This is a genomic window from Streptomyces sp. HP-A2021 (assembly GCF_022807935.1).
Lineage (GTDB): Bacteria > Actinomycetota > Actinomycetes > Streptomycetales > Streptomycetaceae > Streptomyces > Streptomyces afghaniensis.
In genome coordinates, this window is sequence record NZ_CP094344.1 from 8,551,866 (window position 1) to 8,607,836 (window position 55,971).

Below are 55,971 nucleotides of genomic sequence, written 5' to 3' on the forward strand. Positions count from 1 at the left end.
CTTGGGGAAAGTAGTGGTCTGCGTGACTGTGACGCCCTTCTCGGCCCAGGTCAGTGTGGACGGGCTGTACAGGTTGACGTACAGGGCGCTGCCGTCGGCCTTCGCGAAGTACACCGAGTCCTGGTACTTCGTGGCGCTCTCCATGCCGGTGCCCTCGCAGCAGGTCGTGCCCTGCTTGGGCGTGTAGTCCCGGACATGACCGGGCGTCAGCCCGATGAAGTACGTGACGAGCGGCTTCTCCGCGTCCGGCCTGTCCTGCTTCGAACCGAGCACCTGGTTGTACAGCGCCCGCTCGTAGTAGTCCATGTACTTCGGGTCCTGCTCGTGGAAGAACAGGGTCCGGCTCAGCTTGAGCATGTTGTACGCGCAGCAGGTCTCGGCGGTGGCCCCGCCGATGGTGCCCGCGATCACGTCCCGGGCCTTCCAGAACTCCCCGGTGCTGGTGCCGCCGATGCCGTACATGCGGTGCGGTACCACCATGTCCCAGAAGTTCTTCGCCGACGTGAGGTAGCGCTCCTCGCCCGTCTCGTCGTACAGCCGCACATAGCCGGTGAAGATCGGGATGTGCTGGTTGGCGTGCAGCCCGTCGAGGATGTCCGTGTTCGCCGCGCACGCGTCGATCAGCCGGTCCAGGTCGAACAGCTTGGCCAGTGCGAGGTGTTCGGCCTTGCCGGTGATCGTGTGCAGGTCGCAGACCGCCTCGACGATGCCGCCGAACTCGCCGCTGGAGAAGATCCCCCACATGCGCTGCAGCGTGGACTCCGGCAGCTGGGACAGCCGCGAGTACATCCAGTCGCACATGCCGGACGCGAGGTCCAGGGCGCGGTCGTCGTCCGTGGCGGTGTACGCGTCGAGCAGTCCCCTGAGGATCTTGTGCGCGGTGTAGTACGGCGCCCACACCTTGGTGTAGTCGGGGGTGGTCCGCGACTCCAGCTCGATGAACTGCGTCTCCGGGTACGCCGCGAAGAACCCGGGGTGGCTGGGCCCGCCCCAGGTGCGGCGCAGGGTGGCGGTCAGGCCCCGGCCGGAGGCGTCCGCGAACGTCCCGCCCGCGCTCTCGTCGAAGGCGTACGACGCCAGGTCGCCGCGGCCCGTCGAGGCGTCGGCGGCCCGGCGGCTCTGCAACTCGGTGATCTCGGCTGCGGTCAGCGCCCGCGAGAAGACGTTGAACTCCTCGTAGGCGCCCGCGAAGACCGGGTCGGCGGGGTAGTTCGAGCGGCCCAGCCAGTTGTTCTTCAGCGTGCCGAGGGCCGCCGGGGTGAGGCTCATCGCGGTGTTCCGCGCCACGGCGGTGCCGTTGACGTAGAGCGTGCCGGTGCCGCCCGCGATCGTGACCGCCAGATGGCTCCACTGGTTCAGCGGCAGCGCGGCCGTGCCGTCGATGGCCTGCTCGCCGCCGGCGCCCGACGTGGTGATGGCGAAGCGCGGCACTCCGGCCTGGTTGCGGGCGGCCAGATACAGGTAACGGGTGGTGCCGTCGCCGAAGTCGAAGACCCGGGTCCAGTTGGCGTCGTGCGTGGGCCGCACCCAGACGGAGAGGGTGATCGCCGAGGCCCCGCCGAGCACGGCCGCCGGCAGATCCACGTACTGGTAGGAGCCACGCACCTGATCCGCGCCGGTCCCGAACTTCCCCGGGACGCTCAGCACAGCCGGATCCCGCCGCAGCGCCGCGCGCACCTCGGTCAGCGCCCCGACCATGGTGGCGATCCGGTCGGCGAACACCCGCTCCTTCGTGCCGCGGTACGCCTGCGCCAGCATGGTCAGGAAGTGGCCGGTGTAGTGACCCCGCAGGTTGCCGTTGGCCTCACCGTCCAGCCCCTCCCAGCCGCCGGGGGCGACCGCGCCTCCGGTGGAGAGGCCGGCGTTGGCGCGGAACACCTGGAGCAGCCGGTTCACGTCGTAGCCGCGGGCGTGGTCGAGCATCAACTGCCGTTTGTCGGCGAACAGTCCGGGTCTGAGGGCCACGTCTTCGAGGGCGAAGGGCTGGACGGTCCATGCGGACGGGGCCGCCGTCACGGCTGTTGCCTCCTGAACAGTGGCCGCGGCTCGGCCGGTCGTGGTGAGAGAGACCGCAGGGGTCGCCGCCGCCAGTGCCGCGGCCTGGAGAAGGGATCGTCTGGAGAGGGGCCGGGCCATGTGCTCCTCCACGAGGGGCCTTTGTTCGCGATTACGAACAGCGTGCGGGGGGTCGGCCAGACGTTATGCGCGGGGTGAGAGGGCGTCAACGCTGCGGACGGGATTGGTGCTCAGAACTGATCGGGACGGGGCACGCGGGCCAGGGCGGCTCTGATGGTCTCGGCGGGGTCGGGGACGGGGATGCCGAGGTCGTTGAGCAGGGAGACGATGTGCCTGATGCTGGTGCGTTTACGGAGGGCCGTCTTGACCAGGAACTCGAGCGGGAAGCCCTCGGCCTCGGGAACTTCCCCCACATCCAGCTGATCCGCGCGGACGAGCCGTAGAGCCTCGCTGAACGAGAGACCCTTCGGGAGGCTGTCGTGGGACATGCTGCCAGACGCAGGAGTCGCCGACCCGGCGCTCCCATGCGTCCACCGTGACGGAGTCGGGTGCGGATCCCGTGGGCGGGACGGCCGCGTGAAAGTGCAGTTCCCGGATCGACCCGGCCTGGACCACCGCGCCCGCCACCGTGTCGCCGCCCACGACGTTACGGGTGCCACCCTCCGTCAACCTGCCGCTCCCCTCTGGTGCTTCCGAAGAATCTATGAGGAGAGCCGCCCGGGTGTGGCCGGTTTCGGCCGAATGGGCAACCGCTGGTCAGTGACTCGACGAGGTCGGCGGTGAAGACGTCGAACGGCTGCCCGCACGGCTACACCGTCCGGCACAGCCAGTCATACGCCGCCTGCGCCGTGAACTCCTCCTGGCCGCCCCGCAGCAGCAGACCCGCGGTGGCGAATTCCGGTGCGTCGGCCTGGGCGGCGACGTAAGGCAGGGCGATGCAGCGCATCCCCGCCGCGTGCGCGGCGGCGGCGCCCGGGGCGGCGTCCTCCAGCACCACGCAGGCCGCCGGGTCCGCGCCGAGCCGGCGGGCCGCCTCCAGGAAGACGTCGGGGGCCGGCTTGCCGTGCGCGACCTCGTCCGCCGAGACGACGATCCGCAGGTGGGCGTCCAGGCCCGTGCCGGCCAGGACCGCCGCGATGGCCTCGGGCGAGGACCCCGAGGCCACGGCCATGGGAACGTCCTCGGCCGCCAACAGCTCGACGAACTTGCGCATCTCGGGGTACGCGCGCGTGGAGCTGCGCGCCAGTTCCATGTAGCGGCGGTTCTTGGCGGTGAACAGCTCCTCGACGGAGGCCCGCAGGCCGTACCGCTCGATCCAGTCCGCGACCGTCTCCTGCGTGCTGATGCCGACGTACCGCTCGTGGTCCGTCCAGCTGAAGTCGGTGACGCCGTGCTCGGCGAGCGTCTGCCGGCCCGCCTCGTAGTAGTTCGGCTCGCTGTCCACGAGCGTTCCGTCGAGATCGAAGATGACCGATATGCCGCCGAGATTGCTCATGGTTCCAGCATGTCAAAGACCATGATCCGCAGGCCGCCAGGGGGGTCAGGACCGGGCCGCGCGGCCGATCGACTCCACCAGCGGCAGCAGCCGGTGGGGGACGCGCTCGCGCAGGGCGATCTCGGTGCGGGTGCGGACGACCCCGGGCAGGCTGATCAGCTTCTGGACGACGTCCTCCAGATGCGCGTTGTCCCGCGCCACGACCCGGGTGAGCAGATCCCCGCCGCCCGTGATGGAGAACGCCTCGACGATCTCGGGCACCGCCGCCAGCGCGTCGCCCACCTCGTCGAGATGGCCCTGGGTGACCTCGATGTGCACGAACGCGAGCACCGGGTGCCCGAGCGCGGCGGGGGAGAGGGCCGGTGCCGTCCCGGTGATCACGCCGTCGCGCTCCAGACGGTCGAGCCGGGCCTGCAAGGTGCCCCGGGCGACGCCGAGGATCCGGGCGTACTCGCGCACGCTCGTGCGCGGCTGCTCCAGCAGCAGCCGCAGGATGCGGGTGTCGAGCTCGTCCACGGCCATGCCGCGCCCTCCTCGTCCGTTGGCCCTGCCACGGCCGCTCCCCGGCCGCCCAGGCTGTACCAATGGCCCAGTCTAGAAGGAGCCGGTTGAGCCACTGGCGTCCGGGATGCTGATATGGACGCGTCGATGGCGCTGCGGACCCCGCGGCGCCTTTTTCATGCTTGCTCATCCGGCGTCGTGATCCGGTGTTCCGAAGAGGGCGGTAAGTGGTGCTGAAGAGGGTGTTCGTGGCTCCGGATCCGGGGCGGACGCGGTTGCGGTTCGCCACGCGTGCCGTGCTCGGCATCGCGCTCGCGGTCGCCGTGTGCGGCCTCGCCGGGCACTCCCTCACGGGGGCCGTCACCGGCGGTCTCGCCGCCCTGCTCGCCCTGTTCACCGTCACCGACGCCACGGTCCGCGGGCAGGCGGTCACCACGGTGCTGCTGCCCGCCGTCGGACTGCCCGTGCTCACCGCCGCGGCGGGACTGCACGACCACCCGGTGGCCCGCGACCTCACCTTCCTCGCCGTGGTCGGCGCGGGTGTGTACGCGCGCCGCTGGGGGCCGCGCGGGCACAGCCTCGGCGTGTTCGCGTTCATGACCTTCTTCGTGGCGCAGTTCCTGCACGCCACCACGGACCAGCTGCCCGAGGTGTACGCCGCGGTCCTGCTCTCCGTCCTCGCCGCCGCCGTGGTGCGCTTCGGGCTGTGGTGCTACGAGCGCCGCCTGCCCCCGCCCGCCGTGCCCGCCCCGCCGGGCGGCACCGGCCTGGCCCGGGTGACCACCCGCCAGGCGGTCCAGGCGACCGCCGGCGCGGGTTTCGCCCTGCTCGTGGGCCAGCTGGTGTCCGGGCAGCGCTGGTACTGGGCCGTCGGCGCCACCTGGTGGATCTTCGTCAACACCACCTCGCGCGGCGAGACCCTGGTCCGGGGCTTCCGACGGCTCCTCGGCACGGTCATCGGCATCGCCCTCGGCCTGCTCGTCGCCCTGCCCGTGCACGGCGACCCGACCGTCACGGCCGTCCTCGCCGCCGTCTGCGTCTTCGGCATCTTCTACACGGCCGCCGTGTCCTACACCTGGATGATGCTCTGGGTGACCCTCCTCGCCGGACTGCTCTACGGCCTCCTCGGCGTGCTCGGCCCCGGCCTGCTCGCCCTGCGCCTCGCCGAGACCGGCGTCGGCGCGCTCGGCGCCGCGCTGGCCGTCATCCTCGTCCTGCCCGTCACCACCCACAGCGTTACCGACGCCTGGATCCAGCGGGCCCTGCGCTGTGTCCACGCCTGCACCGCCGAGACGGCCCGGCGCCTGGCGGGCGCCGCCGACGCCGACCCGGCCCCGCGGGTGGCCGAACTGGAGCAGCTGCTCGCCCGGGTACGGCTCTCGGTCGCCCCGCTGGTGCACCCGCTGAACCCGATGCTCGGCCGTAAGCGACGCGCCCGGCACGTGCTCGCCCTCCTCGACGACTGCGCCCGGGAGATCCGGGGCCTGGTCGCCGTCGCCGCCGACCCCGAGGCCTCCCACGACGCCCGTCTGGCCGCCGCCTGCCATCGCGTGCAGGCCGCGGTCGAGGCGCTCACCGACGGCGGAGACGTCTCGGTCCAGGCGGACCACCCCGCCACGACGGAACCCGCCCTGGCCCACCTCCACGGCCTGGAACGGGCACTTTCGGAACTCGCCCGACCGCTGCGCACCCCGTCGGGTTCGCCGTGGGTCGGGGCGTGAGCGCGGCATACCCCTGAGCGGGTCCGGCTCAGTCCTTGACCGTTTGGTCTAGACCGCGCATGATCGGCTGCGCGGTCAATCCGGACGGTTGCGGGACGAGTGCGGGGCGAGAGGGGACAGCGGTGGCTGACGACGGCAGGCGGCGGGCGTACATCGGGTCGTTCACGGCGGCCGGCGGCCCCGGGATCGTGACGGCGGCCGTCGATGCAGACAGCGGCGCGCTGACCGCTCTGAGCAGCGTCGACGCCGTCCCCGACCCCGCCTACCTGGCCCTGTCCCCCGACGCGGACTTCCTGTACGCGGTCAGTGAGACGGCCGAGGGCGTGGTGGCCGCGTACCGCGTCGACGGGGAGAAACCCGAGCCGGCCGGGCCGCCCGTGCCGGTCGACGGGAACGGACCGACCCACCTCAGCCTGTTCGCCGGACACGTCCTGACCGCCAACTACGGCTCCGGCAGCGTCACCGCGATCCCCGTCCGCCCCGACGGCACCCTCGCCCGGTCCGCCGTCCACGTACTCCAGCACACCGGCGCGGGCCCGCACACCCCGCGCCAGCACGGACCGCACGCCCACCAGGTGCAGCCCGACCCGAGCGGCCGCTGGGCCGTCAGCGTCGACCTCGGCACCGACTCGGTGCGGGTCTGCACGCTGACGGACGGCACTCTCGCCCTGCACCGGGAGACCGCCCTGCGGCCCGGCTCGGGACCGCGGCACCTCGCCTTCCACCCGGACGGATCGCACGCGTACGTCGTCAGCGAACTCTCCCCCTCCGTCACCGTCTGCCGCTGGGACGCGGCCGAGGGCGTGCTGACACCGCTGACCGAAAACCCGGTGCTGCCCGGTGCGCCGGCGCGCGACGCCTACCCCTCGGGCATCGTCACCTCGCCCGACGGCCGCTTCGTGTGGACCGCCACCCGTGGCGAGGACGTCCTGTCCGTGCTCGCCGTCGAGGGCGAGGAGCTGCGGCTGATCGCCACCGTGCCCTGCGGCGGTCGCTGGCCACGCGCCCTCACCGTCTGCGACGGCTTCCTCTACGTCGCCAACGAACGCTCCGGCGACGTGACCTGGTTCGCCACCGACCCGCGCACGGGCATCCCGCGACGCGCCGGCTCGATCAGAGTGACGGCGGCGTCGTGCGTGGTCCTCGGCTGACCGAGGCGTGGGGGCTCCCCGCCCCCACGACGAAGGCCCGCCCCGAACCGGGGCGGGCCTTCTCGGTCGTACCGGGGGACGTCAGCGAACCGGCGTGCCCTGAGCCTGCTGCGGCGTGATCCCCAACGCCGTCGTGTACTTGGCCAGCGCCAGCTTCCCGATCGCCGGGTACGGCCCGAGCGACTCCGCGGCGGAGCACTCCGCCTCCTTCGCGGCCTCCTCGACCAGCCCCGGCTCGATCTCCGGGCCGATCAGATACGGCGCGAGGGCCAGCTGCTGCGAACCCGAGGAGCGAAGCTGCTCGGCGACGGACGCGATGGAGCCCTCCTGGTCCAGGGCCGCGGCCATCACCGGCACCGCGAGGCGCGCGGCGAGCAGCATGCCGGTGATCCCGGCTGCCTGCACGGCCTCGTCACCGCCCACGGAGGCCAGGATGATGCCGTCGGCGGCGGTCGCCACGGTGAACAGCCGGGCACGGTCCGCGCGGGCCAGACCGGCCTCCGAGAGCCGCACGTGCAGCGCCTCGGCGAGCAGCGGGTGCGGGCCGAGGACATCGGTCAGCTCGGCGGCGATCCTGCTCTCCATGACGGCCTGGCGGACCCGGCGCAGCAGCGCGCTGTCCGGGCCGGCGAGCAGCGGCACGACGACCGCGACGGGCCCCTCGGGCTCCCTGACGTCCATGCCGGCGGCACGCGCCTGCTCGAAGCGGGCGGTGCGCTCCTCGGCGGTGTAGGTGAGCACGGCCTGAAGCGTGGGGTACTCCGCGTTGTCCCCGTCGAGGTACCCGATGCGGGCGTCGATGCCGGGCAGCTCGGAGCGGGCGATGCTCACGACCTCTTCGGCGAGGCTGCGGGTGGCGCTACTGGGCGTGCCCGGCACGGCGAGGACGAGCGCGGGCGCGCCCTCGGGAGCCACCAGCGGCTCCGGACGGCGGTGCCGTCCGGGCTGGCGGGGTCGCGGCATTCGTACTGGGAGGCCGGACTCGGGTCCAGTGGGGGAACTCATGGCGCCGCATGTTACTGGCTTCTTGGGCTCCCCTGTTCGGGGAGGGGGCAGGTGAGCGGTATCCGTCCGGTTTTGTCTGATGAGTTACGTACGGATGGAATGAGGTGCGGATGGAATGAGGTGCGGATGTCATGCCGTGCGGATGGGTGCGCGATCGGATCAATCACCCGAGAGGGTTGTCACACTCAGCAGGGCCTCGTCACCCGGAAGGGTGAGCGGACCGGCACTCAGCTCGGCCGCCATGCGCACCGAGCCGTGCAGCGGATCGCCCTCGGCCGGCAGCCGCCGCGCGTGCGGGAGCCGCTTCGCCAGCTCCTCGTCCAGGGGTACGAGGAGCGGGTCGCCCATCTTGAACAGGCCGCCGGTGACGGAGACACGCGACGCGTCGCCGGGCGGGCACACGGCAGCCGCCGAGTCGGCCATGTGCCGGGCGGCCGCGCGCAGGATGCCCGCCGCCACGGGGTCCCCGTCCGCGCAGGCGGCCACCTGAGGCGCGAAGGAGGCGAGGACGGCGGGCCGGTCCGGCCGCGGATACAGCGCGCCGGGCAGCCCTGCCACGGGCCCGAACACCTCCTCGGCGCAGGCCAGCAGCCGGGCCGAGCCGCCCTCCCGCCCGTCGTGGGCCCGCAGCGCGGCCTCCAGCCCGGCCCGCCCGATCCAGGCACCGCCGCCGCAGTCGCCGAGCAGGTGACCCCAGCCGTCCGCCCGACGCCAGCCCGCCAGGTCGGTGCCGATCGCGATCAGTCCCGTACCACCGGCGATCACGGCACCCGGCCGGGGCCCGAGGGCGCCCGCGTACGCGGTCACGGCGTCGGCGGCCAGCGCGACCCTCCGTACGCCGAACTCCCGGGCCAGGGCACTCGGCAGTTCGGCGCGCAGCCCGGCACCGAGGGAGGCGAGCCCGGCCGCGCCCACGACGGCGGCGGTCAGCCGCACAGGACCGGCCTCGGCGGTCAGGGCACGCACCAGGGGCACGAGCCGCGCCATGAAGTCGTCGGGGTCGATGCCCCGGTCACCCGTGCGCACGGGCTCGTCGGACGCCCGCCGGGCGAGCGGTCCGCGCTCGGCGGTTCCCACGACCACCCGGAGTCCGGACCCGCCGGAGTCCACGGCGAGAAAGCCGGAGCCCTCCGAAGCCGAGCCTTCCGGCGCCCCGGTCACGGCAGGCGCCAGTCCACCGGTTGGCCGCCCTGGCGGATCAGCAACTCGTTGGCCCGGCTGAACGGACGGGAGCCGAAGAAGCCCCGGTCCGCCGACATGGGGGAGGGATGGGCGGATTCCACGGAGGGCAGGTCGCCGAGCAACGGGCGCAGGTTGCGGGCGTCACGGCCCCACAGGATGGAGACCAGGGGCTTGCCGCGCGCCGCGAGGGCCCGGATCGCCTGCTCGGTGACCTCCTCCCAGCCCTTGCCCCGGTGGGCACCGGGCTTGCGCGGGGCGGTGGTGAGCGCCCTGTTGAGCAGCAGCACGCCCTGCTGCGTCCACGGCGTGAGGTCGCCGCTGGACGGCTGCGGCAGGCCCAGATCGGCGTTCAGCTCCCGGAAGATGTTGATGAGGCTGCCGGGCAGCGGCCGCACCTCGGGCGCGACCGAGAACGACAGTCCCACCGCGTGCCCCGGGGTCGGATACGGGTCCTGACCGACGATCAGGACCCGCACGTCGTCGAAGGGCTGCTGGAAGGCCCGCAACACGTTCGGCCCGGCCGGCAGGTAGGTGCGTCCCGCGGCGATCTCCGCGCGGAGGAAGTCCCCCATCGCGGCGACGCGTTCGGCCACCGGTTCCAGGGCCTTCGCCCAGCCAGCTTCGACGATTTCATGCAAGGGTCGTGGTGCCACGGGCGTCACCCTACTGCCGTACGGGCAGCGGCGATCAACCGGTGGCCAAGGCCCGCTCGTGAGCTCATCGGTCGCCTCGCCCCCCCCGCCTCGTCCCCCACCTCGTCCTCTTCTCAGCCGACGACCGCGGCCCGCACGCAGAGGACGTCCGGCAGATGCGAGGCGAGCTGCTGCCAGCTGTCGCCGTCGTCCGCCGAGGCGAACACCTCGCCGTTGCGGTTGCCGAAGTAGACGCCCGCCGGATCGGCGTCGTCCGTGCACATCGCGTCGCGCAGCACCGTGCCGTAGTGGTCCTCCTGGGGGAGCCCCGCCGAGAGCGGCTCCCAGCTCTTGCCGGCGTCCGCCGTCCGGTAGACCCGGCACCGGTGGTCGGCCGGGACCCGGTCGGCGTCGGCGTTGATCGGGAACACGTACGCGGTGTCGCCTCTGTGCGGATGCGCGGCCGCCGTGAAGCCGAACGTGGACGGCAGGCCCTCACCGATGTCCGTCCAGTGCGCGCCCGCGTCGTCGCTGCGGTAGACACCCCAGTGGTTCTGAAGGTAGAGCCGGTCCGGGTTCGCCGAGTCCCGGGCGACCTTGTGCACGCACTGGCCGAACTCCGGGTTCGGGTCGGGCAGGAACACCGCGGAGACGCCCGAGTTGGAGGGCGACCAGGTCGCGCCGCCGTCCAGCGTGCGGAACACACCGGCGGTCGAGACGGCGACCGTCACCGCCTTGGGATCGCGCGTGTCGGTGAGCACGGTGTGCAGGCCCTCACCGCCGCCGCCCGGCATCCACTTCGACCGCGTGGGGTGCTCCCACAGGGGCCGGACGAGCTCGAAGGTCTCCCCGCGGTCCTCCGAGCGGTAGAGCGCGGCCGGTTCCGTGCCCGCGTACACCACGTCCGGCTCGGCGGCGGCCGGGTGCAGCTGCCACACCCGCTCCAGGGACGCCCCCGTCTCCTTGGGGAACTTGACGGCCGGCCGGGCCGGTTCCGTCCAGCTCCGGCCCAGGTCGTCGGAGTGGAACACGGACGGGCCCCAGTGCGCGCTGTCGCCGCCGACCAGCAGCCGCGGGGTCGCGGTGCGGGTGTCGATGGCGACCGAGTACACGGCCTGCGCGTTGAAGTAGGGGCTCTCGTCGAACTGCCAGGCGCCGCCGTCCCGCCGGCGCCCGATGAACAGGCCCTTGCGCGTGCCCACGGCGAGCAGTACCTCGGTCATGCCGATCACCTCCGCGGCGTCGTCGTCGACGCCCTCGTCTCAGACACGGGCCAGTCTGCACCCCACCACTGACAGTCACCCCCGGAGCGGACTCCGGCGCAGGTCAGGGCCGTGTCGGCGCCGCGTACGGGCGTCCGTCGCCCTTGCCCGCGTGGGCGACGCCACGGGCCGGGGCGCCCTCCCGGGGTACGTGCAGTGAGCATCCAGCGGCCCGCTTCCGTATGGGGAGGGCGGCGGGATGGTCATGCGCTCGTGAGGAGGATGCCTTCGATGGCGTTACGTGGTCCGAAGGTGTGGCTGTGGCGCTGGCGGCGCAATCCGCTCAAGCGGCGCGCCGACAGGGTGGAGGCCTGGGTGGTGCTGGGCGTGTGGCTGCTCACCGTGTTCGTCGGGGTGCTCGCCGGCATGACGGTGAGCCGGTCCGTCGAGGACGGGCTGGCCCGTGAGCGCGTCGAGTGGCGCCCCCTCGTGGCCCGGCTCGCCGAGCGGGCTCCCGGGACGGCCTCCGAGAACGGCGACGTCTCGCGCGCCGAGCACGTGTGGGCGGAGGCACGGTGGACCGCCGCGGACGGTTCCTCGCACTCAGGGCAGGTGCGGGTCCTGGCGGGCAGTCAGGCCGGTTCGCCGATCACCGTGTGGACGGACCGCGAGGGCCGCCAGGTGACCCGCCCCGTCACCGAGTCCCAGGCCCGGGTACGGGCCTGGCTGATCGGCGGCGTGGCGGGCGTCTGCGCGGCGGTCGCGCCACTCGCCGGTGGCCGCGCGGTACGCCGCCGCCTGGAACGCCGACGCATGGACCAGTGGGACGCCGAGTGGTCCCGCTTCGGCCCGCTGTGGGGGCGCACGACGGGGTGACAGGGCGGGGGAGCATGGCGAGGTGACGGGGCGGGGTTCCACTCCGACGAGTGCGGTTCCACCCCGGCCCGGTCGCCCTACCCACCGCCCTCCAGGCCCAGCGCCCCCCGGCACACCCGCAGCAACGCCTCGTCCTCATGGATGCCGTGACTGTCGTAGCCGCCGGAGTCGGCCCGATGCCGGCGTGGGGACGTGAGCTCCGCTCGGAGCAGGTCGTGCAGGGGCGCTCCCCTGGGGCCCAGCGCTGCCACGCACCCGGCGATCGTCGTGCGGGTGCGCGGGTGCTCCACCCATGCGGCACGGAGGACGGGGAGGACCTGCTCCCGTTCCGGTTCCCCGGTGATCCGCCACACCGCGCACGCCGCCGCGGCCCGTTCCGACGCGTCGCCGGAGCCGGTCATCAGGCGTAGTCCGGGCAGGGCCGTACGGGCCGCCGGCCCCAGCCGTCCGAGCACGTCCGCGGCCGCCGCGGGGCGATACCGGCCGCTCCCGGGGTCCGTCAGCTTCCGGAGCAGTACGGGCACGGCGGCTTCCGCCTCACCCGTGACCGACCACAGCGCGTCCGCTGCCGCGACGGCGCAGTCGGTCTCCAGCAGCCCGCGCAGATCCGGTATCGCCTCGCGCGCGGCGCCGCCGAACGCCCCGAGGGCACGGACCGCCGCCCCCGTGACGGCGTCGCGCAGCCGCAGCCCGTCCGGGATGCCACGCAGCAGGCGCAGCACCGACGGCAGGGACTCGGCGTCGCCCAGTGCCGTGAGCGCCGTCAGCAGGGGAACGGCCCGCTCATACGTGTCGGGGGAGTCGAGCGGAACGCGGGCGAGGCGTCGCCGCAGGGCGGGCGTGAGCGGCGTGGCAGCGCGGCCCAGGTGGGGCGTCGCCAGCCCCAGGTCGTGCGGTACGACCGGCCCCGCCAGCACCTCGGCCAGCACCGGTGCGGCCCGCGGGTCCCCGGCTCTGGCCAGCGCCTTCAGCGGGCCTCCCAGCGTCGGCGCCCTCCGCTCCCCGTGTCGTATCCGAAGCTCGGGACGGCGGATCACCAGGGCGTGGAGGTGGTCCGCGGCGGGCAGGGCCAGTTCGAAGAGCTCCACCAGGACGGCGACGGCCGCGTCGTGCAACCGGCCCTCCGCGGCGCCCAGTTGGGCACCTATGAGGGCGACCGGTTCCGCCGCGCCGGTACGCCACTCGCGGAACAGCCCGGCCGACATCCACACGGCGTTGCACCGGTCCAGGGGATCCGGGCTGGTCAACTGCCCGCACAGCAGGGCGATCCGATCGGCCACGCGGCCGCCGAGCGCGGTGTGCAGGGTCCGCAGCAGCCGGGAGCCCTCCTCGTCCGAGGGGCGCAGCCGTCGCAGCCGCCCGGCGAGCGTGTCCGCACCGGAGCCCTCCTGTGCGAGTCTCCCGCGGACGCGCTGCCCGGACCGGTCCCGGAGCAACCGGACCACGGTCGGTACGAGATCCGCGGGAAGCAACTCCGGTGCGCACTGCGCCAGCTGCCCGAGCGCGGCCAGCCGCAGCCCGGGCTCGTAAGGCGGCCCACTCAGCGCCGCCAGCAGGTGTACGGCCTCGGCGGCGTGGACGTCGCCGGCCGGCAGGTGCCGCCGTGCGAACAGGCCGAGGCCCTCGGCCAGGGCGAGCAGGACCCGGTCGTCCCGCTCCACGGTGATCCGCTCCCGCAACAGGGCGAGCACACGCGCCGGCCGGTCGAGGAACCGCACGAGGGCAGCCGGAGCCGCCCGGCGCACTTCGGCGTCCGCGTCCCCCGCCAGCCGGACGAAGACATCGGCACCGGCGCGCAGGACGGCACGGGCCCTCGCCGCCAGATCGTCCGACCCACCCCCGCCCCCGTCGGGCCCGCCGATGCTGACGAGGAGCTCCACGATCCCCGCCCGGTCGCGCACCTCCTCCCGGACGGCGAGCGCGAGGAGCAACGGAACACAGGCGAGCGTCGCGTCGTACACGCCTCCCTGGTGGTGCACGGCGCCGTACATCCGGTCGAGCGCGGTCTCCCGCTCGGCCGGGTCGGCGGAGGCAAGTCCCCGGAGCAGCCGGGGCACGTCCTCCGCGCTGCCGTCGGCATGCCGCAGCGAGGCCCAGTCGACCTCGTCGATCCCCCTGAACACGTTGTCCTCCCCAGGCGAAGTGCCAACTGACGGGGAGTCTGCACCACGGCACTGACAACGAAGCGGAATCGGGCGATGACTGTGCGCGAACTGTGTGCTGGTTGGCCGACAGCGGCTCGGTCGCCCCGGACGAGGGTGCTTCAGTCCCCGCCGGGCAGCGCGCGCTCCACGATCGCGCCGAGCCCCGCACCCTCCGGCAGCGTCCCGAACGCGTGCCCCCAGTCGCCCCCGAGCCGGGTCGCGCAGAACGCGTCGGCGACCGCCGGCGGGGCGTACCGGACGAGGAGGGAGGCCTGGAGCGTCAGGGCCATCTCCTCCACGAGACGGCGGGCCGTCGTCTGCGACGCCTCGGACAGCCGGTTCTTCAGCCGTGTCACGGCCGCGTCCAGCCGGGCGTCCGCCCCTCGGGCGAGGGCGAACTCGCTGATCAGGGCCTCAGCCGTGCCGGGTTCGCGGCTCAGCGCCCGCAGCACGTCGAGGGCGTTGACGTTCCCCGAGCCCTCCCAGATCGACAGCAGCGGAGCCTCGCGGTAGTGCCGGGGCATGCCCGAGTCCTCGACGTAGCCGTTGCCGCCGAGGCACTCCAGCGCCTCCGCGGTGAAGGCCGGACCCCGCTTGGTCACCCAGTACTTGCCGACGGCCGTGGCGATCCGGCGGAACGCCGTCTCCTGGGCGTCCCCGCGGATCGCCCGGTCGGCCGCCCCGGCCAGCCGCAGGGTGAGCGTCGTGGCGGCCTCGGACTCCAGTGCGAGATCGGAGAGAACGTTGCGCATCAGCGGCTGGTCCACCAGCCGTGCGCCGAACGCGCTGCGGTGCCGCGCGTGGTGCCCGGCCTCGACGAGGGACTTGCGCATCAGCGCGGCCGACATCATGACGCAGTCCAGCCGCGTGCAGTTGACCATCTCGATGATGGTCTTGACGCCCTGCCCCTCGGGCCCCACCAGCCACGCGACGGTCCGGTCGAACTCGGGCTCGGAGGAGGCGTTGGACCGGTTGCCCAGCTTGTCCTTCAGCCGCTGGATGCGGAAGGTGTTGCGGGTGCCGTCGGGCAGCACCCGCGGCACCAGGAAGCAGGACAGGCCGCCCGGGGCCTGCGCCAGCACCAGGAACACGTCGCACATCGGCGCCGAGGTGAACCACTTGTGCCCCCGCAGGGTGTACACCCCGGGTTCGGACGTGGGCGTGGCCGTCGTGGTGTTCGTCCGGACGTCTGAGCCGCCCTGCTTCTCGGTCATCCCCATGCCCGCCAGCAGCCCGCGCTTCTCCGTGGGCACCCGGAGCCCGGGCTCGTACTCCCGGCTCGTCAGCAGCGGCTCGTAGACCTTCGCCAGCTCCGGCTGCCTGCGCAGCGCGGGGACGGCCGCGTAGGTCATCGACGTCGGGCAGCCGTGCCCCGCCTCCGTGTGCCCCCACACCAGTCCGCCCGCGGTCCGGGCGACATGGGCGCCGGCCCGGTCGTCCGCCCAGGGGGACGCGGCCAGGCCCCCGGCGATCGCGGTGCGCATCAGGTGGTGCCAGCTCGGGTGGAACTCGACCTCGTCGACGCGGTTGCCGTACCGGTCGTGCGTCCGCAGCTCCGGCTCGTGGCGGTTGGCCAGGTCGGCCCACTCCTGTGCCTGGACACTGCCGGCCTGCCTGCCGAGCCGCCGCAGGTCCTCCGCGGCCCACCCGGCGCCCTCCCGCCGCAGCCCCTCCAGCAGGGCCGTGTCCTCGGAGGCGTCGTACGGGGCGAGCGGCGGGGCCTGGTTCGTGACGTCGTGCGTGGCGGGTCCGCCGTACGCCCGCTGTTCGTCGAGTGTCGAGACCATACGTCGAGTGTTGCACTCCTTCTACGGTCGCAGCAATACCGCAATACCGAGGTCCGCCGCGTACAGTACGTGACCATGCCGATGAACGTCCCGGCGCGGCCCGGCGCGCTCGATCTGCGGCCGCTGTCCGCGCGGTCGGTCGTGCTGAGCCTGCTCCTCGGCACGCATCCCCCCGAACTGCCGGTCCGGGAGCTCGTGCGGCTCGTGGAGGGCTTCGACGTCGGCGGCTCCACCCTGCGGGCGGCACTCAGCCGGATGGTGTCCGCCGGCGATCTGCGGCGCACCGACACCGGCTACCGCCTCAGCGACCGGCTGCTGGAACGCCAGCGCCGCCAGGACGACGCCGTGCACCCGCGCACGCGCGCGTGGGACGGCGACTGGGAGATGGTCGTGATCACCGCGACGGGACGCGGCCCCGCCGAACGCGCCGACCTGCGTGCCCGGCTGACCGCCCTCCGGCTCGCCGAACTCCGCGAGGGCGTCTGGCTCCGCCCCGCCAACCTGGCCCGCGCCCTCCCCGGCGACCTGGACCGGGTGGCCCAGCGCTACACGGCCCGCCCCGACCGGCCGGCCCGCGACCTGGCCGGGAGCCTGTGGCCGCTGGACGCCTGGTCCGCCACGGCCCGGGCGCTGCTCGCGCACATCGCCGCGGCCCCTCGCCCGGCCGACCGCCTGACCGCCTTCGCCGCCGTCGTGCGGCACCTGCTGGCCGACCCCGTCCTGCCGCCCGGACTCCTGCCCGCCGACTGGCCGGGAGCCGGGCTGCGCGCTGCCTACACCGACTACCAGCGGGAGCTGATCGGGGAGGTACGCGCGCGTGTGCGTGGCGCATGACGCGGGCGGCCGTGCGCGGCGCCCGCCGGGACGCTGCGCACGGCCGCCTTCACCGTGGGGGGTTGTGGTTGCCTCAGGGGCTACTTGTAGGTGATGTCCGAGGTGGAGTAGAGGCAGTTCTTGCTGTCGGGTCCGGACCCGACAGCGGTGTTGTTGTTGTACTTCTGGCAGGGGACGACCTTGCGGCCGGAGTCGTTGCGGATCGTGATGCCCCGCAGCGTCGCCACGTCGTTGCGGTTGACGTTGATGCCGACGAGCCGGGCGGTGGAGCCCGTGCCGGTCACGTCGATGGTGTTGAGGTTGACCTTGCGGGTGTACTGCGTGGAGCAGTCGCCGCAGGAGCGGTAGAGCGTCTTGAACCCCTGCACCGCGAAGTTGGAGATGTTCAGGGTGCCGCCGCCGTTGTGCTGGAAGACCTTGTCCGCCGCCTTCTTCGCGCCGCCGCCGATCACGTGGTACGTGGCGCCGGTGCCGCCGCGGAAGGTGGCGGCGTCCTCGCCGACGTCCTCCCACCAGACGTTCTGGAGCGTGCAGCTGCCCTCGCAGTGGATGCCGTCGGCCGCGGGGGCGCCGAGGATGACGTTCTTCAGCACCGCGCCGTTCGCGAGCTTGAAGATCGGGTCCTGGCCCTCCTCCTGGCCGTCACCGGCCAGGCTTCCGGTGCCGTAGAACCGCTTCATCCCGTAGTCCTTGGTGCCGGACACGGAGATGGTGGAGGAGGTCCCCTGACTGCCGTTGGGGGTCGGCCAGGTGGCGGCGCTCGCCGTCGGCGCGTTGGTGGTCATGATCATGCCAACCGACAGGCCGAGGGTGGCCAGCGCGCCGGTCAGCGCGCGCCGGCGGGCGCGCGGACGTGTCGCAGAAGTCATGTCCCGATTCCTTCTGTCGTTTCGAGCGTATGGGGGGTGTCCGAGCGGACGGGTGTCAGAGCTTTCCGGCGCCCGCACCCGACGTCACCGAGGCGACGACGGACGAGGCCGGCTCCGCCGAGTAGGCGTACGGCGGGCTGGTGAAGCTGCCGACCCGCGAGATCTCGGTGGCGGCTCCACCGAGGTCGTTGCCGCGCAGGTTGGCGTATCCGTCGACGTCGCTGCTGCGGTTCGTGGTGACCGCGACCTTCGTCGAGCGGAAGACGTTGTTCTCGACCAGCATCTGGGCGCCCATGCGCGAGTGGCAGGCGGTGTCGGCGCCCTCGACGTAGTTGTTGTAGAAGTGCCCGGTGCCGAAGCGCAGGCTGGGGATGCGCGAGTACACGTTGGCGAAGTGGTTGTGGTGGTACGTCACCTTCAGCCGGCCGGTGTCCTCGCTCGCGTTGTTGTCGCTGTGGCCGACGAGCGAGCCCTTGAAGTGGTTCTTGAAGGTGTTCCAGGACACCGTGACGTTGTCCGCGCCGTGGTTGACGTCCAGCAGGCCGTCGTAGTGGTCCTTGTCGTGATCGCGGTCGGCCGAGAAGGAGTTGTGGTCGATCCAGACCTTGCTCGACGCCTCGACGGTGATGCCGTCGGCGGGCGCCAGCGGCTTGCTGATGTTGAGGTTGCGGATGACGACGTTCGAGACCTTCTTCAGCCGGAGCCCGCCGCCGGTGAACCCGGAGGCCGAACCCACACCCAGGACGGTCGTGTTGGACCCGACGTCGACCTGACCGCTCAGCGAGATCAGGCCGTTGACCCGGACGACCTTGGCCGAGTTGCCGGTCACGGCCGACTTGAAGGCGCTCAGGGTGGAGACGGTGACCGCCGAGGCGCTGCCGCCGCCGGTCGTCCCCGCGCCGAACCCGACCGGCGAGGTCTCGGCGGCCCCGGCCGGCTGGGGAACGGCCAGGACCGCCACGGTCGCCAGTGCGGATGCGGCGGCGAGTGCCAGGGTGGATCTGTGGACACGTGTACGTCGGGGATGAGTACGCATGTGGGGTGCGTCCCTTCGTGGTGCCTTCATGGTGCCAGGTCGGTCATGTACATGAATGACGTTCGCCATGTTGTTCACCGCGCGCGCTGTGTGCGGCCGGTCCGGAGGTCCTGCCATACGCCGGGGGTGCACTTACCCAGGCTTGGCGGGCCCGGCGGGGCACCCTGGCGGAGGCGCTTCCGGGTCACACTGCTGAACGGAACGTAGAGGGCAAGCGCTTTCTAGTCAACGCCTCGCGCAGAACGTGTTCGGCCCGGCCCGGTCGGAGCGGCGGCGCTGCGGGAAGCGGCGTGGGAGCGCTTCCATGCGAGCCATGTCCATGTCACCATGCCGATCGGACGCTTCCCTTCACGAGAGGGCGGGTCGATGAGGACTCCGCGCATGCGCACGTTCGTCAACGGGCTCGTGTTCATGCTGCCGGCCGTCGGTGTGCTCGCCCTGCCGCCGGGACCGGCGGTCGCGGGCACGCCGCAGCCCGCCCGCGAGAGCTCCCTGCCGGGGTCGTTCACGTGGTCCTCGAGCGGCCCGCTGATCAGCCCGAAACCGGACGCCGGCCACCCGATCCTCTCGGTCAAGGATCCGACGGTGTTCCGCTACCGGGACCGCTGGCACGTCTACTTCACGACCGCGGACAGCGCCGGGCGCTGGAGCCTCGGGCACACGAGCTTCGCCCAGTGGTCCGAGGCCGCCTCGGCTCCGCAGACGTTCCTCGACGCCAATCCGAACATCGGCAACCGGTACGCCGCCGCCCCCCAGGTGTTCTACTTCGCGCCCCAGCAGACCTGGTACATGGTCTACCAGACCGGACCGCCGTCCTACTCCACCAGCAAGGACCCTTCCGATCCGCTCAGTTGGAGCGCACCGCGGAACTTCTTCGGCAGCGAGCCGACCGTCGTGACCGAGAACAAGGGCGACGGCGCCTGGCTGGACTTCTGGGCGATCTGCGACCGGATGGACTGCTACCTGTTCTTCTCGGACGGCAACGGTCACCAGTACCGCTCGCGCACCACCCTCGCCGAGTTCCCGAGCGGCTTCCGCGACACCGCCATCGTGCTGTCCGAACCCAACCGCTTCGACCTCTTCGAGGCGGGCAACGTCTACCGGCTCGGCGACGGCGGCTACCTCATGCTCGCCGAGGCGCTCGCGACCGGATCCGACTGGCGGCGCTACTTCCGGGCCTGGACCGCGGACAGCCTGGGCGGCGCGTGGAAACCGCTGGCCGACACCGAGGCCAACCCCTTCGCCCGCTCGTCCAACGTCGTCTTCGAGGCCGGACAGCCCGCCTGGACCAGGGACTTCAGCCACGGCGAGATGATCCGCGCCGGCGTCGACCAGACCCTCACGATCGACCCGTGCCGCTTCCAGTTCCTCTACCAGGGGATGGACCCGGCAGCCGGCGGCGACTACTACCGGCTGCCCTGGCGGCTGGCCCTGCTGACCCAGACCGACTCCACCTGCTGAACCGCCGCACGACGTCCTGCGAGCCGAGCCTGACAACCGAAGGGACCCCGGACGTGCCTGCCACCCCCCAGCCCATGACGAGGAGACCGCTGCGGTCGATGCTCCTCGCGTTCCTCGCCGCGCTGCTGCCGTTGCTCGCGGCCACCGCCCTCACGGCGCCCGCGGCCGCCGCCCGCGAAACCGCCCGCGAGAAGGCCGTACCCACCGCGACCCTCACCGAGGTCACGAACTTCGGTACGAACCCCAGCAATCTGCGGATGTACCTGTACGTGCCGGAGAGCGTCACGCCGAACCCGGCGGTCGTGGTCGCCGTGCACTGGTGCACCGGCTCGGGCCCGGACATGTACAACGGCACCGAGTACGACACCCTGGCCGACCGGTACGGGTTCATCGTGCTCTACCCGTCGGTCACGCGCAGCAGCAAGTGCTTCGACGTCTCCTCGCCCCAGGCACTGCGCCGCGGCGGCGGCAGCGACCCGGTCGGCGTCAAGTCGATGATCGACTGGGTGACCCGCACCTACGATGCCGACACCGGCCGGGTGTTCGCCACGGGCATCTCCTCCGGCGCGATGATGACGAACGTCCTGCTCGGCGACTACCCCGACGTGTTCGCGGCCGGTGCCGCCTTCTCCGGCGTGCCGTTCGCCTGCTTCGCCACCGCCGACGGCTCCGAGTGGAACAGCAACTGCTCGGGCGGCACGGTCACCCACACCCCGAAGGAGTGGGGCGACCTGGTCCGGGGTGCGTACCCCGGCTACAGCGGCCCCCGCCCGCGGATGCAGATCTGGCACGGCACCGAGGACGACGTCCTGCGCTACCCCAATTTCGGGGAGCAGATCAAACAGTGGACGAACGTCCAGGGCGTGAGTCAGACGCCGGCCGCCACCGACACACCCCAGTCCGGCTGGACCCGCACGCGCTACGGCGGCACGGGCGACCAGGCCCCCGTGGAGGCCGTCAGCCTCCAGGGCATCGGTCACAATCTGTACGCCCAGGGCATGGCGTCCCGCGTGCTCACCTTCTTCGGCCTGGACAAGTCGGGCCCGGCTCCCCAGCCTCAGCCCGGCGCCTGCAAGGTGACGGCCGCGGTGAACGCCTGGAACACCGGCCTGACCGCCTCCGTGACCATCACCAACAGCGGTACGACGACGGTCAGCGGCTGGAAACTCGGCTTCTCGCTCCCGGCCGGGCAGACGGTCACGGGCGGCTGGGGCGCCACCTACACGCCCTCGTCCGGGTCGGTGACCGCGACCAACGTGTCCTACAACGGCACCATCGCGCCGGGCGCGAGCGTGAGCATCGGCTATCAGGCCAGTCACGGCGGCAACAGCGCCGCACCGGCCGCGTACACCCTCAACGGGACGGCGTGCGCGACCGGTTGACGCAAGCGGTGTGCCTCGGGGTTCGGGTGCCGGCTCAAACGGACCGGTGGTACTGGTCCGGCACCCGAACCTCGCCGCCGAGTTCCCGCGCCGCCTGCCGGGCCCACGAAGGGTTGCGCAGCAGCTCGCGGCCGAGCAGGACCGCGTCCGCCTCGCCGTTGGCCAGGATCTTCTCGGCCTGCTCGACCTCGGTGATCAGCCCCACCGCGGCGACCGGCAGCGTCGTCTCCTGCCTCACCCGGGCGGCGAAGGGCACCTGGTAGCCGGGACCGGTGGGGATGCGGACGCCGGAGGCGTTGCCACCGGTGGAGACGTCCAGCAGGTCGACGCCGTGGGCCCGCAGGTCGGCGGCGAAGCGGACGGTGTCGTCCGCGGTCCAGCCGCCCTCGTCGAGCCATTCGGTCGCCGAGATGCGGAAGAACAGCGGCTTGTCGTCCGGCCACACCTCCCGTACGGCGTCGACGACTTCGAGCGCGAAGCGGGTGCGGTTCTCGTACGAGCCGCCGTAGGCGTCGGTGCGGTGGTTGGAGTGCGGGGAGAGGAACTCGTTGATCAGGTAGCCGTGGGCGCCGTGGATCTCGGCGATCTCGAACCCGGCGGCGAGCGCACGGCGGGCCGCGGCCGCGAACTGCCCGACCACGTCCTTGATCTGGTCGACGGTCAGCTCGGCCGGGACGGGGTGCCGGTCGTCGAAGGCGACCGGGCTCGGCGCGACGGACGCCCAGCCGTGGGCGTCCGGGCCGACCGGGGCGCCGCCCTTCCAGGGGCGGTCGGTCGAAGCCTTGCGGCCCGCGTGAGCGATCTGGATTGCAGGCACCGTGCCCTGCGCGGTGAGGAAGCGGGTGATGCGGCGGAACGCCTCCACCTGCGTGTCGTTCCAGATGCCGAGGTCGTACGGCGAGATGCGGCCCTCCGGTGACACCGCGGTGGCCTCGACGATGATCAGGCCCGTGCCGCCGGTGGCGCGGGCGGCGTAGTGCGCGAAGTGCCAGTCGGTGGGGGCGCCGGTCTCCGGGCCCTCCGGTGCGGCCGAGTACTGGCACATCGGGGGCATCCACACGCGGTTCGGGATCGTCACATCGCGCAGGGTGCAGGGCTCGAAGAGCGCGGTCACGGCGGACTCCATTCGTCACGGGGCCGATGTCGACTCGTACGATAGGCATCGTAGTACGGCGGATGTCAAACTACGAGGGTTCTCGTACTATGGGATCCCCGAAGGAAAGTGGAGCCGCCGTGACCTCTCCCACCGTCAGCAGCCGCGACCTGCCGCATCCCGTGCGTGACGAGATCCGGCTGGAGGGGGTGCTGCACGCGCTCTCCGACCCGATGCGGTTGCGGATCGTGCGGGAGCTCGCCGGGGTCGGCGGGGAGTTGTCCTGTTCGCACTTCGACCTGCCGGTCACGAAGTCCACGACCACGCATCACTTCCGGGTGTTGCGGGAGAGCGGGGTGATTCGGCAGGTGTATCGCGGGACGGCCAAGATGAACGGGCTGCGGCGGGAGGATCTGGATGAGCTGTTCCCGGGTTTGCTGGATGCCCTGCTCGATGCCGCGGCTCGCCAGGTTGTCCGTGGTGGCTAGACCGCGTCGCCGTGCGCGGCGGTCATGAGGGACTGCCAGTCGGGGAGCTTCACCACGTTCCTGCCGAGTGACGCTCCCAGCATCGCCTCTGCCTGTTCGATCGACTGCCAGCCCGTCCACTCGACCGGGGTGGCGCCCTCCGCGCGCAGGGCCGTGAGCGGGTTGTCGGGGACGGTCCTGGCCAGGAGGGCGGGCGCGTCCTCCAGGAGGGACGTCGCCGTCTCCTTCGCGCAGGGGCGGTTCGAGCCGATGACGCCCGTCGGGCCCCGCTTGATCCAGCCGGCCACGTACTCGCCCGGTGTGACGACGCCCTCGCGCAGGACGCGCCCGGCCCGGTTCGGCACCGTGCCGCTGTCCGCGTCGAACGGCAGCCCCTCCAGCGGCACTCCGCGATAGCCCACCGAGCGCAGCACCAGCTGTGCCTCGATGTCCTCGAAGCGGCCCGTGCCCGCCACGCCGCCGTGTCCGTCCGGGGCCGTCCGCTCGAACCGCACCGCGCCCACGTGGCCCCGCTCGGCGAGCAGTTCGACCGGGCGGAGGAAGAAGCGCGGCCGGATCCGGCGCGGGGCGCCGCTCGGCGGTGTCCCGGACCAGCCGCGCAGTACCTCCACGTTGCGGCGCTGCGGGGCGGGCAGGGCCGACGGGTCGGTGTATCCGGGATCCAGGGCCAGCTCGGCCGGGTCCACGATGACGTCGGTCTCCGGCAGGGCGCCCAGCTCGCGCAGCTCCTTGGTGGTGAAGCGGGCCTGCGACGGGCCCCGCCGGCCCACCATGTGGATCTCGGTCACCCGGCTCGCCGCCAGTGTCGTCAGGGCCGCCTGCGGCATGTCGGTCGGGCTGAGCTCGGCCAGGCCGCGTGCCAGCATCCGGGTGACGTCCACGGCGACGTTCCCCACGCCGATCACCACGGCCGACCGGGCGTCCCGCAGGAACCCGGCGTCCACGGCGTCCGGGTGGGCGCTGTACCAGGACACGAACTGGGTCGCCGACCAGCTGCCCGGCAGGTCCTCCCCGGGGATGCCCAGATGCCGGTCGGTGGCGGCGCCCACGCAGTACACCACCGCGTGGTACAGCTCCCGCAGCCGGGCGACCGGCACCCCGCCGGGACCGGCCTGGACGCCTCCGAGGAACCGGACCCGGTCGTGCTCCAGGATCGTGCGCAGGTTGTTCTGGAGCGACTTGATCTTCTCGTGGTCCGGAGCCACTCCGTAGCGGACCAGGCCGTACGGGCACGGCAGCCGGTCCAGGACGTCGACGCGCACCCCGGGGTCCTGCTGGACGAGGCTCTGGGCGGTGTAGCACCCGCTCGGCCCGGAGCCTACGACGGCGACTCGCAGCACGGCGGATCTCCTTACCCGGTGATCCCGAGGGATCTCACAAGAGCGCTGATGCCTCCAGCATCGCACCGGCCGGGCTCCGCTGACAGGGTGCTGTGCTCCGCTCGGGCGCGTGTCCGATCTGTATGGAATGTGATCATTCGGTTACGTTCTGTGTGTGCTGGAAGCATCCTTTCTTAATCTCTCTGATCGCTCTCCGGCGGACAGCGCGGTGTCCGTGCGGCCCGCGTGGGAGGTCCGGGAGAACGAGAACGCCACGCGGTGGTTCGACGTCCGGCTGGCCTTCACGGACGGCGCCCACGTCGACGCACTGGCCGTCCTGGCCGGGGGATGCGTCGGCGTGGAGGACGTACGGGCGCAGCCCGCGCTGTCCCTCGACGACCTGGCGGTGCTCGCCGACTGGATCGAGGACTCACTGGCCGAGGCGTGCGGAGCCGGGACGGCTCCCGAAGGCTGCGGAGGCCAGGGGCGGCGGGCCCGGCCGGCCTGGCCGCGCGGTGCGGAGGGGCGGTGGCTGGTGGCGCAGGAGTACCGCGCTGCCCAGCAGGACGGTGCCGATCCGGTCCTCGCCGTGATGTGCGCGACCGGCCACAGCCGCCGCAAGGCCCTCAGACTGATCGGCCAGGCCCGGGACGCCGGCCTCCTGGCACCGCGCCGCGCCCGGCGCTGAACGGGCCCGGAGCCGGGCCCGGACGGCACACCTAGAGCATGTCCCGCATCCGCGTGATCTCGCTCGTCTGCTGGGCGATCACCTCGTCGGCCATCTCCTCGATCCGGATGTTGTTGCCCTGCCCCTTCACGTCCGTGGCCATCGTGATCGCGCCCTGGTGATGGGTCGTCATCAGCGTCAGGAAGAGCTGGTCGAACGCCTTTCCGTCGGCAGCGCGGAGCTTCTTCAGCTGTGCCTCGGTCGCCATGCCGGGCATCACGGCGTGCTCGTGCCGCTCTGCCTTCAGCGGCTTGCCGTACGACTTCAGCCAGCCCTTCATGGCCTCGATCTCCGGCTTCTGGGCGGCGGCGATCCGTGCGGCGATCCGTTTCACCTTCGTGGACTGCGCGCGCTGCGGGGCGAGTTCGGTCATCACCAGGGCCTGGGCGTGGTGTTCGATCATCATGCGCGCGTAGGAGACGTCGGCCGAGTTGGGGGAGTCGTTCTCCGAGCGCCGGCCGGCGGCCTCCTCGGCGGACAGGGTGCGGTTCGGCTCGCCGGGCTCACCCGGTGCGATCACGGCGGGCCCGTCCGCCGCGGCGGGCTTCCGGTCCGGACCGGAGTCGCAGCCCCCCGTCATGAGCGCGGCCAGGGCGACCAGCCCCGTCGTGACGACGGACGCGCGGGACGACGCGCGGCGGAAGAGCACAACGACCTCCTGTGGCAGGCGGGTTGGAAGACACCTCGTGAGTGTTAGACCGTCCTAGCACGCTTTCGCGGCTCAATGATCGAGAAACTTCATTGCGATTCTGTTGCCCCCTGTTGGTATGAGCATGGCGAAGACGATACTGCGTGGTGCGTGAACCGTTCCGCAGTGAACGGAACCAGGGAGGAAAACAGTGATCCTGTTGAACTACCGCAGAACGCGGCGCAGACGACTGGGAGTTGCCGCAGCAGCCGGCGGGCTGCTGGCCGCGCTTCTCACGGCCGCGCCGGCCGGTGCGGTCCCCGATCCCGGGGACACTCCGGTCGCGCCGAAGGGAGTCTCCAAGAGCGCGCAGGCAGAGGCGCGCGAGGCCATCGAGAACGGCGAGATACCCGGCCAGGACCAGATCGTCCACTCCGCCAACATCGAGCACGTCGCCAACATCCCCAAGGACGTGCTGCCCGGCACCAACTCGGACCTGGCCTTCCAGGGCAGGTACGCCTTCGCCGGCAACTACGACGGCTTCCGCATCTTCGACATCAGCAACCCGAAGGCACCGAAGACGGTCGCCCAGGTGCTGTGCCCGGGCTCGCAGAACGACATCTCCGTCTCCGGCAACCTGCTGTTCCTGTCCACCGACTCCTCGCGCAGCGACAGCAGTTGCAGCAGCACCACGCAGCCGGCGACCGAGAAGTCCTCGTGGGAGGGCATGAAGGTCTTCGACATCAGCGACAAGCGGAACCCGAGGTACGTCGCCGCCGTCGAGACCGCCTGCGGCTCGCACACCCACACGCTGGTGCCGGAGCGGCGGAACGTCTACGTGTACGTCTCCTCGTACTCGCCGAACGCCACGTACCCGGACTGCCAGCCGCCGCACGACGGCATCTCCGTCATCAAGGTGCCGCGCAATGCCCCCGAGAAGGCGGCGGTCGTGGGCTTCCCGGTGCTGTTCCCGGGTGAGGGGCCGGACGGCGGCGGCAACCCGGGCGGGCCCACCAACCCGGGCGTGTCCAAGACCACCGGCTGCCACGACATCACCGTGCTGCCGTCGAAGGACCTGGCCGCGGGCGCCTGCATGGGGGACGGCATCCTGTTCTCCGTCAAGGACCCGGAGCACCCGAAGGTCATCGACCGCGTGCAGGACAACGTCAACTTCGCGTTCTGGCACTCGGCGACCTTCAACCAGACCGCGAACAAGGTCGTGTTCACCGACGAGCTGGGCGGCGGCAGCGGAGCCACCTGCAACGAGGCGACCGGCCCGAACCGCGGCGCCGACGGCATCTACGACATCGTCGGCAAGGGCGACAAGCGCAAGCTCGTCTTCCGCAGCTACTTCAAGATCCCCCGCCACCAGGCGGACACCGAGAACTGCGTGGCCCACAACGGCTCGCTGATCCCGGTGAAGGGCAAGGACCTCATGGTCCAGGCCTGGTACCAGGGCGGTGTCTCCGTCTGGGAGTTCACCGACTCCTCGAAGCCCAGGGAGATCGCCTACTTCGAACGCGGCCCGATCGGCACCGACCAGCTGACCTTCGGCGGCTCGTGGTCGGCGTACTACTACAACGGCTACATCTACTCGAACGAGATCACCAAGGGCTTCGACGTCCTGAAGATCAAGGACCGGCGCACGGACCCGGCACGGTGGGTCCACCTGCGTGAGCTCAACGTGCAGACGCAGCCGGACTACTTCGACTGACCCTGCGGACCGCACTCCGGTGCGTCCCCGGTCGCGAAGAACCGCGACAGATCCCTGTCGCTCCTCCCGCCGGAGGCTCCGGTCTCCGGCGGGACACCCAGCTCCCAGTCGAGCCGGTAGCGCTTGAACAACTCGGCCCGCAGTACGGGGACCGGCATCGGCACCCCCGGCACCAGGGCGGCGTACACGGCACCCATCAGCAGGGCCCGCAGCATCGGGTAGTCGCTGTCGACGTCCCGTGACCCGTGGCGGGCGACGGTGTCCCGCAGCAGTTCGGCCAGGCGCCGCTGCTCCGGGCAGGGCACGAAGCCCTCGGCCTGCAACAGCCCGGCCATGTGCTGGCGCATCAGCACGGGCCGGTCCCCGGCCAGCCCCAGGATGGCGTCGATGGCCCGCGCCATCCGCTCCCGGCCGTCCTCGGTACGCGGCTCGCGCTCCAGCGCCTCCTCCAGCGTGCGGTGCATCAGCCGGTGCACGGCGGACTGCACGAGCTGGCGCTTGCCCGGGAAGTAGTACGAGACCAGACCGCGGGCCGAACCCGCCCGGTCGGCGATGTCGCCGAGCGTCGTGGCCTCGAAGCCGCGCTCGTCGACCAGCTCGACCGCCGCCTGGAGAAGCCGCTCCTTCGAACGCCTCCGCAACTCTTCATTGACCGAGGCGCTGCGCGGGGACATGCTGTAACTCCTGCGTTGACTGGCTGCCAGCCAACTATACTCAGAGGCGTCCGGCCAGGACCCGTGCGGTCCGGGCCGGCGATGCCGTCTGCCTCGGGCGACACGGGGGATCGTCCGAGGCGGGCGAGCAGACGAACAGGTGACCTGGTGGTGGCCTCAGCTCACCAGGTCCAGGACCGGCCGCAGCCCGTCCGGCCGGTCGGTCACCGGCAGGTGGTCCACGAAGTGCACCCCGCATCCCAGGGCGGTGGCCCCGCCGTCCGCCCTGCGGTCGTCGCCGACCATGAGCGTCCGGCGCGGATCGGCGCCGAGCGCCTCGCAGGCGGTGGCGAACAGCCGCGGATCGGGCTTCTGGATGCCGTGCTCGTACGACAGGACGTACACGTCGACGTAGCGGTCCAGGCCGTGCTCGCGGAACACCGGGCGCAGGTCCCAGCCGATGTTGCTGACGACCCCGACGGGGATCTCCCGCTCCCGCAGCGTGCGCAGCACTTCGACGGCGTCCGGGTACGGGGTCCATGCCGCCGGTGTCATATGGCGGTCGTACAGCGCGTCGTGCAACGCCGGGTCGGGCAGCGTGACCTGGCGGGACAGGCCGGTGTAGGCGGCCCGGTGCAGTGCGGCACTCTGATCGCGGATCAGCCAGGCGTCGGCCAGTTCCTCCGGCACCCGAGCGGGACCGCCACCGCCCGGCAGCGCCCCGACCGCCTGCAGCGCCTGCGCGGTGACGGTCAGTTCGGCCTCTGTGAAGGGGACTTCGGCGCCGGCCACGGCGCCGCGCAGCCAGGATTCGGTGGACTCGACACGGAAGAGCGTTCCGGAGAAGTCGAAGAGCACAGCCGTCATGGGGCGATCCTACGAGGCGGCGGTGTCCGGGTGGGTGCGCGGCTGCCGGTGCTCGTGCGTCCACACCGCCAGGGCCACCACCGTCGCGCCCAGCAGCCAGCCGCCCACCACGTCCGTCGGCCAGTGGACGCCCAGCCAGACACGGGTCAGCCCGACACCGATCACGGACACGACGGCCACGGTCACAGCCGTACGCCACACGGCACGGCCCACGCCGTGCCGGTGCAGCAGCCACAGGAGAAGGCCGCACACCACCGTGGCGGTCATGGCGTGTCCCGAAGGGAACGCCGAGTAGTGGGCCGAGTCGACGGGATCGGGCCAGACCGGGCGGGGGCGGTCCACCAGGGCCTTGAGGGCCTGCTGGAACAGCGTGCCCAGCGTGACGGCCAGCGCCAGCCACACCGCCGTCCAGCGCGCCGCCAGGCGCACCACCAGCCACACGACCACGACCGCGCACAGCACTCGCATGGTCCACGGATCCCACACCCAGTCGGTGAGGATGCGGCACGCCTGGGTGATGCCGGACTCCTCGACCGCCCAGCGGTGGGTGGTGGCGGAGATGTCTCCGTCCGCGCTCATCAGCGGGCTCCATCTGGCCGCGACGAGGGTCAGCAGCAGAGTGGAGAACAGGCCCAGAACGGCGGCCGACCGGGCGGCGGTGCCGTGCTGCGGGCGGGACGGGGAGTCGACGGACCGGGTGTGCATGATGCGATCCTCGCCGAACCGGGGGCTCCGGATCCAGTACGGAGCCGATCTTCGGTGCCTGAACGGCACCCTTCGGCCACCCGGACGCCACCCTCACGCCTTCGGCACCGGCACGGATGCCACAGATGCCGCGGAACACGCGTCCCGGCTATCCGAGCGCCCGCAGCCCCGGGACGAACGCCACCAGCACCGGCACCACGGGCACCAGTGCGGCCGCCGCCGTCAGCCGCAGCCGGCGTGCCGGGGGCAGCCGGTCCGGGGGAGTGAGCAACCGGTGCACCCGCGCCGGGACATGGGCCTGCGGAGTCGGGCAGGGGCCGAACACGCCGCGGTGTTCGTTGAGTTCGACCAGGGCCAGAGCCGTGGTCAGGCGGCCGAAGCGGCGGGACGCCGTGTCGTCGGCGGCGAGTTCGACCAGGCGGTGCATCTCGTCGCGGAACGCGGCGAACACCGGCACCTGCGGGAAGCCGCCCGCCAGCGCGGAGGAGCAGTTCAGCAGCCAGTCGTGCCGGGCCCGCGCGTGCCCCTGCTCATGGGCGAGTACGGCGTCCAGCTGCCGGCCCTTCAGCCGGCGCAACGCGGCCGTGGTGACGACCAGTTGCGGCGGAGCGCCGGGCTGCCACCAGGCGTCGGGCCGCTCGCTCTCCAGGACGACGAGCCGGCCGGACACGGCCACCTCGCCCGGCATCAGCGGCGCCCTGACCAGCAGATCGGCACGCCGACGGCGGCCTCGGGCACGTGCCCCGCCGATCTCGCGGACCAGCATCGCCGCGCTCCACAGGCCGCCGCCGGCCAGGACCACGGCGGTGGTCGCCGCCCAGGGGCCCGCCGTACCGAGGGCGTAGGCCTCGGCGACCGGGCTCGGCGCCGTCGCGAAGACCTGCCCGCCGACCGCGTGCCAGGCGGCTGCCGCACTGATCGTCATCGACAGCGCACAGCACACGAGCAGAGCCGCCACCACGCACTGCCACACCCACAGCGCCACGACCGGCTCACGATCGGGCCAGTCCGCCCGGGCGAGCAGCCGGGGAGCGACCACCGCGATCAGGGCGCCGAGCAGCAACAGTGCCGCGGGGAGCATCATGAGGCGCAGCCTATGAGCGATGCGCCGCTCAGGGGTACGGCTTGTGGCGCCAAAGTGACGCAGGCAACGGATCCGTACGGCCTGCCGAACGGTCCTGCTCACAGCGTCAGCAGCATAGCCACCATCGCGATCCCCATGGACAGCCGGCAGGCCCGCGCCAGCTCCGGCCGGTCGCCCCACCCGGCGGACCCGCCGCCCCCGGCCCCGCTGCCCGCCATGGCGGCCACCGGCACCAGCCGGACGCCGGTGAGCAGCACGTACCCGGCGAAGTAGAGCAGCAGCGCACCCGTCAGGAGCGGGACCCCGGATCCCCCCTGCCCGTGCGCGTGCGTGGGAGCGCCGGCCATGACGACGGACATGTAGACCATGGCCCCGGCCCCCACCAGGTGGTGGATGTGGTGCGCACCCGCCCGCGCCGCCCACAGCGCGGGTACCGCGGCCGCCCCGAACACCACCGCGTAGGCGGGCCAGGCCCATGGCGGCGGAGTGAACACCGCCGCCGGCACGGCCATCGCGGCCATCCCGAAACCCATCAGCGCCTCACCACCCGCGGTGCCGCGGTGCCCCCCGGCGCCGCTGCGCATCCGCACCAGGCAGTAGGCGCCGGTCATCGCGCAGAGCGCCACCAGCAGCCAGCCTGACGAAGCCGGTCCGTGCACGCGCACCCTCCCCGCTCGACGGTCGGTCAGCTCGGCAGTCGGTCCATCGATGCCCGGGCCACGCGGCGCGCACGCGAGCGCAAGGGTGTACACGGGGAGCATTCGACGGAGCGCACCAGGCGAGGGCATATCTTTTATAGGTAAAACACCTGCTAACGTTGTTGCCATGAGCAGTGCGACCCCCGCCCCCGTCTCCCCGCCCGCCCGGCGTCTGCCGCTGGCGGGCGTGCTGCGCGTCGGCAGTCCCTCGGACATCTGGTTCAAGCCCGCGCTGAGCGTGGTCGCGGCGATCGCCCCGCCCAACCTCACCCTGCTGGCGCTCGGCCGGCTCGACCTGGCGATGTATACGATGGCCGGATCCCTGTGCGCGCTGTACGCCCACAACCGGCCGTACGCCGCCCGCGCCCGGGCTCTGGTGTGGGTGGTGCTCGGCATGCTCGGCGGGCTCGGCGTCGCCCTGGTCGCGGCCTCGCTCACCGGCAGTGCCGTGGTGCTGGTCACCGTCGGCGCGCTGCTGGCCGCCGCGCAGAAGGTGCTGTGCGACGCGACCCGTGTCGGGCCGCCCGGCAATGTCGTCCTCACGTTCGTCAGCTCCGCCTCGCTGTTCGCGCCGCAGACCCTCGGCCAGATCCCCGGCCATCTGGCACTGGCCGCAGCGACGGGTGTCTGGGCCTGGCTGGTCTGCATGGCGCCCGCGCTGGTCCGCCCGCACGGCCCGGAGCGCCGTGCCACCGCCGCCGCGCTGAAGGCCGCCGCCGCGTACGCCGACACGGGCGGTACCGGCGAGGGCCGGGCCCGGGCCCGCGCCGCGGGCTACGCCGCCGTGCAGGCCGCCTGGCAGTCCCTGCTGTCCACGAGCGTCCGGTCCCGTACCCGGCGCGCGCTCGAACGGCTCGTCGTCCGTGCCGAGGTGGCCCTCGCCGCGCCGACGGAGGCGGACGCCGTACGGATGCGGGCATGGGCGGGCGCACTGCGCGGCACCGGGCCCGTCCCACAGGCCGGGCTGGAGCGGGCGGCCGCCGACGAACTGCTCGGTGTGGACGCGGCCGGCGGTCTCTGGGCGCGGCTCGGCCCGCTGACCCCGCTCGCGGTACGCACCGCGCTCGGCTGCGCGCTCGCCGGCTACGCCTCCCTGGCCCTCGGCATCGGCCGCCCCTACTGGGCCCTGGTCACCGCCGCCTCGCTCTACCAGGCGAACGTCGCCCTGACCTGGAGCCGGGCCGTCCAGCGCGTGGTGGGCAACGTCGTAGGCGTGCTCGTCTTCGCGGCCGTCGTACCGCTCGCGCACCTGGGCGAGGCGGCCCTCGTGGTGTGCTGCCTCGCGTTCAGCTTCGGCGCGGAGCTGCTGATCAGCCGCAACTACTGGCTCGGCAGCGTCTGCGTGACCCCCATGGCCCTGCTCATCACCGAGTTCGCCGGGTACCAGAAGCCGGGCGAGCTGATGGCGGAGCGGCTCGTGGACACCGTCGTCGGCGCCCTGGTCGGCTTCGTCGCCGCCGTGGCCGTCACCAACCGGCGTGCGGGCGACCGCGTCGAACGCGCCCTCACAGCCGCCGACCGGGCCCGCGAGCGCGCCGCCCGTCTCCTGGCGGAGCAGCACCCCGACGCCGCCGCCCTGGAGACCGCGCGCCGCGGACTCGCCGCCGCCCTGGCCGATCTGCGCGCCACCGCCGACGCGGCGGCCGGCGAATGGTGGCTGCCCGCCCTGCCCCAGGAGCGGGTCGTACTCGCCGAACAGGCAGGACACCGTACGCTCGCCGCGACGGCACGACGCCAGGGGCTGCTCCCGGAGCGGCGCACGGACACGGAGACGGAGGACGCACGGCCATGACGGCGACGGACGGACCATCGCCCAACGGGGGCGGGCCAGGGGACGGCCCCGAGGCGACGACCGGGGCGGACGGGCCCGCCGTGGCAGGAGCGGGCCCGGACGGCGGGTCCCCTGCTGCCGGACAGGACCCGGTCGGCGGGGACCCCGTCGGGCACCGGCAGGGCGACACCGTCGCCGGCGTCGTCCGGCAGTGGCAGGCCGTACATCCCGGGCTCGACACCGGGCCGATGGAGATCATCGGGCGGATCAACCGTTGCGCCGCCCTCCTCCAGCAGGCCGAGGACGCGCCGCTGCGCAGGGCCGGGCTCAGCCGGCCCGAGTTCGATCTGCTCGGCGCGCTGCGCCGCACCGGGCACGAGCTGACGCCCGGGGAGCTGGCCCGGGAGACCTTCTCCTCGGGCGCCGCCGTCACCAAGCGCCTCAAGCAGCTGACCGAACGGGGCCTGGTCGAACGCCGCGGCGACACCCGCGACCGCCGGGTCGCCCACCTCCGCCTCACCGACGCCGGACGCGAACTCGTCGACGGCATCCTGCCCGCCCAACTCGCCTACGAGACCGCCGCCCTGTCCGGCCTGGACGCCCCCGAGCAGGGCGAACTGGCCGCCTTGCTCGGAGAGTTGCTCGCCCAGCTGGAAGGCCGTCTGGGCGCGCTGCGGAGCTGAGGCTCCACCGACGGCCCCGCCGTACCGTCAGAGCACGTCGTGCGCCGTGCGGCGGTGGGTGGAGCGGCGGTCCTCGATCGCCGGCCAGCGGTCGCCGTAGATGTTCCGCGTGATGGCCGGATCGCGGACGAAGTCGTGCGGGAAGCCCAGCGGCACCGCACTCACCTCGTCGAGGCGGACGAGGGCGTCCGCGTCGAGGCGGATGTCGACGCTGCCCAGATTGTCGGCGAGCTGGCTCTCCTTGGTCGCCGCGATGATCGGGACCACGTTGCCCGGCCGGGCCAGCAGCCAGGCCAGCGCCACCTGCGCCGGACTCCAGCCGCCCTGCTCGGCGACCTCCAGCACGGCACTGATCACCGCCTCCTCACGCGGGTCGATGTCCCCGCCCGTGGTGTCCAGCCGCCCCGTCTCGCCCCTGCGGTACTTGCCGGTGAGCTTGCCGGCCGCGAGCGGCGCCCAGGCCAGCACCGCCAGGTCGAACGCCCGGGCCTGCGGCAGCAGTTCGCGCTCCGGGGTCCGCTCCAGCAGGCTGTAGCGCAGCTGCGAACCGGCGAACGCGGTCCAGCCCCGCAGCTCCGCCATCGTGTTGGCCTGCGCGATCTCCCAGGCCGGCCAGTCCGAGACACCGACGTACAGCACCTTGCCCGTGCGGACCAGGTCGTCCAGCGCCCGCATGACCTCCTCGACGGGCGTGAAGTTGTCCCGGGCGTGCACCCACAGCACGTCCAGCCGGTCGGTGCGCAGCCGCTGAAGGCTCGCCTCCACCGACTGGACCAGGTTCTTGCGGTGGTTGCCCGCGGCGTTGACGTCACCGTCGCGGATCCCGCACGTGTACTTGCTGGCCAGCACGAACGTGTCGCGCCGCCCCTGGAGCAGCTCACCCAGGATCCGCTCCGAGCTGCCGTCGGTGTAGTTGTTGGCGGTGTCGATGAAGTTGCCGCCGGCCTCCGCAAAGGCGTCGACGATCCGGGCGCTGGCCTCCTTGCCGGCGCCCCAGCCCCAGTCGTCGCCGATGGTCATCGCGCCGAGGCTCAACTCGCTCACGCGCAGACCGGTCTTGCCGAACAGTGTGTAACGCACGGTCTCTTCCCTCCGGGCAGGTCGTCCGCACGACGCTAGGAGCTGGAGCGCACTTCAACACAAGCGACGGCCCCGGCCTCACACACCGTCGCCTCAGCCCTGGAGCCCCTGGTCGCCCGCCCGGTACACACCGAACATCGCCCCCTGCGGGTCCCGCAGCACCGCGATGCGCCGGCCGCCGGGCAGGGAGGTGGGGACCATCAGGACGTCGCCGAGCTTCTGGACGACGGCCGTCGTGGCGTCCACGTCCGCCACGGCGAAGTACGGCAGCCAGTGCGCCGGAACCTCCGGCGGGAACTTGTCGTCCATCGTGACCATGCCGCCGAAGTCCGCCCCGTCGACGCCCCACTGGGTGTACCGCTCCGAGGCCTTGACGGTCCAGCCGAACACCCGGCTGTAGAAGGCCACGGCCTGTTCGGGATCCCGGGTGTACAGCTCGGCCCAGCCCAGCGAACCGGGCGCGTTGAACAGCCCGGCGCCCGGGAAGGTCCCCGCCTGCCACAGCTGGAACGCGGCACCGGCCGGGTCGGCGGCCACCGCGAACCGGCCCGCGTCGAACACGTCCGTCGGGCCGAACAGCACCGTCCCGCCCGCCTCCGTCACCTCACGGACGGCGGCGTCCGCGTCGGTCACCGCGAACGACACGTTCCACGCGACCGGCTGCGACGGCTGGTACAGCGGGGCGAGCGCGGCGACGGCCGCCTCCCCGAGGTGCGCGACGGTGTAACCGCCCGCCTCCTGACGCGGATCCGTCTCGGGCCGCCAGCCGAACAGTCTCGTGTAGAACCGCCGGGCCGCCTCCAGGTCGGTGGTCCCCAGCTCGGTCCAGCAGGGCCCGCCGGTCACCGGTGCGTCGAGCTTCATGGCGTTCCTTCCGCAGGGAGTCCCCGGGCATGAGCCTCTCCAGCACGCTAAGCCGCGGTCCGTTCCCCCTGCCATCCGGGGAAACCCACTGGTGTGCCGCACCGGCCGCGGCATACCCTCGTCCCGTACCGCACCGCGTGGCGGCCTCCAGCTCCTTCATCCTGCCCGGAGGTTTCCCATGCCCGCGCTCGAGGTGCGCCCCTTCCGCCGAGCCGACCGCGACCAGCTCACCGACCTGGTCAACATGCACGTGGCGGCCGTCGTCCCCGGCGTCTCCGTCTCCGTGAACACCGTCCTCAGCGACCTGGAGCGGCAGCCCGGCGAGTTCATCACCGACCCGTGGGTGGCCGAGCGGACGACGCTCGTCGCCGAGCAGCGCGAGTACGTCGTCGCCGCGGCCCATCTGCTGCGCTACCGCGCCGACGCCGAGGTCGGCGAGTCCTGTCGGGACGCCGCCGAGATCAACTGGTTCGTGTGCCGTCCGGCGGCGTCCTTCTGGCCGGACGCCGAACAGGCCGCGGACCTGCTGATGCGGGCGTGCCTGGCGCAGTTCGCCCGCTGGAACGCCCGCGTCCGCTACGCCGACGGCGCGCTGCCCGCCCCCCTCGTCTACGGCCTGCCCCGCAACTGGCCGCACGTCCGTGCCGTCTACGAACGCGCCGGCTTCCGGCACGTCGGGGACACCGAGGTCGTCCTGATCGCCCGGGTGGCCGACCTGCCGGAGCCCGAGCCCCGGCCGGGTGTCACGGTCGAGCGCACGCTGGGGGAGTGCGGCACCCGCTTCACGGCCCGCGCCGACGCCCGTGCCCTGGGCTTCGTCGAGATCGACACGGCCCTGGCCCGCCCGGAACGCCACGCCCGCGCCGCCGGTCTGGCCGACATCGGCAACCTGCACATCGACCCCGCGCAGTACGGCACCGGACTGGAGCACTGGCTGCTCGCCCAGGCGGCCGACTGGCTCCGGCTGTGCGGCGTGGACCGGCTCGTCGCCTACGAATCCGCCGCCGACAGCATCATGCTCGGGCACCTGACGGGCGCGGGCTTTCGCGAACTGACCCGTACGGACCGGGGCTGGGAGCACCGCCCCGGGTGACCTCAGATGCCCGGCCGGTAGCGCATCGGATGGTCCGCCGGGACCTCCACCAGCACGATCGGCGTCCCGTCCGGGTCCGCGATCCACATCTCGACCAGCCCCCAGGGCTCCTTCACCGGCGGCCGGACGATCTCCACGCCCTTCACCCGCAGCTCGTCGTGCGCCGCCGCCGCGTCGGCGACCTGGAGCCACAGCCGTGTGGCCGGCTCCGGCGGGGTCTCGGACCGGCCCGAGACCTCCAGGTAGCCACCGCCGAGGAAGTAGACCGTCCCGCGCTCCGGTTCCGTACCGAACTCCCGGTACACGGCGAGCCCGAGCCGTTCACCGTAGAAGGCACGGGAGCGCTCGGGGTCGGTGGGACGGAGCAGGATCCGGCTGCTGAGTACATGCACCATGCACCGGAGCCTAGGGGATCTCCGCAGAGTCGTGGGGTTACCCTCATCCGTGACCGAGCGCGCCACGAAACGGAGACGTACGCCCATGGACACCGCCGCCACCGGACTGACCTTCCGCGATGCCGCGGACGCCGACGTGGACGAGCTGGTCGCGTTGATCGAGTCGGCGTACCGGGGCGACACGAGCCGGGTCGGGTGGACCACCGAGGCGGACATTCTCCAGGGGCAGCGGACCGACCCGGAGGGGGTGCTGGCCGTCATCAAGTCCCCCGACGGCCGGCTGCTGACGGTGGAGCGGGAGGGGCGGATCGTCGCCTGCTGCCAGCTGGAGCACCGGGGCGACCACGCCTACTTCGGGATGTTCGCGGTCAGCCCCCGGCTCCAGGGCGCGGGCCTGGGCAAGGTGATCATCGCGGAGGCGGAGCGGCTGGCCCGTGAGACGTGGGGCGCGACGGAGATGCACATGACCGTGATCTCCGTACGCGAGGACCTCATCGCCTGGTACGAGCGGCGCGGCTACCGCCGTACGGGACGGACGACCCCGTTCCCGTACGGCGACGAGCGCTTCGGCATTCCGCAGCGCGACGATCTGAAGTTCGAGCTGCTGGTCAAGGAGCTCGCCTAGTCACCAGGGCCTTTTCACGACAGCCCTACGCCGTGAAGCGGCCCGTGCGCTTGATGTCCGGGTGGTCGGTGGTCGCGCCGTCCAGACCGAAGGCGCGGACGAGACGCAGATGGTCCTGCGTGTTCACCACCCAGCCGATGATCCTCAGGTCGGCCTTGCGGGCCCGCTCCACGATCTCCAGGGTGAGCCGGCGGATGTTGAGACAGACGGTCTCGGCACCCGCCGCGACGGCGCGGTCCACGATGTCGGTGCCGTAGCGGCTGGCGATCAGCGCGGTGCGCACGCCCGGTACCAGTGGCTTGATCTCGGCGATCGCCTCGTCGTGGAACGAGGACACCTCCACCCGGCCGGCCAGCCCGCGCCGGTTCATCACCTCGGCCAGCGCCCGAGCCGCCTGCGCGTCCTTGATCTCCGCCTGGAGCGGCGTCTGCACGGCCTCCAGGACCTCCTCGAAGACCGGCACCCGCTCGCCCCGGCCCGCGTCCAGGGCCCGCAGCTCGGCGAGGGTTTTCTCGGCGATCGGCCCCGTGCCGTCGGTCGTGCGGTCCACGTCCGTGTCGTGCATGACGACGAGCGCGCCGTCCTTGCTCAGATGCAGATCGAGTTCGATGGCGTCGAGGCCGGCCTCCTGCGCGGCGACGAAGGACCGGAGGGTGTTCTCGGGTTCCACACCCATGACTCCGCGGTGACCGATGGTGAGGAAGTTCAAGACGCGACTCTCTTCCGTCGACAGGCGGCACTGGGGGCCTGACGGCCCCCCTGACCGTATCGCCTGCACCCGCCCTGTGCAGAGGGCGAGGGCATGGTCGGCGTGCGTGCGGGCACAAGCATGGTCGACAGGAAAAAGTGCGGTGAAGCACAGGGTGAGGCAGGATATTTTCCTGAGGTGGCCCTTGCTGGGAGGAACCTCGTATGTATACGGTCGGTGTACGCGAGATTCTCCCGTGGAAGGTGTGACATGACGGAAATTCTTGTGCAGGTGGGTTCGGAGGAGAGGGTTCCTCCCGTGGTCCGGGTGGTGGAGCACCCGGCCTGGCCCGTGCTCAAGGATGCCGTGGAACGGATCCGGCCATGGCAGTCCAAGGACGGGTCCATCGACTTCGACGCCGAGGGCGCGCCCGACCCGGCCGACGCCGAGCTCGCCGTCCGCCAGGTCACGGACGCGGTCCTGGAACTCTCCCCGCTGCTCCCGCACGACCGCGCCTACCACGAGGCCCTGGCCAAGGACCTGACCCGGTGGGCCGACGGCGGCTTCCGGATGCCCGACTTCCTCGACTCGCTGCTGGCCTTCCAGCCCGCCGCCAACCGCGCGGACGGCCTCCAGCACCTGGTCGTCTTCCCGATGTACACGCAGAACGGCAACCCCGACCGCAACCTCGAAGCGGTCGTGCTGCGCATGGTCTGGCCGGACTGGCTGGCCGAGCTGGAGCGCACCCGCTACGACAACCCGCTGTTCTGCGGCATCAAGTTCGAGGACTTCACGGCGGGCTACGACACCAACTCCGCCGTGCTCTTCCCCGAGACCATCGCCGTGCGCGAGGCCCCCGAGCGGTTCAGCTGGGGCGGGATCTTCTGCGACCGCGAGGCCGCCCGCTTCCGCCGTGTCACCGACGCCGCCGTCGAGATCCTCGGCCTGGAGCTGCCCGAGGACGTCGCCGCGATGGTCCACGACCAGAAGCGCTGCGAGGAGGCCTTCGTCCTGTGGGACATGGTCCACGACCGCACCCACAGCCACGGCGACCTGCCGTTCGACCCGTTCATGATCAAGCAGCGCCAGCCGTTCTGGATGTACGGCCTGGAGGAGCTGCGCTGCGACCTCACCGCCTTCAAGGAGGCCGTGAAGCTGGCGAAGGACGGCGTTCCGCAGGCCCGTGACGTGCAGGTCGCGGTCCTCTTCGACCGTATGTTCCGCTTCCCGGTCACCGGCGAGCGCGTGCGCAACTACGACGGCCTCGGCGGCCAGCTCCTCTTCGCCTACCTCCACAAGCACGACGTCGTCCGCTGGACCGACAACAGGCTGTCCATCGACTGGGAGCGCGCCCCGCAGGTCACCAACGAGCTGTGCGCCGAGATCGAGCAGCTGTACCGCGACGGCATCGACCGCCCCAAGCTCGTCCACTGGTTCGCCGGGTACGAGCTCGTCTCCACGTACCTCCCGCCGCACCCGGGCTCGAAGTGGGCCAAGGGCCCCGAGGCGCTGGACGTGACGCAGCCGCCGCGCAAACTCGTCGATGACGTGCTTCCGGACGAGTTTCCGCTGAGCATGTTCTATGAGGCACTGTCCAAGAAGCTGAAGAACGTGATCGCCTCCACCAAGGGCATCACGGCGGACGGCGCCGAGCGGATCGCCGCGTGAGCGATCGGCGAAGCGAGAACACTGCTCAGGAGGCGAAGACCATGGCGGGGAACGGGGCGCTCAGCGGCGCGGTGATCGCGGTGGCCGGTGCGGGAGGACCCGCGGGCCGGGCCGCACTGCTCAGGCTGGCCGAGGCGGGGGCCACCGTCATCGGCTCCGACAACGACCCGGAGCGGCTGGCGGAGGCGGTGGACGCGGCGAGCTACGCGACCGGCGGCGCCACCGTCACCGGTGACACGGTCGACCTGCTCGACCTGAAGGCCACCCGCGACTGGGCCACCCGCATCGAGAAGGACTTCGGCCGCGTGGACGGCCTGGTCCATCTCGTCGGCGGCTGGCGCGGCAGCGAGACCTTCACCAGGACCAGCCTCGACGACTGGGACTTCCTGGAGATGCTGCTCGTGCGCACCGTGCAGCACACCTCCCTGGCCTTCCACGAGGCGCTCCAGCGCAGCGACCGCGGCCGCTACGTGCTGATCAGCGCGGCGGGCGCCAGCAAGCCCACCGCGGGCAACGCCGCGTACGCCGCCGGCAAGGCGGCGGCCGAGGCGTGGACGCTGGCCATGGCCGACTACTTCCGCAAGGCCGGGGGCCCGGAGGGCCCGACCTCGGCGGCTACGATCCTGGTGGTGAAGGCACTGGTGCACGACGCCATGCGCGCCGACCGCCCCAACGCGAAGTTCGCGGGCTTCACCGACGTCAGGGACCTGGCCGAGGCCATCACCGGCATCTGGGAGAAGCCCGCCGCCGAAGTGAACGGAAACCGTCTGTGGCTCACCGAGAAGCCGTGAACCCGCCGAAGACCGACGCCCGTCGCCATCACGACCCCGAGGTCCGCGGTTTCGCCAGCGACAACTACGCCGGCGCCCACCCGGAGGTGCTCGCCGCCCTGGCCCTGGCCAACGGCGGGCACCAGGTCTCCTACGGCGAGGACGCGTACACCGAGAACCTGCAGAGCGTCGTCCGCAGCCACTTCGGGGCCACGGCCGAGGCGTTCCCGGTCTTCAACGGCACCGGCGCCAACGTCGTCGCCCTCCAGGCGGTCACCGACCGCTGGGGCGCGGTGATCTGCGCCGAGAGCGCGCACATCAACGTCGACGAGTGCGGGGCGCCCGAGCGGGTCGGCGGTCTGAAGCTGCTCACCGTGCCCACGCCCGACGGCAAGCTCACCCCCGAGCTGATCGACCGGCAGGCCTACGGCTGGGACGACGAGCACCGCGCGATGCCCCAGGTCGTCTCCATCGCCCAGGCCACCGAGCTGGGCACGGTCTACACGCCGGACGAGATACGCGCCATCTGCGAGCACGCCCACGCGCACGGCATGAAGGTGCACCTGGACGGTTCCCGGCTGGCCAATGCCGCCGCCACCCTGGACGTCCCGATGCGGACGCTCACCAACGCCGCCGGCGTCGACCTCCTCTCCCTGGGCGGCACGAAGAACGGCGCCCTGTTCGGCGAGGCGGTCGTGGTCCTCAACCAGGACGCCGTCAGCCACATGAAGCACCTGCGCAAGCTGTCCATGCAGCTCGCCTCCAAGATGCGCTTCGTGTCGGTGCAGCTGGAGGCCCTGCTCGCCCGGGACCTGTGGCTGCGCAACGCCCGCCACTCCAACGAGATGGCCCAGCGCCTCGCCGAGGGCGTACGCGCCGTGCACGGCGTGGAGATCCTCTACCCGGTGCAGGCGAACGCGGTGTTCGCCCGCCTGCCGCACGACGTGACCGAGCGCCTCCAGAAGCGGTTCCGCTTCTACTTCTGGGACGAGGCCGCGGGCGACGTCCGCTGGATGTGCGCCTTCGACACGACGGAGGAGGACGTGGACGCGTTCGTCGCGGCACTGAAGGAGGAGATGGCCCGCTAGGGCGTGTCCGCAACGTCCCGCCCGCCCTCCGGGCGGACGACGGGACGTTGCGGACACGCCCTAGGGCCATCTCCCTCGGGGCGGCGCGTCAGTTGACGACGATCCGTGCGCTGTTGTTGCGCAGGTTCGGGTCGAACTCCCTGATGCTCAGCTCGGAATCGTCGTTGACGGTGGCGACGGTGGTGCGCGCGCCGCGCACCACCCGATCGATCCGCAACGGGATCTCGAAGGTGTACGACGCCTTGTCGTGCAGGTAGATCGGCGTCTTGCAGTAGTACGTCGTGGGGGACGCGGGGTCCTCCGAGGTCCAGCAGTCCTCCTCCGGCAGCCCCATGACGGTCGTCCCCTCCGGCGCCTGGAACCGCACCGTCGCCACGGCGGCGCCCGCGCCCAGCGACGCCACCCAGGCCGGACCGCGGTTGTGCACGGTGACCCGGGCGGTGACGGTGTCACCGGCTGCCCCGCCCACCCTGCTGCCGCCGAGCTTCAGGTCGGCGGTGTTCCGGGCGTTCAGCATGACGGTCCGGTAGTTGTCCTGCGGGTCGATGTCGGGGTCCGCCGCCGCGGCCCGGGCGGCGGCCACAGGACGCAGGTCCAGCTCGGCGCCCGTGCCCCGGGTCCACGTCCAGTCGCCCCGCATCTCCTCCAGCGCCTCGTCGGAGTACGGATGGACGGAGTGGTCGAACCGCTCGTACAGCGCGTTGCGGCCCACGCCGAGACCGGTGTTCAGCGCGTACCCCTGCCCGGGTGCCACCGCCTCGTCCAGCACGCACAGGGCGGACGTACCGGTGTCGTGATCCCGGTACTCGCAGTTGGTGTGCCGCTGTTCGAAACGCAGCCCGTACGAGGCGTTGAGCCACAGCAGTGTGCGCTCCGCGGTGCGGTTGCCGCTGTTGGACAGCGTCGCCCGCACGCTCGTCCTCGAGCCCGGCCTGAGGCCGTGCTGGTAGTCGGCCTGACTGAGGCCGAGGTCCGGGCCGTTGCCCACGCCGACCCGCGTCTCGGCCGGGTGGGACGTGGCCTCTCCGGCGACGGCCGAGTAGCGCACGTACCCCGAGGCGCCGACGTCCGCTCCCGGCAGCGCGCGCAGCCCGAACGCGGCGGCCGGCACGCGCTCCGTCCCGGCGGGCATCTCGGGGACCTCGCAGACCGCCCTGACCTCCGACTCGGGTTCACAGTTCGCCGGCCACGCCACCCGCGCGAAAGAGGCGATCTCACTGACGTCGACGGTCAGGCGCCCGGCCGGCACCCTGTCGTCGGCGACGTCCCGACTGACCTCCACGGCCAGGCTGCGCTCGCGCGCGCCGCCGTCCGCGTCCGCGCCCGGCAGCACCGTCTCGTACGGCGCGCTGATCCACAGCTGGTTCTCCTGGGCGTACGCGGGCCCGGCCCCGACTCCGGCCGCCGCCAGGGCGCAACTCACGAGCGCGGCGCCGAGCAGGCGCCGTGGATCCTTCATGTCTTCCCCCTTGTCACGGATCTGGTGCAGGCCGAGACCCGAGGCGCGGAGGAAGGGTTGTGGCGGGGCTGGTGGTTGCGGCGGTGTTCAGCCGTTCTCACCAGTGATGCATAACTATACGGTGTCACGAAAATACATTGACCGAGTGGTGGTCTCGTCCCTAAGCTCTGCGTGCATGCAGCTGATCCAGGAAACCCCCGACCTGTCCGCCTACTTGGCCGCTGACGAGGCGATAGACCACCACCATCCGCTCGTTCGCGAGACGGCGGCCGAGCTGGCCAGGGGTGTGGCGAACTCGTATGAGTATGCGCGCGATGCGTTCGAGTTCGTGCGCGACACCATCCCGCACTCGCAGGATGCGGGCGACCCGCGCGTCACCTGGCGCGCCTCCGATGTCCTGGAACAGCGCACCGGCATCTGTTACGCCAAGGCCCACGCGCTCGCGGCGCTGCTCCGGGCCGAGGACATCCCGACCGCGTTGTGCTACCAGAAGTTCGATGTCGTGCACGGTCTGGTCGCCGTGCGGTTCAACGGCGCATGGCACCGGCAGGACCCCCGGGGCAACAAGCCGGGGGTGGACGCGCAGTTCTCCCTCGACGGCGAGCGACTCGCCTTCACGCCCGATCCGGCGCTCGGCGAGACCGACTGTCCGGTCCTGTACGCCGCGCCTCACCCGGCTGTGCTCGACACCCTGAAGTCGGCCGGCGACCGGCCTCACTTGTGGCGAACGCTTCCCACCGCACTCTGAGGCAGGACCGGAGGCCGGGCCGGCCGCCCCCGGGTGTCAGTGCGCCTCGGCCTCCCGGACCTGCTCCGGCGTCGGAGCCGTGCCACCGAGGTGGGCCGGCATCCACCAGGTGTCGTCCGGGCCCTTCGGGCGTACGGGGTAGGCGCGCTGGGCGGCCTCCAGGAGCTCCTGGACGCGCTCGCGCAGCTGACGGGTGATCGCGCCCGCGTACTTGTCGCGGGAGGCCTCGATCGCCTCGCCGACCCGGATCGTGATGGGGATGTGGCTGCGCTTGAAGTTGCGGGGGTGGCCCTTGGTCCACAGCCGCTGCGTGCCCCACACCGCCATCGGGATCAGCGGGACGCCGGCCTCCTGAGCCATGCGCGCGGCGCCCGACTTGAAGCTCTTGAGCGTGAACGACTGCGAGATCGTCGCCTCCGGGAAGACCCCGACGATCTCGCCCGACCGCAGCGAGTCCAGGGCGTGCGCGTAGGCCGCCTCGCCCTGCTTGCGGTCCACGGGGATGTGCTTCATCCCGCGCATCAGGGGGCCGGAGATCTTGTGGCGGAAGACGGACTCCTTCGCCATGAAGCGCACGAGACGTTTCTGCGGCAGTGCCGCCAGGCCGTTGAAGACGAAGTCCAGGTAGCTGATGTGGTTGCTCACCAGCACGGCGCCGCCCGAGCGCGGGATGTTCTCCGAACCCTGGCAGTCGATCTTGAGGTCCCACGCCTTGAACAGCGTGCGGGCGAAACCGACGACGGGACGGTAGACGAGCTCTGCCATGGGCGGGTCGGACCCTTCCTGCTCTGCCTGGGAAGGGATTCCCAGCGGAAAGTTACGCAGCCGTAGGTTTACGGCTTGTCGCAGATCGTGCCCGAAGAACGGCCGGGTAGCCAGTCCCCGTGCCCGACCGTGAGGAGATTCTCGTCACGTCGCCGCCGGATCCCACCTCGTGCTTTTACGCCCCCATTACTCCGCGCGTACCGTCACTCGCCGCATGAGCAGGTACATCTCGCACCCCAGGCAGTACCCGAACACGGCGTTGAGGAAGGCGGCCGCGAGTGCGGCGCCGGTCGCCGCGAGACCCAGCCAGCCGGGTCCCAGGGTGTAGCCGACGAGGCCGAGTCCGGCGAAAACCAGCCCCACCGCCTGGGCGAAACGCGGCGGTTCGGGCGCCTCGAACGCGGTCGGCGGTCCGAGCCGCGGCCGTACGGCCCTGGCGAACAGCAGGCCGTAGGGCGACCGGGTCACCCCGCCGGCCGCGCCCAGCAGGAACGCCAGCGTCTGCCAGGCCAGCAGCCACGCGCTCCCCGTGACCAGAACGACCGCCAGGACGACGGTCGTCACGGCCGCGCCGAAACGCGGCCCTCGTGCATCGATGTCCATGGGAACCAAGCATTCCGCAGCACGGGCCGGTTGGGTGGGCGGGAATCTTTGCGGTCTCGTGAACGCTTGCAGCAGGGGATGACCGGACTGGTGGTGTGCGTACTGGTGCTCGCGGCGGCGAGCGCCTTCGGAGTGCTGCAACGGCGGCGGAGCGGGAGAGTGCGAGTGCGCGGGCGGGACGACGGCAAGCGGCTGGACGCGGGCGAGCTGGGCGCGGAACTGGGCGAGCGGGCCACGCTCGTGCAGTTCTCCAGCGCGTTCTGCGCGCCCTGCCGGGCGACCCGGCGAGTCCTCGGCGAGGTCGCCGGCATGGTCCCGGGCGTCACCCACGTCGAGATCGACGCCGAGGCCCATCTGGACCTCGTACGACGGCTGGACATCCTCAAGACCCCGACCGTGCTGGTCCTCGACGCCGACGGCCGGGTGGTGCGGCGGGCCACCGGCCAGCCGCGCAAGGCCGATGTGATCGCCGCGCTGGGGGAGGCCGTGTGAGGGACGCCACCCGGTCAGTGAGCCATCTCCCACATCCGGGAACGAACTTGACTGCGCCAACCATTTATCGTCAGCCTGACCCCATGCCTGCGGACCTCCTCGCCACGCCCGACCTCCTGCGCTCCGTCTTCCGGCGGCACGCGGCAGGGGTCGCCGTGATCACGGCCCGTGGCGACGCCGGCCCGGTGGGCTTCACCGCCACCTCCCTGGCCTCCGTCTCCGCCGAGCCGCCCCTGCTGTCCTTCGGGGTCGGCACCGGCTCCTCCAGCTGGCCCGCGATCGAGGCGGCCGGTCATGTCGGCGTCCACATCCTCGGCGAACACCAGCAGGAGCTGGCGGCCACGTTCGCCCGCAGCGGAGCCGACCGCTTCGCGCCGCCCACCGCCTGGCGGGACGGGCCCGAGGGGGTCCCCGTGCTCGACGGTGTGCCGGCCTGGCTGGTGGGCCGGGTCGTCGCGCGCGTGCCCGCCGGAGACCACCGGATCGTGATAGCGGAGGTCGTGCACGGCGACCACACGGGCACCGGCCGACCGCTCCTCTACCACCAGGGACGTTTCAACCGCCTGCGCGACTGATCCGGGTGTCCCCCGTGCTGCGGGACCGTCGAGTTCCGGTTACGCTGCGTTGCGAAGGTCACAGTTCAAAGCGCTTGCTTAGCGGGAATGAACTGGGTGTACTGACGAGTAATATTTCGCTCGGAGCGCGGGTCGCCCCGACCGGGATCGGCCGCTTGAGGCACCTATGCTGCCTGCAAGAGGCAGCCGAAAAATGACGATGCAGTAGGAGAGCCGGCGTGAGCTTGAGGATCGTTGTCACTGTGAAGTACGTGCCCGACGCCACTGGCGACCGGCACTTCGCCGATGACCTGACCGTCGACCGGGACGACGTGGACGGTCTGCTCTCCGAGCTCGACGAGTACGCGGTCGAGCAGGCGCTGCAGATCTCCGAGAACTCCGACGACGACGTGGAGATCACCGTCCTGACGGTGGGCCCCGAGGACGCCAAGGACGCCTTGCGCAAGGCGCTGTCCATGGGCGCCGACAAGGCGATCCACGTCGAGGACGACGACATCCACGGCACCGACGCCATCGGCACCTCCCTGGTCCTGGCCAAGGCGATCGAGAAGGCCGGCTACGACCTGGTGATCTCCGGTATGGCCTCCACCGACGGCACCATGGGCGTCGTTCCCGCGCTGCTCGCCGAGCGTCTGGGCGTGCCGCAGGTGACCCTGCTCTCCGAGGTGTCGGTCGAGGACGGCACGGTCAAGGGCCGCCGCGACGGCGACGCCGCTTCCGAGAACCTGGAGGCGTCCCTGCCGGCCGTCGTGTCGGTCACCGACCAGTCGGGCGAGGCGCGCTACCCGTCCTTCAAGGGCATCATGGCGGCCAAGAAGAAGCCGGTGGAGTCCTGGGACCTGTCCGACCTCGACATCGAGGCGGAGGAGGTCGGCCTGGCGGGCGCCTACACCACGGTCGACAACGCGGCCGAGCGCCCGGCCCGTACCGCGGGCACGATCGTCAAGGACGAGGGCGAGGGCGGCAAGCAGCTCGCTGAGTTCCTCGCGGGCCAGAAGTTCATCTGAGCCCCGCATTCGCTGACCGCCCCTCATCTTTCGCAAGCAGGAGAGAAGAAGTCCCATGGCTGAAGTTCTCGTCTACGTCGACCACGTGGACGGTGCCGTCCGCAAGCCCACCCTGGAGCTGCTGACCCTGGCCCGCCGCATCGGCGAGCCGGTCGCCGTCGCGCTGGGCAACGGCGCCGCCGACACCGCCGCCGCCCTCGCCGAGCACGGCGCGGTGAAGGTCCTCACGCACGAGGCGTCCGAGTACGCCGACTACCTGGTCGTACCGAAGGTGGACGCCCTCCAGGCCGCGGTCGAGGCCGTGTCCCCGGCCGCCGTGCTGGTCCCGTCCTCCGCGGAGGGCAAGGAGATCGCCGCCCGTCTGGCGCTGCGTCTGGGCTCCGGCATCATCACCGACGCCGTCGACCTGGAGGCCGGCGACGAGGGCCCCGTGGCCACGCAGTCGGTGTTCGCCGCGTCCTTCACCACCAAGTCCCGTGTCTCCAAGGGCACCCCGGTCATCACGGTCAAGCCGAACAGCGCGGCCGTGGAGGCCGCCCCGGCCGCCGGTGCGGTCGAGGCCCTGTCCGTGACGTTCTCCGAGAAGGCGACCGGTACGAAGGTCACCGGTCGTACGCCGCGTGAGTCGACCGGCCGTCCGGAGCTGACCGAGGCCGCGATCGTGGTCTCCGGTGGCCGTGGTGTCAACGGCGCGGAGAACTTCGCGATCATCGAGGCCCTCGCCGACTCCCTCGGCGCGGCCGTCGGTGCCTCGCGTGCCGCCGTCGACGCCGGCTGGTACCCGCACACCAACCAGGTCGGCCAGACCGGCAAGTCCGTCTCGCCGCAGCTGTACATCGCCTCCGGCATCTCCGGTGCGATCCAGCACCGCGCCGGTATGCAGACCTCGAAGACGATCGTGGCGATCAACAAGGACGCCGAGGCCCCGATCTTCGACCTCGTCGACTACGGCGTGGTCGGCGACCTCTTCGACGTCGTCCCGGCCCTGACCGAGGAGATCAAGACCCGCAAGGGCTGATCGACCCCGGCTGCAGGAGGCCCCCGTGACCGCACGAACGGTCACGGGGGCCTCTTCTCATCCCAGGGTCATCGAGGCCTGCACCGGCAGGTGGTCGCTCGGGTACGTCCCGTCCACGGAGAAGGTGTTCATCCCGGCCCAGTGCGTGGTCACCCCGGGCGTGGTGAGGATCCAGTCGATGCGCCGCCCGCCGGGCTTGGGCCCTCGGTAGCCGTGGTGCGTCCCGTACGCCGGACTCCGCGAGGCCGCCGCGTCCCAGGCGTCCACCAGTCCGATGTCCAGCATGAGGTCGTGCACCCGGTTGTCGTGGGCGTCCGCGTTGAAGTCGCCGGTGACGATGACCGGTAACGACCGGTCCCACCCGGCGATCGTCTCGCCGATGAGCCCCGCCGAGCGTTCCCGGGCGTACTGGCTGACGCTGTCCAGGTGGGTGTTGAGGACGTAGAACTCCCGTCTCCCGTCGGCGAGATCGGCGAAACGGACCCAGGTCACCATGCGCAGCCAGTCCGCGCCCCAGGTGTTCGAGGCGATCGTGTTCGGGGTGTCGGACAGCCAGAAGTGATCGAACTCGATCGGCTCGAGTCTGCGCGTGTCGTAGAAGATCGCCATGAACTCGTCCTTGCTGCCGCCCCCACGCCCGGTGCCGATCCAGTCGTAGTGCTCGCCGAGGTCCTTCTCGATCGCACGCACTTGCCGGTAGAGCCCTTCCTGAGTGCCGATGACGTGCGGTCGCTCGCGGCGCAGCAGTTCTCGCATCACCGGTCGGCGCACCTCCCAGCGCGGTGTCCTGTCGACGACGGTCCCGAAGCGGACGTTGAATGTCATGACGTCCAGGGCGCCCGGGTGCTCGCCGGCGGAAGCGGGCTGTGTGGGGCCCGCGCTGGTGAGCAGCGGTCCTGCGATGGCGGCGGCGGCCGCCGCCTTGAGCCCGTGGCGGCGTGTCACTCCGACCTCGTTCGGCACGTGGTCTCCCTCCCCTTGCACGTCAGGATGAAGCTTGCCTTCTGAATACGGAAGATGAGGGCGGGTCGGCAGTGACCGAGGGTGAAGGATGGGGTACCCCACTTCAAGAAGGTGTTGACCAGGCCGAAGGTCGGCCGATAACTTCGCTCTACGGATTGTTGATTCCGTAAAGCGGAAAACAGGAGGGTCTCGGGATGGGTCAGGGCCAGCAGGAGAAGGTGGCGACGAGCCTCGCGGGCGCCGTCAGCGAGGAGATCAGCGCCTCCCTCGCGCCCGTCGACGCCGAGCTGGAGCGCCGCTACCCCGGAGACCCCGGCACCCGCCAGCCCGTCCACACCGTCTACGTCCCCGGCGACGTCTTCGCCGCCGACACCGTCCGCTCCTGGGGCGACCGGGCCCTGGCCGCCCTCGACGAACACGCCCCGGACGCCGCGTCCTTCGCCGCCGTCCTCGGCCTGGCCGACGAACTCGCCGAGCCCGTCCACGCTCGCGTGCGCGCCAAGCTGGAGCGCGAGCCGATCGAGGACCTGCGCGTCGACTTCGAGGACGGCTACGGCAACCGCCCGGACGCCGAGGAGGACGAGGCCGCCGCCCGCGCCGCCCGGATCGTCGCCGAGGCGTACGAGGACGGCACCGCGGCCCCCTACATGGGCATCCGCATGAAGTGCATGGAAGCGCCCGTACGGGCCCGGGGCATCCGCACGCTCGACATCTTCCTCACCGGCCTGATGGAGGCCGGCGGCCTGCCCGGCGGGCTGGTGCTCACCCTGCCGAAGGTGACCTATGCCGAGCAGGTCACCGCCATGGCGCGGCTGCTGGACGCCTTCGAGAAGACACACGGCCTGGAGCCCGGCCGGATCGGCTTCGAGATACAGATCGAGACCAGCCAGTCCATCCTCGCCGCCGACGGCACCGCCACCGTCGCCCGCATGATCCAGGCCGCCGAGGGCCGCGCCACCGGCCTGCACTACGGCACCTTCGACTACAGCGCCTGCCTCGGCGTCTCCGCCGCCCACCAGGCCGGCGACCACCCGGCCGCCGACCACGCCAAGGCCGTCATGCAGGTCGCCGCGGCCGGCACCGGCGTCCGCGTCTCCGACGGCTCCACCAACGTCCTGCCCGTCGGCCCGACCGAGAAGGTGCACGCCGCCTGGCGCCTGCACTACGGCCTCACCCGCCGCGCCCTGGCCCGCGCCTACTACCAGGGCTGGGACATGCACCCCGGCCACATCCCCACCCGGTACGCGGCCGTCTTCGCCTTCTACCGCGAGGGTTTCGAACAGGCCGCAGCCCGCCTCGCCCGCTACGCCAACCGCACCGGCGGCGACGTCATGGACGAACCCGCCACCGCCAAGGCCCTCAGCGGCTACCTGCTGCGCGGCCTGGACTGCGGCGCCCTGGACATCGGGGAGGTCGCCCGGCTGACCGGCCTGACCCGCGCCGACCTGGAGGCCTTCGCGGTGCCCCGGCGGGGGGATCTGACGGCGTCGGCCTGACGGCCTCTCTCCGAGCGTCCCCCCACGTACCGGCCCTGTCACAGCCGTCACCACCGGCTGTTTGGGTCACCGCCGGCCCGTACTCTGTACGCCACACACTGACGTGTCAGTGATCCAGTGGTGTCACGAGAACGGGGCAGCGGTGTCAACGGGGGAGTACGGGCAGGCCGACGGGACCGGTCGGCTGCTGGCGGGCCGTTATCGCGTCACGGCCCAGCTGGGGCGCGGCGGCATGGGCATCGTCTGGAAGGCCGTCGACGAGGTCCTCGGCCGTGAGGTGGCCGTCAAGGAACTGCGCACCTACACCGACGCGGCCGGCCCCGAACTGGCCGGTCTGCGGCTGCGGATGCAGCGCGAGGCGCGTGCGGCGGCCCGCGTGCGCCACCCCGGCGTCATCGCCGTGCACGACATCGCCGAGGTCGACGGCCGCCCCCTCATCGTCATGGAGCTGGTCGACGGGCCGTCCCTGGACGACGTACTGCGCGAGCGCGGCACGCTGGACGCGCGCGAGGCGGCCGGGATCGGCACCGCGGTCATGGACGCCCTGGCCGCCGCCCACCGGGCGGGCGTCCTGCACCGCGACGTGAAGCCCGGCAACATCCTGCTCGACCGCTCGGGCCGGGTCGTCCTCACCGACTTCGGCATCGCCACCATGGACGACCCGGGCGACGGTTCGGCCACTCACCTCACCCGCAGCGGCGAACTCGTCGGCTCCCTCGACTACCTCGCCCCCGAGCGGGCCCAGGGCGCCGACCCGGGCCCCGCCTCCGACATCTGGGCCCTGGGCGCCACGCTGTACGCAGCCGTCGAGGGAGCCTCGCCCTTCCGCCGTACGTCCACGTTCTCGACGCTCACCGCGATCGTCACCGAGCCGCTGCCCGAGCCCCGCCGCGCCGGGCCCCTCGCCCCCGTCCTCCAGCGGTTGCTGGACAAGCGCCCCGAGGGCCGCCCGGAGGCCGACCAGGCCCGCCGGATGCTCCAGGCCGTCGCGGACTCGGGCGGCACGGACACGCCGACGTCATCGCTGCGAGCGCCGGTGCCCGCACCGCCCACGCGCCCGGAGACGGAGCGCGGTGTCCCGTCGGTACCGCCGGGGTTCGGGCCGCCGCAGCAGGTGCAGCCGCAGGAGAGCCAGGGCACGCCCGGGTTCGGCCCGGCAGCGGCCTCCGGAGCCGCTGGGGCACCGGGAGCGGCAGGACAGCGGCCTGGTGCTGATGCGCCGGGCACCGGGCAGCCGGCGCAAGCAGGCCCCGGTTCGCAGGGGCCGAACGCCGGCCTTCAGGCCCCGGGCAGCGGTCCGCAGGCGTCGGGACCGCAGGGTCCGAACCCCGGCACCGAGGCCTCAAGTCCCGGCGCACAGATGTCAGGACCGCAAGGCGCGGGTCCCGCCACCCAGGCCTCGGACCCCGGCACGCAGGGCTTCGGCCCGGCCGGCCCGGGCGGCACCTCGCCGACCGGCCCCATGAACCCGAGCCCCGCCCCCCGCCGCAAGAAGACCCGCGCCCTGCTCGCCGCCGTGGCCGTCACCGTCGTCCTCGCGGCGGCCGGCACCACGGTCGCCCTGCTCAGAGACTCGGACGGCACGGACCACGGCAACCGGACCGACGCAGCCGGCGTGGACGCGGCCGCCTCCTCCGAGCCAGGCCGCACCGACGACGGCTCGAACGAGCAGAGGCCCACCCCACGGGGCGACGAGGAGGGCAAGTCCCCCTCCGAGAAGGCTGAGGACAAGAAGAAGCCCGAGTCCTCCGGCCGGCCCTCCGCATCGGCCCCGGCGAAGTCCTCCGGCGGTACCACCGGCGACACGAGTGGTGGAACGTCGGGCGGCGGCACCTCCGGAGGCAGCGGAACCGGCGGCGGTTCCGGCGACGGCGGCACGACAGGCGGCGGCTCCACCACGCCCGCACCGGTCTGCCACGCCATCGGCGGCGGCAAGTACAACTGCACGGTCTGGAAGTCCGCGGACTCCTACACCGCCTCCGGCACCAAGGTCGGCGTCCTCAACGCCGGCACCAACTACTTCTACTGCCAGCAGAACCTGGGCCGGCGAGAGACCGACGGCCGGTGGACCAACGTCTGGTGGGCGAAGACGGACGACGACAGCGGCAACACGGACGTCTGGGTCAGCGACGTCTACATCAAGGGCGGCGACAACGACGCGCCCGTCCCCGGGCTCCCGGTCTGCTGAGCGCGCAGGGACACCGCCGCGTGCCGCTCCAGCCCGGAGGCCGTCACCAGCTTCTCCTCGACGAACAGCCGCGTGCCCCGCTCGCACAGCCGCCGGTCGGAGCGGGCCCGTACGCAGAACTCCTCGGGCACCACACCGAACAGCTCCCGGAAGCGCGGCAGGCCGACGAGCAGCTCGGTGAGCAGCACCCGCTGGCCCGGATGGGTGCGCGGCACGCCGGTGCCATCGTGCAGGACACCGTGCCGGTTGACGTACGCGTACGCGCCGGGCAGGCGGGTGCCGTCCTCGAGGTCGATGCGCACGTCGGGCGAAGGCAGCCAGGCACGGTCGTAGTTGCCGGCCGGCAGCGGCACGCCCTCGCTCGCGTCGATCACGGCGAGCTGCTGGGCATCCAGCCAGATGACGAACAACTCCCGCACGGTGTCCGGAGCGCTGATCGGCGAGGCCGACACGTACCCCATGCGGCTCACGTGCGCCGACACACCGGCGTCGACGCCGGTCACCCGGGCCTTCGCCATCGGGATCGGCGCCATGATCCCGAACTCCTCCATCTTGTGCCGCAGCTGCCCCGGGCAGGCGTTCGAGCCGATGGCGAGAACCGGGGTGCGGTCCTCGTGCACCAGCCGGTCCAGCGGCAGGAAGCGGTCCCCGTCGAGGAGTCCGGAGTCGGCGGGCCACGCGCCCGGGTAGAGCAGGGGGTGCTCGCGCGGGGCCTCGGCCAGGCCGAGTGCTCGCAGCGTGCGATCGGTGAGGTGCTCCATACGCTCCGTATGTTCCGCGGGATGTGCCATGGGCCGCTCAGTCCGCCGGCGGCAGCTCGCCCGAGCCGCGGGTGATCAGCCGGGTCGGCAGCTCGATGCGCTCGGGAGTGACGAGCGTACCGTCCAGCTGCCGGAAGAGGCGTTCCGCGGCGGTGCGGCCGATGGCCGCCGCGTCCTGGGCGACGACGGTGACACCCGGCTGGAGCAGGTCGGCGAGCTCGATGTCGTCGAAGCCGACCAGGGCGACACGGCGGGCCTGCTCGGCGAGCACGCGGATCACGGTGACCGTCACCCGGTTGTTCGCAGCGAAGATCGCGGTGACCGGGTCCCGGCCGGTCAGCATCTCCTCGGCCGCCCTGCGTACCCGCTCGGGGTCGGTGACACCGAGGGACATCCAGGAGTCCGCCACCGGTATGCCCGCGTCCTCCATCGCGGCCCGGTAGCCGCGCAGCCGCTCGGCGGCGGTGTGGATGCGGGGCATGTCGCCGATGAAGCCGATCCGGCGGTGGCCGTGCGCGACGAGGTGGGCGACGCCGTCCCGGGCACCGCCGAAGTTGTCCGAGAGGACCACGTCGGCGTCGATGTGCCCGGCCGGCCGGTCCACGAACACCGTGGCGACACCCGCCTTGAGCTCCGGCTCCAGATACCGGTGGTCGTCACCGGCCGGGATCACCACCAGCCCGTCCACCCGCCGCGCGCACAGGGCCAGCACCAGCTCCTGCTCGCGCTCCGGGTCCTCCGCGCTGGAGCCGTTGATCAGCAGGGCGCCGTGCGCGCGGGCCACCTCCTCGACCGACCGGCTCAGCGGCCCGTAGAACGGGTCGGCGAGGTCCTCCAGGACCAGACCGATGCTCGCCGTCCGGCCCTTGCGCAGCACCCGCGCGCTGTCGTTGCGGCGGAAACCGAGCGCCTCGATCGCCTCCTGGACACGCCGCTCCGTCTCCGGGGTCACGCCCGGCTCCCCGTTCACGACGCGGGAGACCGTCTTCAGTCCGACCCCGGCCCGGGCCGCGACGTCCTTCATGGTCGGCCGGGTGCCGTAGCGCGTGGCGGATCGGAGGTTGGTCTGGGGCACGGTGCGGTGTCCTGTCCTGTCGTCCACGGTGCGTCGGTCCTGGGTTTGTATGAGGATGTGGCGTCGAGCATAGAGCCTGGACAACGTTGTCAGGCTCGGGGGAGACTGTCCACCGCAATCTCCGGACCGTGCTCCGCTGCTGGCCGGCCAGTCCTTTCACCGTAGACGGGGAGTTCCGACACTCATGCACACCGACCTCGTGGCCGCGCTCGACATCGGCGGCACCAAGATCGCCGGCGCTCTCGTGGACGGCCAGGGACGGATCCTGGTCCGCGCCCAGCGGCCGACGCCCGCCCGGGAGGACGGTGACACCGTGATGCGGGCCGTGGAGCAGGTGCTCGGTGAACTCACCGCGACGCCGCTCTGGGCGCGGGCGACGGCCGTCGGGATCGGCAGCGCCGGTCCGGTGGACCGGTCGGCGGGCACGGTGAGCCCGGTGAACGTGCCCGGCTGGCGCGACTACCCGCTCGTCGGGCGCGTGCGGGCCGCGGCCGGGGACCTGCCCGTCGAGCTGATCGGCGACGGTGTGGCGATCACGGCGGCCGAACACTGGCAGGGTGCCGCCCGCGGCCACGACAACGCGCTGTGCATGGTCGTCTCCACGGGCGTCGGCGGCGGCCTGGTGCTCGGCGGCCGGCTGCACGCCGGGCCCACCGGTAATGCCGGCCACATCGGCCACATCAGCGTGGACCTCGACGGCGATCTGTGCCCGTGCGGCTCGCACGGCTGCGTGGAGCGCATCGCGAGCGGCCCCAACATCGCCCGGCGCGCCCTGGAGAACGGCTGGCGGCCCGGCCCCGACGGCGACACCTCCGCCGCCGCGGTG

54 protein-coding genes (2 of these 54 running past the window's edge) are annotated in these 55,971 nt (G+C 72.1%); 24 read left to right on the plus strand and 30 right to left on the minus strand.

The window, feature by feature from the left end; genetic code table 11:
- From MQE23_RS38565 to MQE23_RS38580, 4 genes are all read right to left on the minus strand, one after another.
- A protein-coding gene (locus MQE23_RS38565; RefSeq protein WP_243381555.1) for a beta-L-arabinofuranosidase domain-containing protein crosses the window boundary here: on the minus strand, positions 1-2,136 show its 5' portion. 687 nt of this gene lie to the left of the window's left edge; only the first 2,136 of its 2,823 coding nucleotides appear in the window; it begins with the start codon at positions 2,134-2,136; its stop codon lies off the left edge, out of view.
- A gap of 110 nt (positions 2,137-2,246) precedes the next feature.
- On the minus strand, positions 2,247-2,504 hold the full coding sequence (locus MQE23_RS38570) for a hypothetical protein (protein ID WP_020276156.1): 258 nt from the start codon (positions 2,502-2,504) through the stop codon (positions 2,247-2,249).
- 320 nt (positions 2,505-2,824) lie between these two features.
- Positions 2,825-3,511, minus strand: a complete 687-nt coding sequence (locus MQE23_RS38575; protein WP_243381556.1) for an HAD family phosphatase — start codon at positions 3,509-3,511, stop codon at positions 2,825-2,827.
- Positions 3,512-3,556: 45 nt separating this feature from the next.
- The gene (locus MQE23_RS38580) at positions 3,557-4,033 is read right to left on the minus strand and encodes an Lrp/AsnC family transcriptional regulator (RefSeq protein WP_020276158.1); all 477 of its coding nucleotides are present in this window, start codon (positions 4,031-4,033) and stop codon (positions 3,557-3,559) included.
- A 209-nt stretch (positions 4,034-4,242) separates the two neighbouring features.
- Between MQE23_RS38580 and MQE23_RS38585 the strand changes: the two genes are divergently transcribed.
- Both MQE23_RS38585 and MQE23_RS38590 read left to right on the plus strand, forming a co-directional pair.
- A complete protein-coding gene (locus MQE23_RS38585) occupies positions 4,243-5,733 on the plus strand; it encodes an FUSC family protein (protein ID WP_243382894.1) in 1,491 nt (496 codons plus the stop codon).
- Positions 5,734-5,855: 122 nt separating this feature from the next.
- Positions 5,856-6,884: a lactonase family protein gene (locus tag MQE23_RS38590; protein ID WP_020276160.1), complete on the plus strand. Its 1,029-nt coding sequence runs from the start codon at positions 5,856-5,858 to the stop codon at positions 6,882-6,884.
- An 81-nt stretch (positions 6,885-6,965) separates the two neighbouring features.
- Here the strand turns inward: MQE23_RS38590 and MQE23_RS38595 are convergent, their stop codons facing one another.
- The 4 genes from MQE23_RS38595 to MQE23_RS38610 all read right to left on the minus strand — a co-directional run bounded on the left by MQE23_RS38595 (position 6,966) and on the right by MQE23_RS38610 (position 10,935).
- Positions 6,966-7,889 carry a hypothetical protein gene (locus MQE23_RS38595; protein ID WP_037672495.1) on the minus strand — a complete coding sequence of 308 codons (924 nt, stop codon included), beginning with the start codon at positions 7,887-7,889 and terminating at the stop codon, positions 6,966-6,968.
- 159 nt (positions 7,890-8,048) lie between these two features.
- Positions 8,049-9,050 (minus strand): BadF/BadG/BcrA/BcrD ATPase family protein, encoded by a 1,002-nt coding sequence (locus tag MQE23_RS38600; protein ID WP_020276162.1) that lies wholly within the window; start codon positions 9,048-9,050, stop codon positions 8,049-8,051.
- Complete coding sequence (locus MQE23_RS38605) at positions 9,047-9,724, minus strand: uracil-DNA glycosylase (protein ID WP_037672502.1); 678 nt, start codon at positions 9,722-9,724, stop codon at positions 9,047-9,049. The genes MQE23_RS38600 and MQE23_RS38605 overlap by 4 nt, the downstream gene beginning before the upstream one ends.
- A 113-nt stretch (positions 9,725-9,837) precedes the next feature.
- Positions 9,838-10,935: an exo-alpha-sialidase gene (locus tag MQE23_RS38610; RefSeq protein ID WP_020276164.1), complete on the minus strand. Its 1,098-nt coding sequence runs from the start codon at positions 10,933-10,935 to the stop codon at positions 9,838-9,840.
- A gap of 261 nt (positions 10,936-11,196) precedes the next feature.
- On the opposite strand from MQE23_RS38610, the gene MQE23_RS38615 reads away from it, so the two are divergent.
- Complete coding sequence (locus MQE23_RS38615; RefSeq protein WP_037672504.1) at positions 11,197-11,781, plus strand: hypothetical protein; 585 nt, start codon at positions 11,197-11,199, stop codon at positions 11,779-11,781.
- Between the two features lie 77 nt (positions 11,782-11,858).
- Here MQE23_RS38615 and MQE23_RS38620 read toward each other — a convergent pair whose 3' ends face one another.
- Both MQE23_RS38620 and MQE23_RS38625 read right to left on the minus strand, forming a co-directional pair.
- Positions 11,859-13,904, minus strand: coding sequence for a HEAT repeat domain-containing protein (locus tag MQE23_RS38620; RefSeq protein WP_243381557.1), 2,046 nt, complete (start codon positions 13,902-13,904; stop codon positions 11,859-11,861).
- Between the two features lie 140 nt (positions 13,905-14,044).
- Positions 14,045-15,712 carry an acyl-CoA dehydrogenase family protein gene (locus MQE23_RS38625; RefSeq protein WP_243381558.1) on the minus strand — a complete coding sequence of 556 codons (1,668 nt, stop codon included), beginning with the start codon at positions 15,710-15,712 and terminating at the stop codon, positions 14,045-14,047.
- A 75-nt stretch (positions 15,713-15,787) separates the two neighbouring features.
- On the opposite strand from MQE23_RS38625, the gene MQE23_RS38630 reads away from it, so the two are divergent.
- A complete protein-coding gene (locus tag MQE23_RS38630; RefSeq protein ID WP_243381559.1) occupies positions 15,788-16,546 on the plus strand; it encodes a PaaX family transcriptional regulator C-terminal domain-containing protein in 759 nt (252 codons plus the stop codon).
- A gap of 80 nt (positions 16,547-16,626) precedes the next feature.
- On the opposite strand, the gene MQE23_RS38635 is transcribed toward MQE23_RS38630, so the two are convergent.
- Positions 16,627-17,415, minus strand: a complete 789-nt coding sequence (locus tag MQE23_RS38635) for a pectate lyase (RefSeq protein ID WP_243381560.1) — start codon at positions 17,413-17,415, stop codon at positions 16,627-16,629.
- Between the two features lie 55 nt (positions 17,416-17,470).
- Complete coding sequence (locus tag MQE23_RS38640; protein ID WP_037668266.1) at positions 17,471-18,451, minus strand: polysaccharide lyase family 1 protein; 981 nt, start codon at positions 18,449-18,451, stop codon at positions 17,471-17,473.
- A 381-nt stretch (positions 18,452-18,832) separates the two neighbouring features.
- On the opposite strand from MQE23_RS38640, the gene MQE23_RS38645 reads away from it, so the two are divergent.
- Both MQE23_RS38645 and MQE23_RS38650 read left to right on the plus strand, forming a co-directional pair.
- The gene (locus MQE23_RS38645) at positions 18,833-19,912 is read left to right on the plus strand and encodes a non-reducing end alpha-L-arabinofuranosidase family hydrolase (RefSeq protein WP_243381561.1); all 1,080 of its coding nucleotides are present in this window, start codon (positions 18,833-18,835) and stop codon (positions 19,910-19,912) included.
- Between the two features lie 74 nt (positions 19,913-19,986).
- The gene (locus MQE23_RS38650) at positions 19,987-21,294 is read left to right on the plus strand and encodes a PHB depolymerase family esterase (RefSeq protein WP_243381562.1); all 1,308 of its coding nucleotides are present in this window, start codon (positions 19,987-19,989) and stop codon (positions 21,292-21,294) included.
- A gap of 34 nt (positions 21,295-21,328) precedes the next feature.
- On the opposite strand, the gene MQE23_RS38655 is transcribed toward MQE23_RS38650, so the two are convergent.
- Entirely contained in the window at positions 21,329-22,408 is a 1,080-nt protein-coding gene (locus tag MQE23_RS38655; RefSeq protein ID WP_243381563.1) for an NADH:flavin oxidoreductase/NADH oxidase, read from the minus strand.
- 119 nt (positions 22,409-22,527) lie between these two features.
- Between MQE23_RS38655 and MQE23_RS38660 the strand changes: the two genes are divergently transcribed.
- Complete coding sequence (locus MQE23_RS38660; protein ID WP_020271669.1) at positions 22,528-22,875, plus strand: helix-turn-helix domain-containing protein; 348 nt, start codon at positions 22,528-22,530, stop codon at positions 22,873-22,875.
- Here MQE23_RS38660 and MQE23_RS38665 read toward each other — a convergent pair.
- The gene (locus MQE23_RS38665) at positions 22,872-24,215 is read right to left on the minus strand and encodes an FAD-dependent oxidoreductase (RefSeq protein WP_243381564.1); all 1,344 of its coding nucleotides are present in this window, start codon (positions 24,213-24,215) and stop codon (positions 22,872-22,874) included. The two genes, MQE23_RS38660 and MQE23_RS38665, sit on opposite strands and share 4 nt — an antisense overlap.
- Before the next feature lie 208 nt (positions 24,216-24,423).
- Between MQE23_RS38665 and MQE23_RS38670 the strand changes: the two genes are divergently transcribed.
- On the plus strand, positions 24,424-24,882 hold the full coding sequence (locus MQE23_RS38670) for a DUF6214 family protein (protein WP_243381565.1): 459 nt from the start codon (positions 24,424-24,426) through the stop codon (positions 24,880-24,882).
- Positions 24,883-24,913: 31 nt separating this feature from the next.
- On the opposite strand, the gene MQE23_RS38675 is transcribed toward MQE23_RS38670, so the two are convergent.
- Entirely contained in the window at positions 24,914-25,570 is a 657-nt protein-coding gene (locus MQE23_RS38675) for a DUF305 domain-containing protein (protein ID WP_020271672.1), read from the minus strand.
- A 190-nt stretch (positions 25,571-25,760) separates the two neighbouring features.
- On the opposite strand from MQE23_RS38675, the gene MQE23_RS38680 reads away from it, so the two are divergent.
- Positions 25,761-27,263, plus strand: a complete 1,503-nt coding sequence (locus MQE23_RS38680; RefSeq protein WP_243381566.1) for a hypothetical protein — start codon at positions 25,761-25,763, stop codon at positions 27,261-27,263.
- Here the strand turns inward: MQE23_RS38680 and MQE23_RS38685 are convergent.
- From MQE23_RS38685 to MQE23_RS38705, 5 genes are all read right to left on the minus strand, one after another.
- On the minus strand, positions 27,251-27,937 hold the full coding sequence (locus MQE23_RS38685) for a TetR/AcrR family transcriptional regulator (RefSeq protein WP_020271674.1): 687 nt from the start codon (positions 27,935-27,937) through the stop codon (positions 27,251-27,253). The genes MQE23_RS38680 and MQE23_RS38685 overlap by 13 nt on opposite strands.
- 156 nt (positions 27,938-28,093) lie before the next feature.
- Positions 28,094-28,783, minus strand: a complete 690-nt coding sequence (locus MQE23_RS38690) for an HAD-IA family hydrolase (protein ID WP_243381567.1) — start codon at positions 28,781-28,783, stop codon at positions 28,094-28,096.
- A 9-nt stretch (positions 28,784-28,792) separates the two neighbouring features.
- Positions 28,793-29,488, minus strand: coding sequence for a phosphatase PAP2 family protein (locus MQE23_RS38695; RefSeq protein ID WP_020271676.1), 696 nt, complete (start codon positions 29,486-29,488; stop codon positions 28,793-28,795).
- Positions 29,489-29,636: 148 nt separating this feature from the next.
- Positions 29,637-30,572 (minus strand): M56 family metallopeptidase, encoded by a 936-nt coding sequence (locus MQE23_RS38700; RefSeq protein WP_243381568.1) that lies wholly within the window; start codon positions 30,570-30,572, stop codon positions 29,637-29,639.
- A gap of 98 nt (positions 30,573-30,670) precedes the next feature.
- Positions 30,671-31,231, minus strand: coding sequence for a DUF5134 domain-containing protein (locus MQE23_RS38705; protein ID WP_037668283.1), 561 nt, complete (start codon positions 31,229-31,231; stop codon positions 30,671-30,673).
- Between the two features lie 166 nt (positions 31,232-31,397).
- Between MQE23_RS38705 and MQE23_RS38710 the strand changes: the two genes are divergently transcribed.
- Together MQE23_RS38710 and MQE23_RS38715 are read left to right on the plus strand one after the other, a co-directional pair.
- Positions 31,398-33,062, plus strand: a complete 1,665-nt coding sequence (locus MQE23_RS38710; protein WP_243381569.1) for an FUSC family protein — start codon at positions 31,398-31,400, stop codon at positions 33,060-33,062.
- On the plus strand, positions 33,059-33,724 hold the full coding sequence (locus MQE23_RS38715; protein ID WP_243381570.1) for a MarR family transcriptional regulator: 666 nt from the start codon (positions 33,059-33,061) through the stop codon (positions 33,722-33,724). Before MQE23_RS38710 ends, MQE23_RS38715 begins: the two co-directional genes overlap by 4 nt.
- A 27-nt stretch (positions 33,725-33,751) precedes the next feature.
- Here the strand turns inward: MQE23_RS38715 and MQE23_RS38720 are convergent, their stop codons facing one another.
- Complete coding sequence (locus tag MQE23_RS38720) at positions 33,752-34,804, minus strand: aldo/keto reductase (protein ID WP_243381571.1); 1,053 nt, start codon at positions 34,802-34,804, stop codon at positions 33,752-33,754.
- Positions 34,805-34,897: 93 nt separating this feature from the next.
- Positions 34,898-35,668 (minus strand): VOC family protein, encoded by a 771-nt coding sequence (locus MQE23_RS38725; RefSeq protein ID WP_243381572.1) that lies wholly within the window; start codon positions 35,666-35,668, stop codon positions 34,898-34,900.
- Positions 35,669-35,846: 178 nt separating this feature from the next.
- On the opposite strand from MQE23_RS38725, the gene MQE23_RS38730 reads away from it, so the two are divergent.
- Positions 35,847-36,761 (plus strand): N-acetyltransferase, encoded by a 915-nt coding sequence (locus MQE23_RS38730; protein ID WP_243381573.1) that lies wholly within the window; start codon positions 35,847-35,849, stop codon positions 36,759-36,761.
- Positions 36,762-36,763: 2 nt separating this feature from the next.
- On the opposite strand, the gene MQE23_RS38735 is transcribed toward MQE23_RS38730, so the two are convergent.
- Complete coding sequence (locus MQE23_RS38735) at positions 36,764-37,156, minus strand: VOC family protein (protein ID WP_020271686.1); 393 nt, start codon at positions 37,154-37,156, stop codon at positions 36,764-36,766.
- Between the two features lie 85 nt (positions 37,157-37,241).
- Between MQE23_RS38735 and MQE23_RS38740 the strand changes: the two genes are divergently transcribed.
- A complete protein-coding gene (locus MQE23_RS38740; protein WP_020271687.1) occupies positions 37,242-37,781 on the plus strand; it encodes a GNAT family N-acetyltransferase in 540 nt (179 codons plus the stop codon).
- A 25-nt stretch (positions 37,782-37,806) separates the two neighbouring features.
- Here MQE23_RS38740 and MQE23_RS38745 read toward each other — a convergent pair whose 3' ends face one another.
- Positions 37,807-38,490 carry a glycerophosphodiester phosphodiesterase family protein gene (locus MQE23_RS38745; RefSeq protein WP_020271688.1) on the minus strand — a complete coding sequence of 228 codons (684 nt, stop codon included), beginning with the start codon at positions 38,488-38,490 and terminating at the stop codon, positions 37,807-37,809.
- Between the two features lie 249 nt (positions 38,491-38,739).
- On the opposite strand from MQE23_RS38745, the gene MQE23_RS38750 reads away from it, so the two are divergent.
- The 3 genes from MQE23_RS38750 to MQE23_RS38760 are packed head-to-tail and all read left to right on the plus strand — an operon-like array spanning position 38,740 to position 41,995.
- A complete protein-coding gene (locus MQE23_RS38750; protein ID WP_243381574.1) occupies positions 38,740-40,137 on the plus strand; it encodes a DUF6421 family protein in 1,398 nt (465 codons plus the stop codon).
- Between the two features lie 41 nt (positions 40,138-40,178).
- A complete protein-coding gene (locus MQE23_RS38755) occupies positions 40,179-40,928 on the plus strand; it encodes an SDR family oxidoreductase (RefSeq protein WP_243382896.1) in 750 nt (249 codons plus the stop codon).
- Complete coding sequence (locus tag MQE23_RS38760) at positions 40,925-41,995, plus strand: low specificity L-threonine aldolase (protein ID WP_020271691.1); 1,071 nt, start codon at positions 40,925-40,927, stop codon at positions 41,993-41,995. Before MQE23_RS38755 ends, MQE23_RS38760 begins: the two co-directional genes overlap by 4 nt.
- Before the next feature lie 88 nt (positions 41,996-42,083).
- Here MQE23_RS38760 and MQE23_RS38765 read toward each other — a convergent pair whose 3' ends face one another.
- The gene (locus MQE23_RS38765) at positions 42,084-43,454 is read right to left on the minus strand and encodes a hypothetical protein (protein WP_243381575.1); all 1,371 of its coding nucleotides are present in this window, start codon (positions 43,452-43,454) and stop codon (positions 42,084-42,086) included.
- A gap of 175 nt (positions 43,455-43,629) precedes the next feature.
- Between MQE23_RS38765 and MQE23_RS38770 the strand changes: the two genes are divergently transcribed.
- A complete protein-coding gene (locus tag MQE23_RS38770; protein WP_243381576.1) occupies positions 43,630-44,202 on the plus strand; it encodes a transglutaminase domain-containing protein in 573 nt (190 codons plus the stop codon).
- A gap of 36 nt (positions 44,203-44,238) precedes the next feature.
- On the opposite strand, the gene MQE23_RS38775 is transcribed toward MQE23_RS38770, so the two are convergent.
- A complete protein-coding gene (locus MQE23_RS38775) occupies positions 44,239-44,967 on the minus strand; it encodes a lysophospholipid acyltransferase family protein (RefSeq protein WP_020271694.1) in 729 nt (242 codons plus the stop codon).
- 186 nt (positions 44,968-45,153) lie between these two features.
- Entirely contained in the window at positions 45,154-45,570 is a 417-nt protein-coding gene (locus MQE23_RS38780) for a DUF4395 domain-containing protein (RefSeq protein ID WP_020271695.1), read from the minus strand.
- Between the two features lie 78 nt (positions 45,571-45,648).
- Between MQE23_RS38780 and MQE23_RS38785 the strand changes: the two genes are divergently transcribed.
- The 4 genes from MQE23_RS38785 to MQE23_RS38800 all read left to right on the plus strand — a co-directional run bounded on the left by MQE23_RS38785 (position 45,649) and on the right by MQE23_RS38800 (position 48,662).
- The gene (locus MQE23_RS38785) at positions 45,649-46,062 is read left to right on the plus strand and encodes a thioredoxin family protein (RefSeq protein WP_037668290.1); all 414 of its coding nucleotides are present in this window, start codon (positions 45,649-45,651) and stop codon (positions 46,060-46,062) included.
- 83 nt (positions 46,063-46,145) lie between these two features.
- The gene (locus tag MQE23_RS38790; RefSeq protein ID WP_020271697.1) at positions 46,146-46,637 is read left to right on the plus strand and encodes a flavin reductase family protein; all 492 of its coding nucleotides are present in this window, start codon (positions 46,146-46,148) and stop codon (positions 46,635-46,637) included.
- Positions 46,638-46,855: 218 nt separating this feature from the next.
- Positions 46,856-47,644 (plus strand): electron transfer flavoprotein subunit beta/FixA family protein, encoded by a 789-nt coding sequence (locus MQE23_RS38795; protein WP_037668292.1) that lies wholly within the window; start codon positions 46,856-46,858, stop codon positions 47,642-47,644.
- Between the two features lie 55 nt (positions 47,645-47,699).
- Positions 47,700-48,662 carry an electron transfer flavoprotein subunit alpha/FixB family protein gene (locus MQE23_RS38800; protein WP_020271699.1) on the plus strand — a complete coding sequence of 321 codons (963 nt, stop codon included), beginning with the start codon at positions 47,700-47,702 and terminating at the stop codon, positions 48,660-48,662.
- Positions 48,663-48,719: 57 nt separating this feature from the next.
- On the opposite strand, the gene MQE23_RS38805 is transcribed toward MQE23_RS38800, so the two are convergent.
- The gene (locus MQE23_RS38805; protein WP_020271700.1) at positions 48,720-49,625 is read right to left on the minus strand and encodes an endonuclease/exonuclease/phosphatase family protein; all 906 of its coding nucleotides are present in this window, start codon (positions 49,623-49,625) and stop codon (positions 48,720-48,722) included.
- Between the two features lie 194 nt (positions 49,626-49,819).
- Between MQE23_RS38805 and MQE23_RS38810 the strand changes: the two genes are divergently transcribed.
- On the plus strand, positions 49,820-51,121 hold the full coding sequence (locus MQE23_RS38810) for an aldolase/citrate lyase family protein (protein ID WP_243381577.1): 1,302 nt from the start codon (positions 49,820-49,822) through the stop codon (positions 51,119-51,121).
- Between the two features lie 142 nt (positions 51,122-51,263).
- Positions 51,264-53,309 carry a serine/threonine-protein kinase gene (locus MQE23_RS38815; RefSeq protein ID WP_243381578.1) on the plus strand — a complete coding sequence of 682 codons (2,046 nt, stop codon included), beginning with the start codon at positions 51,264-51,266 and terminating at the stop codon, positions 53,307-53,309.
- On the opposite strand, the gene MQE23_RS38820 is transcribed toward MQE23_RS38815, so the two are convergent.
- A complete protein-coding gene (locus tag MQE23_RS38820) occupies positions 53,255-54,070 on the minus strand; it encodes a hypothetical protein (RefSeq protein WP_243381579.1) in 816 nt (271 codons plus the stop codon). The two genes, MQE23_RS38815 and MQE23_RS38820, sit on opposite strands and share 55 nt — an antisense overlap.
- 37 nt (positions 54,071-54,107) lie before the next feature.
- Positions 54,108-55,145 carry a LacI family DNA-binding transcriptional regulator gene (locus MQE23_RS38825; protein WP_037672538.1) on the minus strand — a complete coding sequence of 346 codons (1,038 nt, stop codon included), beginning with the start codon at positions 55,143-55,145 and terminating at the stop codon, positions 54,108-54,110.
- Between the two features lie 184 nt (positions 55,146-55,329).
- Between MQE23_RS38825 and MQE23_RS38830 the strand changes: the two genes are divergently transcribed.
- On the plus strand, positions 55,330-55,971 hold the 5' portion of the coding sequence (locus tag MQE23_RS38830; protein ID WP_243381580.1) for an ROK family protein. 312 nt of this gene lie beyond the right edge of the window; the window shows 642 of its 954 coding nt (coding positions 1-642); the start codon lies at positions 55,330-55,332; the stop codon falls past the right edge of the window.

Coding starts and splice junctions, on each gene's coding strand:
- MQE23_RS38750 (WP_243381574.1), top strand. CDS start 38,740: ATGACGGAAATTCTTGTGCAGGTGGGTTCGGAGGAGAGGGTTCCTCCC.
- MQE23_RS38700 (WP_243381568.1), bottom strand. CDS start 30,572: ATGATGCTCCCCGCGGCACTGTTGCTGCTCGGCGCCCTGATCGCGGTG.
- MQE23_RS38775 (WP_020271694.1), bottom strand. CDS start 44,967: ATGGCAGAGCTCGTCTACCGTCCCGTCGTCGGTTTCGCCCGCACGCTG.
- MQE23_RS38640 (WP_037668266.1), bottom strand. CDS start 18,451: ATGCGTACTCATCCCCGACGTACACGTGTCCACAGATCCACCCTGGCA.
- MQE23_RS38580 (WP_020276158.1), bottom strand. CDS start 4,033: ATGGCCGTGGACGAGCTCGACACCCGCATCCTGCGGCTGCTGCTGGAG.
- MQE23_RS38755 (WP_243382896.1), top strand. CDS start 40,179: ATGGCGGGGAACGGGGCGCTCAGCGGCGCGGTGATCGCGGTGGCCGGT.
- MQE23_RS38800 (WP_020271699.1), top strand. CDS start 47,700: ATGGCTGAAGTTCTCGTCTACGTCGACCACGTGGACGGTGCCGTCCGC.
- MQE23_RS38740 (WP_020271687.1), top strand. CDS start 37,242: ATGGACACCGCCGCCACCGGACTGACCTTCCGCGATGCCGCGGACGCC.
- MQE23_RS38725 (WP_243381572.1), bottom strand. CDS start 35,668: ATGAAGCTCGACGCACCGGTGACCGGCGGGCCCTGCTGGACCGAGCTG.
- MQE23_RS38690 (WP_243381567.1), bottom strand. CDS start 28,783: ATGACGGCTGTGCTCTTCGACTTCTCCGGAACGCTCTTCCGTGTCGAG.
- MQE23_RS38730 (WP_243381573.1), top strand. CDS start 35,847: ATGCCCGCGCTCGAGGTGCGCCCCTTCCGCCGAGCCGACCGCGACCAG.
- MQE23_RS38715 (WP_243381570.1), top strand. CDS start 33,059: ATGACGGCGACGGACGGACCATCGCCCAACGGGGGCGGGCCAGGGGAC.
- MQE23_RS38595 (WP_037672495.1), bottom strand. CDS start 7,889: ATGAGTTCCCCCACTGGACCCGAGTCCGGCCTCCCAGTACGAATGCCG.
- MQE23_RS38645 (WP_243381561.1), top strand. CDS start 18,833: ATGCGCACGTTCGTCAACGGGCTCGTGTTCATGCTGCCGGCCGTCGGT.
- MQE23_RS38780 (WP_020271695.1), bottom strand. CDS start 45,570: ATGGACATCGATGCACGAGGGCCGCGTTTCGGCGCGGCCGTGACGACC.
- MQE23_RS38810 (WP_243381577.1), top strand. CDS start 49,820: ATGGGTCAGGGCCAGCAGGAGAAGGTGGCGACGAGCCTCGCGGGCGCC.
- MQE23_RS38820 (WP_243381579.1), bottom strand. CDS start 54,070: ATGGAGCACCTCACCGATCGCACGCTGCGAGCACTCGGCCTGGCCGAG.
- MQE23_RS38695 (WP_020271676.1), bottom strand. CDS start 29,488: ATGCACACCCGGTCCGTCGACTCCCCGTCCCGCCCGCAGCACGGCACC.
- MQE23_RS38770 (WP_243381576.1), top strand. CDS start 43,630: ATGCAGCTGATCCAGGAAACCCCCGACCTGTCCGCCTACTTGGCCGCT.
- MQE23_RS38570 (WP_020276156.1), bottom strand. CDS start 2,504: ATGTCCCACGACAGCCTCCCGAAGGGTCTCTCGTTCAGCGAGGCTCTA.
- MQE23_RS38765 (WP_243381575.1), bottom strand. CDS start 43,454: ATGAAGGATCCACGGCGCCTGCTCGGCGCCGCGCTCGTGAGTTGCGCC.
- MQE23_RS38625 (WP_243381558.1), bottom strand. CDS start 15,712: ATGGTCTCGACACTCGACGAACAGCGGGCGTACGGCGGACCCGCCACG.
- MQE23_RS38710 (WP_243381569.1), top strand. CDS start 31,398: ATGAGCAGTGCGACCCCCGCCCCCGTCTCCCCGCCCGCCCGGCGTCTG.
- MQE23_RS38790 (WP_020271697.1), top strand. CDS start 46,146: ATGCCTGCGGACCTCCTCGCCACGCCCGACCTCCTGCGCTCCGTCTTC.
- MQE23_RS38635 (WP_243381560.1), bottom strand. CDS start 17,415: ATGACTTCTGCGACACGTCCGCGCGCCCGCCGGCGCGCGCTGACCGGC.
- MQE23_RS38785 (WP_037668290.1), top strand. CDS start 45,649: ATGACCGGACTGGTGGTGTGCGTACTGGTGCTCGCGGCGGCGAGCGCC.
- MQE23_RS38685 (WP_020271674.1), bottom strand. CDS start 27,937: ATGTCCCCGCGCAGCGCCTCGGTCAATGAAGAGTTGCGGAGGCGTTCG.
- MQE23_RS38650 (WP_243381562.1), top strand. CDS start 19,987: ATGACGAGGAGACCGCTGCGGTCGATGCTCCTCGCGTTCCTCGCCGCG.
- MQE23_RS38615 (WP_037672504.1), top strand. CDS start 11,197: ATGGCGTTACGTGGTCCGAAGGTGTGGCTGTGGCGCTGGCGGCGCAAT.
- MQE23_RS38630 (WP_243381559.1), top strand. CDS start 15,788: ATGCCGATGAACGTCCCGGCGCGGCCCGGCGCGCTCGATCTGCGGCCG.
- MQE23_RS38735 (WP_020271686.1), bottom strand. CDS start 37,156: ATGGTGCATGTACTCAGCAGCCGGATCCTGCTCCGTCCCACCGACCCC.
- MQE23_RS38575 (WP_243381556.1), bottom strand. CDS start 3,511: ATGAGCAATCTCGGCGGCATATCGGTCATCTTCGATCTCGACGGAACG.